This is a genomic window from Paractinoplanes atraurantiacus (assembly GCF_900215205.1).
GTDB classification, from domain to species: Bacteria; Actinomycetota; Actinomycetes; order Mycobacteriales; family Micromonosporaceae; genus Actinoplanes; species Actinoplanes atraurantiacus.
Window position 1 is genome coordinate 408280 of the sequence record NZ_OBDY01000004.1, and the last position, 56863, is coordinate 465142.

Below are 56863 nucleotides of genomic sequence, written 5' to 3' on the forward strand. Positions count from 1 at the left end.
GGCACGAGTCGGAAGCGCGGGGGCCGCACTCGCGAGGGCGCAGGCACGGAGGCCGCGGGCGCGAGTCGGAGGCCCCAGGCTCGGGTCAGAGGCGCGGGCGTGGTCGAAGGCGCCGGTGGGCCGCCTCCCGGATCGGGTCGGGTGAGGTGTGGCGGCACCTCACCCTTCGCTCGATCCGGGAGACGGGGCTCGGCCCGGGAGGGCGCGACGGGAGGAGGTGGCGCGCCGCCCGGGCGGGACACCGGAAGGAGGCGGACAGCGGCGGCCGCGGGAAGACAGTTCCCGCAACCTCTGATCGACATGCGGAGATCTCAGAACGCCAGCACTATGCGGCCTCGCGCCTCTCCTTTCGCCTGCCGTTGCCACGCCTCGGTGACGGACTCGAACGGCACCACCTCGTGATCGACGGCGAGGCGCCCGACCATCGCATGGCCGGCGATCGCGCGTAGCGACTCGGCCCGTTCGGCGGGCGACAGCGCGTTGTTGGTGTAGCCGATGACCCGCAACGAGCCACCGCGCAGAACCGCCGACTCGAGAGGCGCCTCCGCACCGGCCGCGCTGCCCAGGTTCACCAGGCGCCCGCCGGGCCGCAGCACCCGCAGCGCCGCCGCCGCCGGCACCCCGAAGACCGGATCGAGCACGAGATCGACCGGCCCGTCCAGGGCCTGCCGCAGCGCGGCGGCCACTGTGGACACGTCATCACCTGGCGTGAACGGCACCGCCACCGCCGCGCCGAGCTCCAGTGCCCGCGCGCGAGCCGCCGCCGAGCGCGCCACCGCGACGACCCGGCGGGCACCGGCCAGCAGCGCCAACTGGACCGCGGCCTGACCCACCACGCCACCGCCCCCGAGCACGACGACCTGCTCGCCGGCGACCAGGCCACCCGAGCGGATGAGCGCCGAGTGCGCCGCCACCGCCGACAGCCCGAGCGCCGCGATCAACGGCAGCGGCACGTCCGGCGGGAGCTCCACGACGTCGTCCGCCGGCACCGCGACCTCGGCCGCCATGCTGCCGTCGCCGGGTCGCATGCCGGCCGGCGTGGCGAACCAGACCGGCACACCGTCCGCGCGATGCCCGACACCCTGCACGCCCGGCACGTATGGCGTCGCCGGCGTACCGAAATAGCTGGTCCCCGAGGCGCAGAGCAGGTCGAGCGGCGTGATCGGCGCGGCCGCCACCGTGATCGGCACGAGGCCGTCGCCGGGTGGCGGTGCGGGCCGCTCCGCCACCGCCGGCGGCAGCCCGCACACGGTCAGCACGGCCGCGCGGATCATGTCGCGATGTCCGGGTACGGCAACGCGAAGTGGGCCAGGCGCATCCCGTACGCCTTCTGATATTCCAGCGGCTCGGTGTTGTCCCGCTCGAACATCGCGATGAACAGCGTCAGCGTGAGGAACGGATGAGCGCCCAGCTCGAACAGGCGCACGTGATCGTGCGCGATGAGCGCCTCGCGCTCGGCATCGTCGAAGCGCAGCCACGTGCTCGCCTCGCCGGTGTGGCAGTTGAGCACCGAGTTGGCCCGCTCGGCCTCCCACCAGGTCACCATCTCGCGCGGCTCGTCCCGATAGCGCTCCACCAGCTCGGGATCGCGATCCACTGTGTACAGGAACTTGTTCAGCAGATATTTGCTCACGCCGGGACTCCGTTCGGATACCAGGTGAAGTACGCCTCCATGGTGTGGAACAGGTCGAGCGTGTCGACGTGATCGGCCTTGGCGCCCGCCCCGGCCACGCCCATCATCAGCATGAAGTCCATGAACCCGTGGGTGGCGTTGCCCGGCGAGTGCAGGCTGTCCAGCGTCACCTCGCGCAGGCAGTTGTCGAGGTCGCCACTGGCGATCCACTCGACCGCCCGCCGGTCGAATTCGGGGTCGGGACCGTGCGGCCCGAACTGGCGGGGCCCGCCCAACTCGAGCGACAGGTGCCCGGTGCCGATGATCGCGACCCGCAGGTCGGACGGCCACTGCTCGACGATCTGCCGGATCGTCTCGCCCAGCTTGACGAAGCGCGAGGGCTGCGGCAGCGGCGGCGCGAAGATGTTGGTGTAGATCGGCACGATCGGCAGGTCGGCCTCGGGCCGCAGCGTGATGATCGGGCACGTGATGCTGTGGTCGATCCGCAGCTCGTTGCTGAACGCCAGGTCGAACCCGGCGTCGAGCCCGGCCCGCAGCACGTGCGCGGAGAGGTCTTCCTGACCCTTGAGCAGCATGCGCGGCAGGCCGAACTCGCGCTCCTCGTTGTACCAGTTCGCGTCGTAGAAGGGCGCCTTGCCGACCAGGAACTGCGGCATGTTGTCGAGCCAGAGCTGGTGGAAGTGGTCGGAGCCGACCATGACCAGCACATCCGGGTTGGCGCGGGTGAGGGTCTCGCGGAACGCCAGGATCTTGCGGGTCCATTCGTCGGCGAAGGGCGGCCTGTCCTCTCCCGTCGCCGTGCTGGCCTTGTAGTAGAACGGGTGATGGGTGGAGGCGATGACCGCGACGATGCTGGCCATAGTCAGTCCTCTCGGGGTTCGTAGACGGCGTTACGGTCGACGGTTTTGTAGATCTCCATACCGAGCGGCCGGCGGCGCTCCTCGGCGAGGTGCCCGAGCAGGCCCGCCGCTCGGGCCAGCAGGGCGAAGCCCCGCAGCAGGTCGGTGGGCAGTCCCAGGTCGGCGAGCGCGGCGCCGCACACCCCGGCGCCGTTGAGCGGCAGCTTGCGCCCGAGCACCTGAGGATGGACGCGCCCGATCGCCTCGAACAGCCGCAGGTGCGGGCCGCGCAGCCCTTCCTCCTCGGCGATCGCGATCAGCACGGGTGTGCGCGGATCTTCCTCCTTGTGCACCGGATGACCGAGACCCGGGACGTATCGTCCGTCCTGTTTGGCGCGGCGCACGGCCTCCAGCGCGATGACGTCGTAGTCACGCTCGGTCCCCGCGTCGATCAGCGTCTCGGCGAGGAAGCGGCCGCAGTCCTCGGTCACCCCGAGGAACCGGGAGCCGCCGCCGAGGAGCCCGGCGGCGAGGGCGCCCTGCAACGATTCCGGTGCCGACAGATAGGTGAGGCGGGCGGCGATCGCGGTCGGGGTGAAGCCGTGGTCGGCCAGGGCCACGAGCACGGCCTCGAAGACGCGCACCTCGCCCGGGGTGGGCCGCCGGCCGGCGACCAGCCAATAGGCCAGCTCACCGAAGCCGACCTTGCCCATCAGGTCGGCGGCGAGATCCTTGCCCAGCAGCGAGATGGTCGTCGGCGTCGACGTGCCGATGCCGGTCGGGAAGGTCAGCTCCTCAGCCACTTGCGGATCTCCTCGCCGTGCTCGTCCAGGCCGGGCGGCGGCAGCTCGTACCGCGCCGGGGTGCCGGAAAACGTGATGGGATTGCGGACGCCGGGCACGTCGCCGACGGTGACCACCGGGTCGAGCCCGAGCTCCTCGGCCAGCGCCACCCCACCGTCGATCGTGTTGATCGGCGCGCACGGCACGCCGGCCGCGATCAGGTCGCGGAACCACTCGTCCTTGGTCCGGGTCATCAGCCGCTCGACGAGCAGCGGGCGAAGGTCGGCGCGGTTGGCCGTGCGGTCCTGGTTGCGGCCGAAGCGCGGGTCGGACGGCAGGTCGGGCAGGCCGAGCACCTGGCACAGCTTGCGAAACTGCCCGTCGTTGCCGGCGATGACGATCAGCTCGCCGTCGGCGGTGGGCAGCGGCTCGTACGGGAAGAGGCTGGGGTGTGCGTTGCCCATCCGATAGGGCACCGTGCCGCCGGCGACGTAGCCGCTGGAGTGGTTGACCAGGCCGGAGAGCGCCGAGCTGAGCAGGTTGACCTCGACGTGCTGGCCCCGCCCGCTCTCGCCGCGGTGGTGCAGGGCGGCCAGGATGCCGATGTTGGCGTGCATGCCGGCCATCACGTCGAAGACCGAGATGCCGGCGCGGTAGGCGGGCCCCTCGGGGTCGCCGGTGAGGCTCATCAGGCCGGAGATGGCCTGGATCATCAGGTCGTACCCGGGCAGGTCGGCGCCGGCGCCGGACCCGAAGCCACTGATGCTCGCGTAGACGATCCCCGGGTTGGCCGCGGCGACGGACTCGTAGTCGAGGCCGAAGCGGGCGAGGCCACCCGGGCGGAAATTCTGGATCATGACGTCGGCACGGCGGGCGAGCTCACGCGCGGCGGCCAGGTCGTCCTGGTCCTTCAGGTCGAGGGCGATCGAGCGCTTGTTGCGGTTGATGCCCAGGTAGTACGTCGACACGTCGTCGCGGGTGGGCGGCATCCACGTACGCGTGTCGTCGCCGCCGGGACCCTCCACCTTGATCACCTGCGCGCCGAGGTCGGCCAGCAGCATCGTCGCGTAAGGCCCGGCGAGGATCCGCGAGAAATCCGCCACCAGCAAGCCGTTCAATGGTCCCATCGATCCCAACCGCCGTTCTGCGGACATCTGTCCGCCGGACCAGCCTTGACCAAGATCTGCACGCTGTCAACGCCTTGTTGATCTGCACGAAACAAACCATTGACACCGCGAAGAGGGCGGGAGAAGACTGGCGCGAACTCGTTGTCCGCGTGGCGGACGAGCGTCCGAGAGGAGCTGCGATGAGCACGAACGACCGGCCGACCATCCTGCGTAACGGCCTTGTTCTGACCATGGACGACTCACACACTGTTCTCCCCGGCGCCGACGTGCTCGTCGTCGACGGCCGCATAGCCGAGGTCGGCACCGGCCTCACCGCGCCCGAGGGTGCCCTCGAGATCGACGCCACCGGCGGCGTGATCATGCCGGGCATGATCGACACCCACCGGCACATGTGGCAGACCGCCATGCGGGGCTACGGCGCCGACTGGACCCTCACGCAGTATTTCGTCTGGTACTACCTGGAGTCGGGCAAGCTCTTCCGCCCCGAGGACATCCACGCCGGCAACCTGCTCGCCGCGATCGAGGCGATCGACGCCGGCGTGACCACCACTGTCGACTGGTCACACGGCCTGCAGACCGCCGATCACGCCGACGCCGCGGTCGACGCGCTCGAGGCGGTGCCGGGCCGGTTCGTCCTGGCCTACGGCAACATCCAGCAGGGCCCCTGGGAGTGGGCCACCTCCGAGGCGTTCCGCGACTTCTACCGCCGGCGCATCGACGGCGGCAAGCTCGCCGGCTTCCAGATGGCCTTCGACGTGACCGGCGACCCGGCCTTCCCCGAGAAGGCCGCGTTCGAGGTCGCCCGCGAGCTCGGCGCCGCCGTCACCACACACGCCGGGGTCTGGGGCGCCACCAACGACGACGGCATCCGGCTCATGCACGAGAACGGCTTCATGGGCCCCACCAATGTGTACGTGCACGCCGCCACCCTCACGCACGACTCGTACAACCGGATCGCCGCCACCGGCGGCTCCGTCTCCGTCTCCACCGAGAGCGAGCAGAGCGCCGGCCAGGGCTACCCGCCCACCTACCAGCTGCGCCACCACGACATTCCGGTCTCGCTGTCGATGGACACCAGCGTCTGGTGGAGCGGCGACCTGTTCTCCGCGATGCGCACCACGCTCGGCGCCGACCGCTCCCGCGAGCACCTCGAGGCCCACTCCAAGCAGGAGACGGTGACCCATGCTCACCTGCGGGCCGAGCACGTCGTCGAGTGGGCGACCCGCGGTGGCGCCCGCGCGCTCGGCATGGATTCGCAGGTCGGCGCGCTCACCCCGGGCCGGCAGGCCGACATCGTGTTGATCAAGAACGAGGCCTCACCCGTGATGTTCCCGGTGCTCCACCCGTACGGGCATGTCGCCTTCCAGGCGCAGCGCGGCGACGTGCACACCGTGCTGGTCGGTGGCCGGGTCGTCAAGCAGGACGGCCGGCTCGTCGGCGTCGACCTGCCGACGGCCCGGGCCAAGGTCGAGGCGACCGTCGACTACCTGCGCGAGACGATGGGCGAGGAGGCCTGGCGGCGCGGGATGAACCCGGACGTGCCCGAGACGGCGATCCGCGAGAACCCGTACCAGTACACCGAGTGGGACGCCGGTTCAGCGCAGTGGAAGCATTAGGAGATGACCGATACCGGAAGGGGCACGGGGCCTGACTTCATCGAGGCGCTCGCGCGCGGCCTCGACGTCCTGCGCTCCTTCCGCCCGGGTCAGCCGTCGATGACGCTGAGCGACATCGCGTCCGAGACCGGCCTGGCCCGGCCCACGGTCCGCCGCATCCTGCTCACGCTGGAGGCGCTCGGATACGCGCGCAGCGAGGGCCGCGGCTTCGCGCTGACCCCGCGCGTGCTCGAGCTCGGCATGGCGTACGTGAACTCGCTGAACCTGTGGGAGGTGGCCCGCCCGCACATGGAGGAGCTGGTCGCCACCACCGGCGAGTCCACGTCGATGGCGCAGCTCGACGGCTGCGACATCGTCTACGTGGCCCGGGTCGCGGTGCCCAAGATCGTGACGCTGGCGGTCTCGATCGGCACCCGGTTTCCCGCTCCGGCGACGTCGATGGGCAAGGTGCTGCTCGCCGCGAAGGAGCCCCGGGTCGTGCCCGACATCCTCGCCGAACACTCCCGGTCCGGCATCGTCGCGCGCTACCGGCCCACCCTCGACTCCTTCATGACCGCGCTCCAGGAGGTGCGGGCCCGGGGGTGGGCGCTGGCCGATCAAGACCTGGCGCCCGGGATCAGGTCCGTCGCCACCGGCGTGCGCGACGGCAACGGCCAGGTCATCGCGGCGATCAACGTGACCGTGCACGCGGCCGAGACGTCAGTCGAGACCCTGGTCGAGAAACACCTGCCCCACCTGCTGCGCACCGCCGCCGACATCAGCGCCGACTACGCCCGCCTGGCCGCGGTCCCCACGACCACCGTCGCAGTCCCCGCTTCGACAACTACCGCTTGAGCCGCCGCAAAAAAGCCAGCCGAGCAAAAGGACCGGCGCAGGAAGAGCCGCGCGGGGAAGAGCCGCGCGGGGAAGAGCGGCGCAGAAGAGCCGCGCGGGGAAGAGCCGCGCAGGGAAGAGCGGCGCAGAAGAACCGCGCGGGGAAGCGGCGAGGGGAAGAGGGCGCGGGGAAGAAAGCGGCGCCGATTGGTGCGGCCCATCGGCGGGTATGAGTGAATTTCATGAAACTGGCATCGGAGCTCTTCGAACCCGAGCCGCCGCGCTGGGGTCTGCGCGGCGACCCGTGGGTGTGGCGAGCCATGGCCGAACGACTCGCCACCACGTACCTGCCGCCCTCCCTCAATGAGGTCGAGCGTCTGCTCTACGCCGAGTTCGACCGCCTGGTCAGCGTCAACCTGGCCTCCGAGACGGCCGAGTGGGTGGTCCGCGAGGAGTTCGCCCACGGCGGCCTCTCCAGCGGAGCCATCCACCTCAACACCTGGCGGGCCGAGCTCATCCCCCTGCTTCTCGACCGCGCGAGCAGCCGCGTCTTCAGCTGATCAAAGGGTTAGTGGCCGTTGAAGGCGTCCCGCATCCGGCTGAAGAAGCCGCCCTGCTTGCTGAGTTCGGCCACGTCCTCACCACGGGTCTTGGCGAAGTCGCGCAGCATGCGCTCCTGGTCGGCGGTCAGCTTGGTCGGCGTCTTGACGTCCAGGTGCACGAACAGGTCGCCCCGGCCCTGGCCCCGCAGGTGGGGCACACCCTTGCCCCGGATGCGCAGCGTGCTCGCCGGCTGGGTGCCCGACTTGACCTCGATGCCCTCTTCGCTGTCCAGCGTCTTGATCGTCAGACGGGTGCCGAGCGCGGCCGCCGTCATCGGCAGCGTCACCCGGCAGTGCAGGTCGTCGCCCTTGCGCGAGTAGACGTCGTGCGGGCGCTCGTGGATCTCCACGTAGAGGTCGCCGGGGGTGCCGCCACCGGGGCCGACCTCGCCCTGCTGGGCCAGCCGGATGCGCATGCCGTCCTCGACGCCGGCCGGGATCTTCACCGTCAGCGAGCGTCGGGTGCGCACGCGGCCGTCGCCGGCGCACGTCGGGCAGGGGTGCGGGATGACCGTGCCGTGGCCCTGGCAGGTGGCGCAGGGACGCGACGAGACCACCTGGCCCAGGAAGGTGCGCTGCACGCTCTGCACCTCGCCCCGGCCGGCACAGGTCTCACAGGTCGCCAGGTGGGTGCCCGGCGCCGTGCCCGCTCCCGAGCACTGCGTGCACAGCACCGCCGTGTCGACCGTGATCGGCGCCTCGACGCCGAAGGCCGTCTCGTTCAGGTCGAGCTCGAGCCGCAGGATCGCGTCCGCTCCCGGGCGGGTGCGCGGGCGCGGCCCACGGCCGCCGCCACCGGCCGCCGTGCCGAAGAAGGCGTCCATGATGTCCTGGAAGCCGACGAACGGGCCGCCGGCCCCGCCGGGACCGCCCGGTCCCATGCCGCCGCCGGGCGCGAGCGGGTCGCCGCCCAGGTCGACGATCTGGCGTTTCTGGTCGTCGGACAGGACCTCGTACGCCGCGTTGATGTCCTTGAACTTCTCGTGCGCTTCCGGGTCCGGGTTGACGTCCGGATGGTACTGCCGAGCCAGTTTGCGGTAGGCGCGCTTGATCTCGTCGTCGGTGGCTTCCCGGCTCACGCCGAGAATGCCGTAGTAGTCCTTGGCCACGGGCTCCGCAATCCTCGTCAATTTTGTGCTAGAAGGTCGCCCACGTAGCGTGCCACCGCGCGCACGGTCGCGATGGTGCCGGGGTAGTCCATCCGGGTGGGGCCGAGCACACCGAGCCCACCGACGATCGTCGCACCGGGGCCGTACCCCGTGCTGACCACGGACGCCGACCGCAGGTTGTCGATCTCGTTCTCGTCGCCGATCCGGACCCTGGTGGTGCTCGGTTCCAGATCGCCGATCAGCTTCAGCAGGATGACCTCTTCCTCGAGGGCTTCGAGGACCGGCCGGAGGGTGCCCTGGAAGTCCAGCACGCCCCCTCTTGTCAGGTTAGCCGTACCCGCCAACGCGAGGCGTTCCTCACTGCGCTCGACCAATGTCTCGAGGAGCACCGAGGCGAGGCAGGCCATCGTGGCCCGGCTCTCCGGCGTGCACTCGTCGACCAGGCCCTGCACCAGCGGCGGGGTCTCGGCGAGTTTCTTGCCGGCCAGTTTCTCGTTGACGCGGCGGCGCAGGTCGGTGACGTCGTCGGCCGGCACCGGGACCGGCAACTCGACCAGGCGCTGCTCGACGCGTCCGGTGTCGGCGATCATCACCAGCATGAGGCGCGTGGTGGAGATCGGCACCAGCTCGAGGTGGCGCACCGAGGATCGGGCCAGCGACGGGTACTGCACGACCGCGACCTGGCGGGTGAGCTGCGCGAGCAGGCGCACCGTGCGGTGCACGACGTCGTCGAGGTCGACCGCGCCGATCAGGAACCGCTCGATGGCCCGCCGCTCGGCCGGGCTCAGCGCCTTGACCTTGGAGAGGCGGTCGACGAACAGCCGGTAGCCGGCGTCGGTGGGCACCCGGCCGGCGCTGGTGTGCGGCTGCCGGATGTAGCCCTCCTCCTCGAGCACCGCCATGTCGTTGCGCACGGTGGCCGGGGAGACGCCCAGCTGGTGGCGCTCGACCAGCGCCTTGCTGCCGACGGGCTCCTGGGTCTCGACGTAGTCCTCGACGATCGCCCGAAGCACTTCGAGCTTGCGGTCATCGAGACTCATCTGACCCCTCCCCCATGATTTGGCACTCCGGATGACAGAGTGCCAGTCTACGTCGCCGCGGACGGCAGCGCGATGATCGAGTGCACTGTCTATTCATCCACCTGATCAGCATGTCGCCCTCGACCGCATTGAAGTGCGGCCCTACCGTGTCAGCCATGACTGAACCGCCCCGCCCGCCTGGTGAGCCCGACCCCAACGACCCCACCAGGCCGTTCAACCCTTATGCGGCTAACGACCCGACTTCCGGATCGACACCGCCGCCCTACACCCCACCGCCCGGCTACGGCCCGCCGCCGGGATATCAGCAGCCGGGATATCAGCAGCAGCCCCCGCCCGGCTACCAGCCGGGCTACCAGGGCTACGGCGGCCCTACGCAGGACGACCGCACGTGGATCCTGGTCGCCCACTTCGGCGGGGCCGCGGGCGCTTTCCTCGGCGGTGGCCTCTCCGGCTGGATCGCTCCGCTGATCTCGCTGCTGGCCAAGGGCAATCAGTCGCCGTCGGTCCGCGCCGAGTCGGTGAAGGCGCTGAACTTCCAGATCACCTGGGCGATCGCCACCCTGATCGGCTGGGTGACGTCGTGCATCGGCATCGGCTTCATCATCATCGCGGCGGCCGCGCTGATCGCCATCATCTTCGGCATCATCGCCGGCGTGAAGGCCAGCAACAACGAGCCGTACGACTATCCGATGTCCTTGAAGCTCATCAAGTAGTCCGGCCGGGCACGGGGGCCCGGCCTCTAGAAGACCACGTCGCGGATCACGGCGTCGGCCAGCAGACGGCCACGCAGGGTCAGTTCCAAACGGCCTTTCTCGTACGCCGTCACGTCGAGCAGCCCGTTGGCCAGCGCCTGTTTCGCACCCACCTGGTCGACCCGGTCGAGGCCGATCCCCTCGCGCAGCCGCACCCGCAGCATCACGTCCTCGACGTGCCGGTCCTCGCTCGTCAGCAGCTCACGGGCAAGACCGGGAGAAACACCTTCTTCGAGCCTTTGCGCGTACGCCGTGGGGTGCTTGACGTTCCACCAGCGCACCCCTCCGACGTGGCTGTGCGCGCCCGGCCCGAGACCCCACCAGTCGGCGCCGGTCCAGTAGAGCAGGTTGTGCCGGCAGCGGGCCTCGTCCGAGGTGGCCCAGTTCGACACCTCGTACCACCCGAAGCCGGCCTCGCTCAGCTGCCGCTCGGCCGCCAGGTAGCGGTCGGCGGCGACGTCGTCCGAGGGGTACGGGATCTCGCCGCGCCGCATGCGGGCGGCCATCCGGGTGCCGTCCTCGACGATCAGCGAGTACGCGCTGACGTGGTCGACGCCCGCGCCGATCACCGCCCGCAGCGACGCGTCGAAGTCCTCGGCCGTCTCCCCCGGCGTTCCGTAGATCAGGTCGAGGTTGACGTGCTCGAATCCGGCCTCGCGGGCCTCGAGCGCGGCCTGCGGCGCCCGCCCCGCCGTGTGCTTGCGGTCCAGGATCCGCAGCACCGTGGGCGCCGCTGACTGCATGCCCAGCGAGATCCGGTTGAAGCCGTGCCGCCGCAGCGTCCGCAGATACGACGGGTCCACGGATTCGGGATTGGCCTCGGTGGTGATCTCAGCCCCGGGAGCGAGCCCCCACGTCTCATCGATCCCGTTGAGGATCCGCCCGAGATCGTCGGCACTCAGGAGTGTCGGCGTCCCACCACCGAAGAACACGGTGTCCACTTTATCCGGATTTATGGCTTTACGCGCCAGTCGAAGCTCGCGCAAGACTGTCGAGGCGTATGAATCTCGGCTAGCCCCACCCCCCAACTCGGAGGCGGTGTACGTGTTGAAGTCGCAGTAGCCACATCTTGACGCGCAGAACGGTACGTGGACATAGACCGCGAACCCGTTCTTGCCGACCTCAGCCGTCGCGGTAGCGGGAAGCGACCCGTCAGAAGGAACAGGTGAACCATCGGGAAGTGCGCCGGCCATCCGTCAAGTGTGCACGCCGCCCGTTAGGGTGCCGCCATGGCTCTGGTCCGTACCGTCACCGACGCCGGGGTGACCACCATGACCCTGGACAGCCCGGCGAACCGCAACGCTCTTTCCACTCCTCTCATGCGCGAGCTGCTGAACGCGCTGGCCGAGGCCCTGACCGACGCCTCGGTCCGGGTCGTGGTCCTCTCGCACACCGGCCCGGTCTTCTGCTCGGGCGCCGACCTCAAGGAGACGGCCGAGGCCCGCGAGACCGGCCGGGTCCCGGCCGAGCTGCTGGCCGACGTGCTGGCCGCGCTCTGGGAGTTCCCCAAGCCGGTGGTCGCGCGCGTCGGCGGTCCCGCTCGCGCCGGCGGTCTCGGCCTGATCGCCGCGGCCGACATCGCCGTCTGCACGGACGAGGCGACGTTCGCCTTCTCCGAGGTACGCCTCGGCGTCATCCCGGCCGTGATCAGCGCGACCGTGCTGCCCCGCCTGGCGCCCCGTGCGGCCGCCGAGCTCTACCTCACCGGCGACGTCTTCGACGGGTTCCGGGCCCGCGACGTCGGCCTCGTCACCGCGGTCACCACGGCCGGGGAGCTCGACGAAACGGTGTCGCGGTACTGCGCCAGCCTGGTGCGAGGCGGGCCACTCGCCCTTGCGGGTGCCAAACAGCTTCTCCGCCGTACGCCCAATGAAAGCGTCCGTGAGGAGCTCGCAGAACTCTCACAGCGTTCGGCGGCATACTTCCGCTCGGCCGAGGGCCGCGAGGGCGTGGCCGCCTTCCGGGAGAAGCGCGACGCCGTCTGGGTCCCAGTGACCAGGTAGAGGTGATCTCGTTGACTACTCTTGTTGCCTGAACAACCTTGGGGGTGTGGGTGCGCAGGACACCGGTCGTGGCGGCGCTGGCGGTGGTCACGCTCGTCGGTGCGCTCGGCGTGTTCGCCGTCGTCCGCTCGTTCTCCGGCGGCCTCAAGCTGCCCCGCATCGGCCCGGAGTGCGTCGTGCGGGCCGACGGCGAGGTCACGCTCGACTACGTGCAGATGGCCAACGCCGCCACGATCACCGCCGTCGGCGTGCGCAAGGGCATGCCCGAGCGGGCCGTGGTGATCGCGCTGGCCACCGCGCTCCAGGAGTCGAAGCTGGAGAACCTCGACACCGGCGACCGCGACTCGGTCGGCCTCTTCCAGCAGCGCCCCAGCCAGGGCTGGGGCACGGTCGAGAAGATCAAGGACCCGAGATACTCGGCCGACAAGTTCTACACCGCGCTCAAGAAGGTCAAGGGCTACCAGAAGATGCGGGTCACCGACGCCGCGCAGAAGGTGCAGCGCTCGGCCTACCCCAACGCGTACGAGAAGTGGGCCGACGAGTCGGCCGTGCTGGCCAAGGCGCTGACCGGCCGGGCGACCGGCGCGGTGGAGTGCTCGGTGAGCGGCTCGCCGGTGCTGCGCGGCGCCGCCGCCTCGGCCGCCCTGCTCGAGGGTCTGCGGCTCGACTGGGGCAAGGGCCTGACCGAGTCGGCCACCACCGGGCCGGCGGCCGGCCTGACCGTCGCGGTCGCCGACGTGAACGCCGGCTGGCGCTATGCCCACTGGCTCGTCGCTCATGCGTCCGCGACCGGCCTCGAACGGGTACGTTTCGCCGATCTCGAGTGGCACGCGCCCGACGGCAAGTGGCAGGCGGCGACCGCGCAGGGTGGCGCCGACAGCCGGCGCGTGATCGCCGAAGTGTTCGATTGACGTCCGATTTTCGGTGCGTGGCCGGAAATTTCGGACGGCGTTTCCCTCACCCTGAGTGAGTGCGGCCGTTTCCGGTACGCAGTTGCGTAGCGTATACATCGACGTGGACAGACAGCTACCACCCTGGTACTAAGTAGGACGTGTCGAGGGCGATCGAGTGGATCCTTCTAGGTTCTGGCAGCTGTCTGGCGATCCTGGCGGGGGTGCGCCGGTACCGTCCGGCCCGATGCGGCCCCTGGCTGCTGCTGGCCGCCGCGGTCGCGGCGCTGGCCACGGGAGACGTCTTCTTCGCTCTGCGTGATCACGGCGTGGCCGACGCCTTCTACCTGGCGATGTACGTGCTGGTGGCCGGCGCGCTGCTGCGGTTCACCAGCGGCGGCTCGGTGATCGGCGACCGGGCCCGGCTGATCGACCTGGTCGCCTTCGCCTGCGCCAGCCTGCTCGTCCTCTGGGTTTTCGTGTTCGGCGGCATGTCCGAGCTGGGCGGCATCTCGGCGGCCGACGTGATCGGCTCGATCCTGCTGGTCGGGGTGGCGGTGCGGCTCACCCTGGCCACCGGCCGCAACATCGCGGCCATGCTGCTGCTCCTGGGCGCGGTGGGCATGCTGGCCGGCGACATCGTCTATCCGCTGGCGCCGGGCACGGCCTCCGAGACCGGATATCGCGTGCTCTACATAGCGTGGGGTCTGGCCGCGCTGCACCCGTCGATGACCAGGCTGACCATGCCGGAGACCCCGCGCCCGGCCGCGTGGCGCGGCCATTGGGCGGCGCTGCTGGTCCTCTCGGTGGCGACCCCGCCGCTGGTCCTGATGATCGAGGCGCTCACCGGCACGGTGGAGGACGGCGTGCCGATCGCCGTGGCCGCCGCGATCACCCTCACCCTGATGATCACCCGGCTGGCCGACGCCGTGACCTTGAACAGCCGCGCCCTGGCCCGCGAGCGTGGCCTGCGCGGCGCGAGCGCCGATCTGGTGGCCGCGGCCGACCTGCCGGCCGTCGACGAGGCGGTCCGCTCCGCCGTCGCCATCCTGCTGCCGGCGCAGACCGTGGAGCGTGTGGTCTTCGCCACTGACGACCGCCAGATGGCGCTGGCCGCCCTGCCACCGGCGCCGGCCGGCCGCCGCACCCGCAGTTGGTGGGCCGACGAGTCGCCTTCGGACGAGGGCACCCTGATCTGCCCGCTCTGGCTGGAGCCGCTGGCTGTGGCCCGCCCCAGCGGCGGCGCCCTGGTGCTGACCGGCCGCCGCGACGCTCTGGCCGCCGCCCGCGACGCCTTGGAGGTGCTGGCCGGCCAGGCCGCCCTGGCCCTCGACCGGATCAGCCTGGTCGAGGCGGTCGGCCGCCGCGACAGCGACCTCTACCTGCGCGCTGTGATCCGTAACACAGCGGAGCTGATGCTGGTGCTGGACGAGGATCAGCGGGTCCGTTACGCCAGCCCCGGCCTGCACGACCTGCTGGGCGACGACGACCTCTCCCCGCTGTCCACCTTCGCCGACCTGGTCGACTCCGACGACCGGGGCCAGATCCGCCGGGCGTTCGCCACCGGCGGCGACGGCACGATCTTCTGCGCGCTGCGCCGTACCGATCAGAGCCGCGTGCTGGTCGAGGCCACCTACCGCGATCTGCGCGAGGACCGCCTGGTCCAGGGTTTCGTGGTGACGATGCGCAGCGTCACCGAGGGCCAGACCGCGGTCGAGCACCTTCCGCATCGGGATCAGGTGGAAGATCTGCCGGCCTGGGTCAACCGCCGCAGCGCCCAGCACAAGTTCCGGTACTGAGACTTTCCCGCACACGCACGAAGCGCCGGACCCGAAGGTCCGGCGCTTCGTTTACTTCAGGCTTGTGCCTTACCGGGTGAGGCGGCGACGACCGCCGACACCCGCCACCAGGGCAACACCGATCGCGGCCAGGACGACCTGGAAGAACAGCTCGATCCAGTCGAAGCCCTTGGTGTCCGCGACACCGGTGGCACGGGCGATCACGGTGCCCAGCAGGGCGGCCACGACGCCGATGACCAGGGTCAGCCACAGCGGGATGTTCTGCTTGCCGGGTACGACCAGGCGGCCCAGGGCGCCGATGATGAGACCGACGATGAGCGCGGTGATGATGCCGGTGACAGTCATTGGGGGTTCCTCCTCGGGGGTGGAGCATTTGTTGCGTCCGTCGAGCCCCAGAGTTCCCGACTCCCCCGAAAGCCAAACCGCCTTATTTTTTGTTTGCTCCCTTGGTGTCCGAACCGTCGGACGTCGACAGGGCGGCGATGAAGGCCTCCTGCGGCACTTCCACGCGGCCGACCATCTTCATCCGCTTCTTGCCTTCCTTCTGCTTCTCGAGCAGCTTGCGCTTACGGCTGATGTCACCGCCGTAGCACTTCGCGAGCACGTCCTTGCGGATGGCGCGGATGGTTTCGCGGGCGATGATCCGGCTGCCGATGGCGGCCTGGATCGGCACCTCGAACTGCTGCCGGGGAATGAGTTTCTGCAGCTTGGCGGCGATGGTCGTGCCGTAGTTGTACGCCTTGTCCTTGTGCACGATCGCGCTGAAGGCGTCGACCGGCTCGCCGTGCAGCAGGATGTCGACCTTGACCAGGTCGGCCACCTGCTCGCCGGAGGGCTCGTAGTCGAGCGAGGCGTACCCCTTGGTCTTGCTCTTGAGCTGGTCGAAGAAGTCGAAGATGATCTCCGCGAGCGGCAGCGTGTACCGCAGCTCGACCCGCTCGGACGACAGGTATTCCATGCCGAGCAGCGACCCGCGCCGGCTCTGGCAGAGCTCCATGACCGCGCCGACGTAGTCGTTCGGCACGAGCACGGTGGCCCGGACGACCGGCTCGTGGATCTCGGCGATCTTCCCGTTCGGGAACTCGCTCGGGTTGGTGACGACCTTCTCCTCGGCGTCCTCGGTGTAGACGCGGTAGACCACGTTGGGCGCGGTGGAGATCAGATCGAGGTTGAACTCGCGCTCGAGCCGCTCGCCGATGATCTCCAGGTGGAGCAGGCCGAGATAGCCGACGCGGAAGCCGAAGCCGAGCGCGGCCGAGGTCTCCGGCTCGTACACGAGCGCGGCATCGTTGAGCTTGAGCTTGTCGAGTGCGTCGCGCAGCGCCGGATAGTCGGAGCCGTCGATCGGGTACAGACCCGAGTAGACCATCGGCTTCGGGTCTTTGTAGCCGCCGAGGGGCTCGGTGGCGGGCCGGTTGTTGCCGGTGACGGTGTCACCGACCCGGGACTGCCGCACGTCCTTCACGCCGGTGATCATGTAGCCGACCTCGCCGACGCCGAGCGCGCCGGCCTTTTCCATCTCGGGCGACACGACGCCGATCTCGAGCAGCTCGTGCACGGCCCCGGTGGACATCATCTTGATCCGGTCGCGGGCCTCGATGCGCCCGTCGATCACCCGGACGTAGGTCACCACGCCGCGGTAGACGTCGTACACCGAGTCGAAGATCATCGCGCGAGCCGGGGCGTCGGCATCGCCGACCGGCGGCTGGAACTGCCGGACGATCTCGTCGAGCAGGTGGTCGACGCCGACGCCGGTCTTGCCGGAGACCCGCAGCACGTCGGTGGGCTCGCAGCCGATCAGCTTGGCCAGCTCCTCGGCGTACTTCTCAGGCTGGGCGGCCGGCAGGTCGATCTTGTTGAGCACCGGGATGATGTGCAGGTCGTTCTCCATCGCCAGGTACAGGTTGGCGAGGGTCTGCGCCTCGATGCCCTGCGCGGCGTCGACGAGGAGGACGGCGCCCTCACAGGCGGCGAGACTCCGGGAGACCTCGTACGTGAAGTCGACGTGCCCCGGCGTGTCGATCATGTTGAGCACCGCGGTCTCGCCCGCGCGGTCGCCCTCACGGACGGTCCAGGGCATACGCACGGCCTGCGACTTGATCGTGATGCCGCGCTCACGCTCGATGTCCATGCGGTCGAGGTACTGAGCGCGCATCTGACGCGGGTCGACCACCCCGGTGATCTGCAGCATGCGGTCAGCCAGCGTCGACTTGCCGTGGTCGATGTGGGCGATGATGCAGAAGTTGCGGATCCGAGCGGGATCGGTGTTGCCGATCACGTTCACGCCGGGGTCGAGCGGTCCAGGCACGATCTTCCGTTCTTCTCGAACTTGACGACGCCGGCGAGCCACCGACGCGCTCTATCGTCCCACGCCCACGCGCGGCCCCCACTCACACCCGTTCAAGCGCTCCCCACAGCACCTTCCAGCGCCCTCATAGGCGCACCTTCCAGCGCCCTCATAAGCGCATCCTCCAGCGGCCGCCACAGACCCGCCTTTCAGCGGCGCCGCAGGCAGATCCGGCGGCCCCCGCAGGCGTATCCTCCAGCGGCCCCACCGCTCAGATCTTCTCCAGCGGCACGAACGCCCCGGGCGGCAACTCCACGCTGATCTCATCGCCGGGCCGCACAGCCCCACCTCGCAAGACGACACCCATGACGCCACCCTTGCGCACCACGTTGCCCTCGTCGTCCTGCCCGATGACCTCTTTGAGCAGCCCTTGCTGAAACCGGTTGATCTGCGCACAGGGATTCCGCAGCCCCGCCACGATCACCGCCGCCCGCGGGTCTTCCCCGTCCACAGCCGCCGCCGCATCACTACGAGCGGCCGCAGCCGCCACAGCCTCGGCCGCCGCAGCGGTGGCTTCATCGAGCACCGCCGCCGCAGCCGCCTCCAACACCCCCGCCACCACAGCCGACCCGCTCTCCCCCAAGCGCCCCGCCGCGTCCCCACCCTCAGCCGAGCCCGCGCGGGCAGCCGAGCCCACCCCACCAGCAGCCAAGCCGGCGCGGGCCGCCGGCGGCGGGCCGAAGCGCAGGATCGTGCCCAGCGGCAGCCCGAGCAGGTCGATGCCGCTGGTCGTCACGTTCTCGCCCAGCTCGCCGGGCTTGACCGTGTAGCCCTTCTCCCCGACCTCGTCGAACAGCTCCTCGTGGATCAGGTGCACCTGCCGCAGGTTCGGCTGCGTGGGATCGGCCTTCACCCGGCTCCGGTGCCGCACGTTCACCCCGGCATGCACATCGCCCTCGACCCCGATCCCGGCCACGAGCACGATCTCGCCCCGCGCCGGCTTGGTGAACGAGTAGACGTCGTTACAACTGACCGAGGCAACCGCTCCACGCACAAGACTCATGCGCCGAGTCTCGCCGACCCCTCGAACCCGCTCGACCCCTTTTCCCGCACCCCGGACGGGGGCCCGGCTTCGTCAGTCCGGCGGGGCCAGGAACAAGGCTGACAATTTGGGCAGTCGGCGCTGCATCTCCTCCTCGTTGTCGAAATCCCACAGGTCGCCGGCGTCGGGGCGGGTCGCCGGGCGGTCCTCCGCCGGCATCTCCTGGCCGGTGGCCTGTGTGTAGGCGTCGGCGGCGATGTGCAGCACCTCCTCGGCCTCGAAGACGGCGCCGGTGTCGGCCGCGTTTTTGATCACCTGCACCATGGCCAGCGAGTCGGGCGTTTTCACCGAGCGGGCCACCGCGTCGCGGCCGTGGGCGATCAGCCAGCCCCGGAAGCTGTCGAAGCCCTCGTCGTCACAGCCGCCGTTGATCAGGTACGCCGCCGCCCACAGGTCGGCCGTGCCCGAGGCGACCATGACCTTGTCGAGATGTCGACCCCAGGCCACGATCTCCTCCGGATCGCGGGTCGCCAGGTCGGCGGCGGCTCTCTTGGCCACCTCGGCGGGCGAGGCGGGCCGGTCAGCGGTCGCTCGGCCGATGACCGCCCAGAAGTCGTCGGTTCTCATGACGAGGATCCTGCCAGCGGGGTATGACAAAAACGCGCGCGGCAGGATGGTGCCGTGCGGCCGATTTCACTCCCCGACGTGCCGTACGGCGCTACCGCCGTACGGCCGAACTGGTCCGACCTGCCCAAAAGCGTGCGTGAAGCGATCACCGCGAGACTCGGCTCCCCGGTCGTCGCCGCGCGCAGCGCCGGCGGCGGCTTCACCCGGGCCTTCGCCGCCGTCCTGACCACCGCCGACGGACCGGGCTTCTTCGTCAAGGCCGCACCCCTCGAAGATCCCACTTCCCAGTGGTACGCCCGCGAGGGCTGGATCACCTCATTGCTGCCACCCGGGGTCGCGGCTCCGCGGCCGCTCTGGTCGATCGCCGAGGCCGGCTACTTCACGCTGTGCCTGGAGGCCGTCGACGGGCACGTGCCGGCGCTGCCCTGGTCGCCGGCCGAGCTGGACGCCTCGCTGTCGGCCTGGTCGGCCGCCGCGCAGTCCCTGGCCACCCCCTCGGCCGAGCTGCTGGCGAGCGGCATCCCGCCCCTGCCGGAGATCTTGCGGGCCGAGATGTCGTGGTGGTCGGAGATCGCCGGCGGCCGGGAGCCGATGCCGCACACCGCCCGGGCCACGGTCGCCCCCGGCCACCTCGCCGAGCTGGCCCGGTTGGAGAGGGCCGCACCCGATCTCGTCGCCGGTCCCGGGCTCATGCACGGCGACCTGCGGATCGACAACATCATGATCGACGGCACCGGAGCCGCCCGTCTCTGCGACTGGACCTGGCCGTGCCTCGGAGCGCCGTGGTTCGACACGGTCACGCTCCTGGTGACCGCCTTTGCGAGTGGGCTCGACGCGGATGCGTACCTCCAAGAATGGAACGCCCCGCCGGGAGGGGTCGACGGAGCTCTCGCCGCGCTGGCCGGCTATTGGCTCGTGCGAGCCGGCGGCGGGCCGAGCAGCGCCTCCCCGCACAGCCGTCAGCATCAGCGTTTCAGCGGCGAGCAGGCGCTCTCCTGGCTCGCCGCACGCCGAGGCTGGGCCGCCTGAGCTGGGCACCGTTTTGGCGGCGCGCCCCGGTGCTGGTAATCTGGTCCTTCGCGTGTGGTGACGCGCCGTTGATCGCTGTTTCGACAGAGACTTGGGGCCACCCCGCTGAGACCGTTTCCGAACAACTAGTCAGGACAAGGCTGTCGCGTGGCGAACATCAAGTCCCAGATCAAGCGCAACCGGCAGAACGAGAAGGCCCGGCTGCGCAACAAGTCGGTCAAGTCGTCGCTGAAGACCGTGATCCGCAAGCTCAATGAGGCGAGCGAGGCCGGCGACACGCAGACCGCTACGACGCTGCTGCGTGACGCTTCCCGTCAGCTGGACAAGGCCGTGAGCAAGGGCGTCATCCACAAGAACCAGGCGGCGAACCGCAAGTCGGCCATCGCCAAGCGCGTCGCGGCGCTCTCGGCCTGATCATCGCTGATCCGCTCGGCGGCCTGACTCGTCAGGTGCCGAGCGTTTGGCTGTACGCGGCAAGACCGCACCCGGGCATCGCCGGACCGTAAGGTCCACGGCGGTGCCCGGTGTCGTTGCGGACGCCTATTCGTACCGGCGTGTGGCCGACTGGCGGATCCACTGCTGCTGCGCCTCGGCCTTCTCGACCCAGGGCCGCTTGATGGGCGCACCCCGGTCCCGGTCGATCAGGCCCGGAAGCCGCCGCGTGGCGTCCTCGCCGAGCCGCGCCGCCGGCGCGTGCTCGACCGGCCCGTACGCGGAAGCCGGTCGCAGCGACGGCGGCGTCTCGCCCATCCGAGCCCTCTCAGCGCCGATCGACGAACCGGCGGCCGGCGAACCGGCGACCGAGGAACGCGCGGCCGGGGAAGCATGGACGGCCACTGGAGCCGACTGGATGAGCGAGCCCGCGATGACGTCGTTCAGCTTGACCATCACCGCGACCGTCGCCGGCAGCGCCAGGACGCCCCACCAGCTGACCAGCTCGGCCAGGGCGAGCAGAATGCCGAGGGCGACCGCGCCCTCCAGGTAGACGAAGCACAGGAAGCCGCTCGGCGCCACGTGGCGCAGTCGCAGCAGGCGCGCATAGAGCGGCTGATGCACGTCGGTCATCGCCCACCGCCCCGGCGCGCGGCGGCCACCGCGAAGACCGCCTTTTCGAGCGCGTACCCACGGTCCTCGGCGCCGCCCTTGACCGCGGCGTTGCAGTCGGCGGCCGCCCGCATCGCGTCGACCAGGCCCTCGGGCGTCCAGCCGCGAGCACGCTCCTGCGCCCGCTGGATCTTCCAGGCGGGCATGCCGAGAGAACTGGCCATCTGGTACGGGTTTCCGCGCCCGGCCGAAGCGACCTTGGCCACGGTCCGCACGCCGTCGGCGATGGCGTCGGCGATCGGCACCGGGTCGACGCCGACGTGCAGCGCCCACCGGAGCGCCTCGAGCGCGCCCGGCACGTCACCGACCATCGCGGCGTCGGCCACCGTGAAGCCGCTCACCTCGGCCCGGCCCTTGTAGTACCGCGCGACCACGGCCTCCGTGATCTTGCCGTCGGTGTCGGCGATCAGCTGCGAGCAGGCCGCCGCGATCTCCCGCAGGTCGTTGCCGACCGAGGCGAGCAGCGCCGCCGCGGCCGCCTCGTCGCATCGTCCGCCGTTGCGCCGGAACTCGTCGCGCACGAAGGCGACCCGCTCCCGGTCGCCCTTGAGTTTCGCCGCCGCCACCACTGTCGCCCCGGCCGATTTCAGCCCGTCGGCCAGCGCCTTGCCCTTGGCCCCGCCGAGATGCGAGACGATCAGCGAGACCTCGGGGTCGGGGTTCTTCGCGTACGCGACCAGGGCCGTGATCAGGTCTTTCCGCGCGTCTTGTCCACTGCGGACGACCAGCACCCGCCGCCCGCCGAACAGGGACGGGCTGAGCATCTCGGCCACCTCGCCGGCCGCCAGAGCACCCGCCTCGTATTCCCGGACGTCGGCGCCGGGATCGGCCGCGCGCGCCCCCTCGACCGCCGCGGTGATCGCACGGGAGGCGAGTAGTTCCTCATCGCCTTGGACGAGCAGAAGCGGGGGAGGCGCGGTGTTCACGTCCAATATCGTCGCACGAGGGGCTGACGTTTCCGCGTGGCTCACTCCTTAGCGCACCCGCACCCGCCAGGGAATGCGAAAGCAGACATATCGGCGTTCTGCCATATCCCCGGCCACAACACCGTCACGCAATCAGGCCGCTTACCCCACCCGGCCGCCCGCGACGACCCGAATGTCCATCGACCCCCGTCCCCCGCGACAAGCAGTGCCCGAAAGGACGACCCCGGGCGTGTCGTCACCACACCGCGATCACCGCAGGTCGGAGGGCAGCATCGACCCGATCCAGGCGTCGACCCGTACGCCCCGGTGCACCAGCCGCTGCCGCAGAATCGCCTCGTAGCGGAAGCCCGCTTTCTCCGCGACCCGGCGGGACGCGACGTTGCCCACCTCGGCCCGCCACTCGATCAGTCCCAGCCCGAGTGTGCCGAACCCCCACCCGCACAACGCCCGGACGGCCGCCGTGGCCAGTCCGCGCCCGCGCGCCCGCGGGTCCATCCAGTAGCCGATCTGCGCCGCCCCGCTCCCGTCCAACCCGAACCCGGCCCGCCCCAACGGCACGCCCTCCCCGGCCCGCTCGACCACGAACTCGGCCCGCTGCCGGCGATCCCAGGCCGCGATCGCCATCTCCCGTACGAAGTAGTCCGCATCCGACATCCGATAGGGAATCGGAATCTGCAGGTACCTCTGCACCGCCGGATCCAGCGACACCTCGTAGACCCACGGGATGTCCGCCACCGAGAACGGCCGCAGCCTGATCTCCCCCGCCTCGATCACTTCAAGCTCCACCCCATGATCATGCGGTCGGCGGACTGCCCCGGGCCACCACGGCCAGCCCACGGCCGGCGTCCACCGCCGCGATGTCGCCCGACTGGTCCGTACGCACCACGCGCGCCCCGCCCCGGCTCAGGCGCGCCAGCAGCGACGCGTTCGGATGCCCGTAGTCGTTGTCCCGCCCCACCGACACCAGCGCCACTTCGGGGTCGATCTCGTCCACGAACGCCGGCGACTGATAGCTCGAACCGTGGTGAGCAACCTTGAGCACGTCGGCCCGCACCGCCTCCGGCCCCAGATGGTGCAGCAGATCCTCCTGTTCCTCGGTCTCGGCGTCCCCGGCCAGCAGGACCGTCCGCCCGTCCACGCGCGCCCGCAGCACCAGCGAGTTGTTGTTCGGGTCGGAGTTCGTCCCGCGCATCGGCGCGATCGGCCCGAGCACCGACAGTTCCAGCCCCGCCACCTCGTACGTCCATCCGTAGCGGATCACCCGCAGCGGCACCCGCCCCGCCGCGGCCGCCACCGCCGAACGCCCGGCCGGCGGTTCGGGCCAGTCCGGCCCCGCGACCGCGAGCACCTCACGCCCACGGAAGACACCGGTCACCCCGCCGATGTGATCGACATGGAAGTGGCTCGCCACGAAGAGCACGATTCGCCGTACGCCCAGACGCCGCAGGCAATGATCGACGGCGTTCGGCTCCGGCCCGGCATCGACGACCACCGCACTGCCCTTGCCGGCCGGCAGCACGACGGCGTCGCCCTGCCCCACCGCACACGCGACCACCACCCAGCCCGCCGGCGGCCACCCCGACGCCAACAGCCGCACGGGAAGCGCACCCAGAACGCCGCCCAGCGCCACCACCGTGACCAGCCGCCGGATCAGCGGCCGCCGCGCCGCCACCAGCAGCCCGACCGTGACCACCGCGAGCAGCACCGCCCCGGCCACCCCGCCCGGCCAGGGCAGCGCCCCCGCCGGCACCCGGGCGCCGTAGGTCGCCACCAAAACCAGCCACCGCGCCGGCCAGTGTCCGCCCCAGGCCGCGAACTCGGCCCCCGCCGGCCACACCGGCGACAGCACCGCCGAGCCCACCCCGAGCAGGGTGGCCGGCGCGATGGCCGGCACCGCCAGCAGGTTCGCCGGCACCGCGACCAGACTGACCGTGCCCGACAGCCCCGCGACCACGGGCCCGCACGCCACCTGGGCCGCCGCCGGAACGGCCAGCGCCTCGGCCAGCCCCGCCGGGCACCCACGGCGCCGCAGCGCATCGCGCCAGACCGGCGCGATCAGCAGCAGACCGCTCGTGGCCAGCACCGACAGCGCGAACCCCGGATCGGCCGCCAGCTCCGGGTCGACCAGGATCAGCACGGCCACCCCCGCCGCCAGCGCGGGCAACGCGGCCCGGGACCGCCCCGAGGCCAGCCCCAGGAGCCCGATCGCCCCCATCGCGGCCGCCCGCACCACGCTCGGCGAGGGCCGCGCCAGAATGACGAACCCCACCAGCACCGCGGCACACACCAACGCCGTGATCACCGGCCCGGCTCGGGTACGCCGCACCGCGAACAGGACCACCCCCACCACGATCGCCACGTTGGCTCCGGAGACCGCGTTGAGGTGAGTCATCCCCGTAGTCCGGAAGTCGTCTTCGAGCGCCGGGTCCAACCGGCTCGTATCGCCCACCACGAGCCCCGGCAGCAGCCCACCGGGCCGATCGGGCAGCGGCTCACACGCCCGCTGGAGCCCCGCCCGCAGAACACCCGCCGCCCGTTGCGCCCACGACGACTCCCCCACCAATGTCGGCGGCTCCCGCACCGACGCCACGGCCGCCCGCAGATCACCCCCACGCGGCGGCATGAGCTTCCCCCGGGCCGTCACCCGCTGCCCCGGCAACAGCCCACGCCATCCCGGATCGCTCCCCAGCACCAGCCCTCGAGCCGACAACCGCACAGGCGCGGCCTCGTCCGCCCGAATCATCACCAGCTCAACCGCCACGAGATAGGTCGCCGGCATCCCCGGCGACCCCCGCAGAGCCCGAGGGTCATCCTTGACAACCATTTCCAGGTGTACGGCTTCACCCGCCCGCACAAGCGCAACCAACACCCCCGCTTCCCGCACACTGACCCGCGCCGCGGTAGACACACCCCCACAGGCCACCCCGAGCAGAGAGGCCACCACAACCCACCGCACAGCCCCAACCCGCCGCACAGAGGCATCGAGCCCAAGCCGCCCACCGGGCGGCCGGCGAGGCGCCGGACGTCGGCCGGCTGAGCCCCTTCGCCACAGGGGTTGCGTTCCGACCACGCCGGCCAGCACGGCGGCGCCCGCGCCCAGCAACGTTCCGGACAGCGCCGACAGGTAGAGAGCGGCCAGCGAGGACAGCCAGGTCGCCAAGGCGAACCCGGCCAGTCGGAGGTCGGCCACACCGGATTGCTTCGGCGCCGCTCCGGGCGGGGACGGCCTTTCGCCGGCGCCGTTCCTGAGGCTCGGCTTCATACCGTCACCAGGTCTTTGAGCTGCTCGTAACGGGCGTCCCCGATGCCGTCGACCTTGCGCAGGTCGCTGACGGCCTTGAAGCCGCCCTGTGCGTCGCGGGCGTCGAGGATGCGCTGGGCCAGGACCGGCCCTACGCCAGGCAGCGTGTCCAGGTCGGACAGTGTGGCGGTGTTGAGGTTGACCGGGGCGCCGGGAGCGGGGGTGCCACCCGCGGCCGGGGCGGCCGGGCCGGTCGGCACCACGACCCCGGGTGGTGGGGTGACGCCGACGAGGATCAGTTCGCCGTCGACGACCTTGCGGGCCAGGTTGAGCAGGGCCACGTCCACGCCGGGGTCGGCGCCGCCGGCGGCGTTGAGAGCGTCGGCCACGCGGGCGCCGGCAGGCAGACGGACCAGGCCCGGATGCCGAACTTTGCCACCCACCGCAACGACCACATCCGCCGTCCCGGAGGCCGAACCCGGCCCCGCAGCGCCCGGCCCCGTCCCACCCGCCGTCCTCGCGTCGGCGCTGGCGGCGGTGTCGTCCGTGGACTGCGCCGACTCGAACCCCGGCGGTTCGACGGAGTCGACCTGCGGACGGGCCCGCCACGCCAGAACGGCGGCGATCACGATCACCAGAACGGCGACCACGGCCAGCGCCTTCACGCCCCGCCGCCCCGGATCGAAGGCCCCCAGCCCGAAACGCCGCCCCTCCTTGTCGCGCCCGCCGAAAGCACCGGCCGCGCTGAGCCCGGTTTCCTCATCCTCGGGCCCCTCCGGCCACGCATACGCGGACGAGTCGGCCTCGGGCGGAAACGCGGAGTCCCGAAGCTGCGGCAGAGCACCGGAAGGTGAGAAATCGCCATAAAGAGCCGAATCCGACGAGGCCCCCAGCAGCGAGGTGGAGGGGGACGAGGGCATGGGCGGGTTGGGCTCGTCCCTCTCCGGCAGAACCCAGGCCGGCGGCGGCAGCGGGCGCCGCGCCGCATCAGCCGGCGCCGGATCACCCCCAGCGCCACCCTGCACACGGCCCGGAGGAGCAACCGCCTCAGAGACACGGCCAGGCGGCGTCGCCCAGGCCGACCCCGCCCGAAACCGGCCCTCCGCAGGCGACGATCCGTCAGCCGAGGCCGGCCCAGACGAAGCCGGCGCCGCGACGAAAGCCGCATCAACCGCCGGCGAAGGCTGAACAGGCGCGGTCCCCGGGTCGAGGTCGACGTCGTCGGGCCACGCTGGGATAATGTCCGACCAGTTCAGCGGCTCGCCCACCACCGCGAGGTCGGCCAGGCCCTGGTCGGGGCCGGGCGCCAGTGCCGACCGCAGCCTCTCCGCCACGGCCTCGTCCGCATTCTTCCGCTCTCGCACGGGCCGGACGTTAGGGGCTTCGGCGACCCCGCGCTTCCGGCCCTGTGGACAGCGGTGCATTGTGGATAACCCACCGACCCACCCTCGAACGTGCTATGGGAACACCGTGACAATCACCGAATCCGCGCTGGTCACCGCCGTCGAGCGGCTCCGCGCCGCCGGGTGTGTCTTCGCCGAGGACGAGGCCGGCATCTTGAGTGCGGCGGCCGCCGACGACGCCCGCCTCGCCGTGATGGTCGCCCGCCGCGCCCAGGGTGAGCCCCTCGAACAGGTCGTCGGCTACGCCGATTTCGCCGGCATCCGGGTCACCCTCCGCAAGGGCGTCTTCGTCCCCCGCGTCCGCAGCGAACTCCTGGTCCGCACCGCCTTGGAAGAAGACCCTCACCTGGTCCTCGACCTCTGCTGCGGGTCCGGCGCCCTCGGGCTCGCAGTCAAGCGGCACAAGGACGTCCAGCTCCACGCCACCGACATCGACCCTGTCGCCGTGGCCTGCGCCCGCGACAACGGCGTCACCCGAGCCTACCAGGGCGACCTCTACGACCCTCTGCCCGCAGATCTACGATTCGACGTCATCCTGGCCAACGTCCCCTACGTGGCCACCGCCCACATCCCCCTGCTCCCGGCCGAGGCCCGCGACCACGAGCCCGCCTCCGCCCTCGATGGTGGCGCCGACGGACTCGACATCTTCCGCCGCGTCGCCGGGCAGGCCATGATGTGGCTCGCCCCCCGCGGCGTACTCCTCTCCGAAATCACCGAGGCGCAAGAGGAAATCGCTGTCCGGACCGTGACCGAACAGGGTCTGGACGCCGACGTGATCTACGACGAAGATCTCGAAGCGCGAGTGGTCCGAGGCCGGAAGAGGGAGTAACGAGGTGGGCCTGCTGCGAAGGCTTGCCCGGGCCCGCTTGGCCGCCCGGGTCATGCGGCGTCTCCGCCGTGCCGGCGTCACCGGCGCGCGCTACGACGCGCACACCTTCCAGCTGCACTGGACCCCGCCCGGCGACGACGTCCCCACGATCGTCGAGCTCGCCCATTTCACGAGCCGCAAGAAAAAGGACATAGACCATCATCTGGCCGGTCTTCTCCCGGCCGTCCTTCCTCCGGCTTGGTCAGATGTACGCCCCTTGCTCCGCCCCGTCCTCCGCGGCGTCACCCCCGGCGACCCGCTGCGCCGCCCGGTTCTCCCGTTCCTCTACGAGCACGTGGTCGTCGACCACCCCGAGACGATGATCTACGTAACCGCGGACCAACCCGAGAAGTGGGGTGTACGCCCCGACGACGTCTTCGCCGCCGCCCGCGCCAACCTCTCCGGCGCCGTCCTCCAGGGCGAGGCCGCCGAGCCGGTAGTGGTCCACTTCGTCGACGACGGCGACTCCTACTGGGTCTCCCACCTGCTGCTGGAGCATTGGCTGGAACGCCTGGCCCCGCAGGTCGGCGGCTCCCCCGTGGCTTTCGCCCCCGAACGCGGCACTCTCCTGGTGACCGCCGACGGCAGCCGGCATCTCCCGGCCCTTTTCACTCAGGCCGAGGAGATCTACGCGAAATCCTTGAGACCCATCACCCCGATGGCGTACGTCAGTGACGCCCACGGCTGCACGATCCCCTACCAGGCTCCCCGCGACCACCCGTTGCACCACACAGCCGGCCGAGCCGAACGCATCCTCGCGATCCAGCAGTACGCCCTCCAGCGGGAGCAGACGCCCGACAAGCCACTGGCCGGCATCGAGCTGACCGGCGACGAACATGCCGGCTGGCGTACGAAAGCCGTCTGGAACCGTGACGAGCCGACCTTGTTGCCCAAGGCGGACGACGTTCAGGTCGGCGACCGCACCGTCGCTTGGAAGGACCTGGCCCGCCACCTCAGCAAGGCGCCAGGGCTGGACCCGCAGCGCTGGGCCGCCGAAGGGTGGCCCGCGGAGGCCTAGCGGCGGTGCACGACCACGCCGGCCAGGCCTGGGCCCACGTGGGCGGCCACCGCGGCGCCTATCTCGGTGATGTAGCAGTCGCGCATGCGGTCGCCCAGGCGCATCGCCACCGCGTCGGCCAAGGCCGTTGCCCTGTCCTCGGCCTCCAAGTGGTGCACCGCGATGTCAACCTCACCCTCGCCGGACGCCTCGACCGCGAAGTCCACCAGCTTGGCCAGGGCCCGCCCGGCCGTGCGCACCTTGTCCCGCACCACGATCGAGCCGTCCACCACGTGCAGGATCGGCTTCACCGACAGCGCCGTGCCCAGCAGCGCCTGCGCCGCCCCGATCCGCCCGCCGCGGCGCAGGAACTCCAGCGTGTCGACGTAGAACAGCGTGCTCACCCTCGACGAGTGGGTCACCGCCTCATCCCGTACACCCGAAAGGTCTTGACCGTCGGAAGCGGCCTTGGCCGCCGCCAGCGCCGCGAAGCCCAGCCCCATCCCCGTCGTGCCGCTGTCGACCACCTGCACCGACGGGCCGACCTCGGACGCCGCCAGCGCCGCCGCCTCATAGGTGCCGGACAGCTTGGCCGACAGATGGACCGAGACGATCCCGTCCGCGCCCGCCTCGAGCAGTTCCTTGTACGCCGTCGCGAACTGTTCCGGCGCCGGCCGGGACGTGCTCACCTGGGAGCGCCGGCCGCCCAGCGCCCGGGCCACCTCCGACGGCTGGATCTCCAGGCCCTCGAGCCCGTCCACGCCGTTGATCACCACGGTCAGCGGCACGACCGTCAGGTCGTAGGTGCCGCCGAGCTCGGAGGGGAGGTACGCGGTGGAGTCGGTGACGACCGCGACGGGCATGCGGGCAACTTAACAGCACCTGCTGTGCTCAGGCCGCGCGGATCGACGTCACCAGCAAGGGCGTGCCCTGCTGGCAGGTCGACATCATGCCCTCCTTGGTCTGCCCGACCACCGTGACCTTGCGGCCGACCGTGGCGTCGGAGCGCATCGCCGCGTCGTCGAAGATGAGCAGATATGACCCGGAGGAGTCGCTCAGGAGCAGGCAGTTGGGCTCGACCCCGGCGGTCACCGTGCCCGTGATCGTCTTGGCGCCGGCGGCCGGCCGGCTGGGCTCGCCGGTGGGACCGGACGCCTTGGTGGGCACGGGCAGGTCGATCACGTCCGAGGCGGAGGGAGCGGGCGAGGCCGAGGCCGAAGGCGCGGGCGCCGGCGCGGCGGCCGGGTCACTGCTGGCGCAGCCCGCGGCCAGCACGAGGAGCAGTACGGCAGGAACGGCACGAGTCGTCAGCATGATGCTTGGACGCTACCGGATCTTCGCGGGTTCCCTACACCGGTGGCGGAGAAGGCCGCTCCGTGAAGGGGCCCACGTTGTACGTCGCCAGCTGCCAGCCGCGGTCGTCGTCGTGGGTCAGCTCGATCCAGTGGCAGTTCTGGAGCGCGCGCAGCGTTCGGACCTGCTCCATCGACCAGCCCAGCACCCGGGCCACGCCCTGGCGGGCGGCGGCGCCGTGTGTGGCGACCACGACCGTGCCGTTGGCCGGCACCGAGGCGGCCGCCTCACGCAGCGCGTCGGCGACCCGGGCGCCGAGCGCCTCGAGGGTCTCGACCTCGCCGCCGACCTCCTGGCCGGCTTTCCACGCCGCATACTGCGCCGGGAAACGCTCGGCGACCTCGGTCATGGTGAGGCTCTGCCAGGCGCCGAAATAGCGCTCCCGCAGCCGCTTGTCGAACGTGATCGACAGCCCGCTGAGCGCGGCCAGCGCGGCCGCGGTGTCGGAGGCCCGTTGCAGGTCGCTGGCCACGATCGCGTCCGGCTTGAACTTGATCAGCAGCTCGGCGGCGTCCACGGCCTGCTGCCGGCCGAGGTCGTTCAGCGGCACGTCGGTCTGCCCCTGGACGCGGGACCCCGCGTTCCAGTCGGTGTTGCCGTGCCGCCAGACGATCAGGCGGGTCACTGCGCTTCCGCGTCGGCCAGGTCGCGGTCGACGAACGGCATGGTCGGGCAGTCTTTCCACAGCTTGTCGAGGGCGTAGAACTCGCGCTCCTCGGCATGCTGGATGTGCACGACGATGTCGACGTAGTCGAGCAGGACCCAGCGGCCCTGGCGCTCACCCTCACGGCGGACCGGCTTCGCCTTCTCCGGCAGGTTGAGCAGCGCTTCCTCGATGGCGTCGACGATGGCGATCACCTGACGCTCGTTGGACGCCGAGGCGATCACGAAGGCGTCGGTGATGTAGAGCTGGTCGGCGACGTCGATGATGACGATGTCCTGCGCCTTCTTGTCGGCGGCGGCCTGCGCGGCAGCCATCGCCAGTTCAAGAGCGCGTTCGGTAACGGACAAGAAAGTCCCCTCGGGTAGGTGTCCAGGTGAGTTCAAGCCTCTCACACAGGTATGACATTCCCTTAGCCCCGATAGAGCCCGCGCTTGTTGATGTATTGAACGACTCCGTCCGGCACCAGGTACCAGACCGGCTTGCCGGCGGTCGCCCGGGCCCGGCAGTCGGTCGACGAGATGGCCATCGCCGGCACCTCCACGAGCGTGACGCTGTCGCGCGGCAGGTGCTCGTCGGTGAGCTCGAAGCCGGGCCGGGTGACGCCGACGAAGTGGGCCAGGGAGAACATCTCCATCGCGCTCTTCCAGCCCAGGATGCGAGAGAGGGCGTCGGCTCCCGTGATGAAGAACAACTTCGAGTCGCCGCCGTAGATCGCCCGCATGTCACGCAGGGTGTCGATGGTGTAGGTGGGACCGTCACGGTCGATGTCGGCCCGGCTGACGTGGAACCGCGGGTTCGAGGCGGTCGCGATCACCGTCATCAGATAACGGTCCTCGGCCGGAGAGACTTTGCCCTTCTCGTACGGCTGACCCGTCGGCACGAAAACGACCTCGTCAAGATCGAAGCGCGCCTGCACTTCGCTCGCGGCGACGAGGTGGCCATGGTGGATCGGATCGAACGTCCCGCCCATGATGCCGATACGGCGTCCTTGCATCGAAGAAGAATAGATCAACCATCTAGACGCTTTCGTACGGCGGCTAGCAGGTCATCCGCTGTGAAAGGCTTCTCCAGCAGCGCGACACCCGGATCTAAGGTGCCTTGCGAGTGGAGTACGGGCTGGGCGTAACCGGACATATAGAGCACTCGGGTATCCGGCCTCTCTCGTACCAAACGCTCGGCAAGCTCTTTGCCTAGCATTCCGGGCATCACCACGTCGCTCAGCAGAAGGTCGATCTGCCCGGAATGACCCGAGGCGACGTCGAGCGCCTGCGTGCCGCACTCGGCCTTGAGCACCTGGTAGCCGGCGCCGGAAAGGATCCGTGCGGCCACATCACGAAGCGCCGCCTCGTCCTCCACCACCAGCAGCGTCTCCCCGTGGCCCTGCGTATCAGCCGCCGGTTCTGTCGGCACAGGCGACGTCGCGACGGTGGACGAGGCCGGCAACAACACCGTCACCGTCGTGCCCAGACCCGGCTCGGAGGTGATGCCGACCTCGCCGTCGGCCTGGGTGACGATGCCGTAGACGGTGGCCAGCCCCAGCCCGGTCGCCTCCCCGCTGGCCTTCGTGGTGAAGAACGGCTCGAAGGCCCGCTCCACCACGTCCGGCGTCATCCCCTTGCCCGAATCGGACACCCGCAGCCGCACCTGATCGCCGTGCCGCCCGGTGTCGATCACCAGGTTGCCGCCCGCCGGCATCGCGTCGCGGGCGTTCAGCGCCAGGTTGACCAGCAGCTGCTCGATCTGCCCGGGGTCGCACGTCACCGGCGGCAGGTCGGCTTCGGGCCGGAACAGGAGCGTGATGTGCTCGCCGATCGACCGGCGCAGCATCGCCTGGACGTCCGCGATCACCTTGTTCAGGTCGAGCACCTGCGGCCGTACGACCTCGCGCCGGGCGAACGCCAGCAGCTGATGGGTGAGATCGGTGCCGCGCTCGCCCGCCTTGATGACCTGCTTGGCGTCGGCCGCGATCATCTTCACGTCCGGCTCGGCCGACTCCGCCTCCTCGACCACGAAGCTCGCGTAGTTGACGATCACGCCGAGCATGTTGTTGAAGTCGTGCGCGATGCCGCCCGCGAGCTGGCCCAGGCTCTCCAGCCGCTGGCTGCGGTGGGTCTGCGCCTCGGCCCGGAGCCGGGCCTTCTCCCGCTCGGCCCGGTCACGCTCGGACAGGTCGCGGATCACGGCGAGGGCGAGCCGGCCCTGCGGTGTGTCGACGATCGAGACCGACGACTCGACCGGTATCTCGGAGCCGTCGCGCCGCCGCACGCTGGTGGTGACAGCGCCGATCGGGCCCGGACGCCCCTCCTCGATGCGCCGGCGGCGCTCGGGAAGCATCGTCCGAGCATCCTCGGTGATCAACTCGTCGACGTCGAGGCCGACCAGTTCGTCCCGCGTATAGCCGTAGAGCTCGACCGCCCGGTCGTTGACGAGCACGATCGTGCTGCCGGATATGACCAGGATGGCGTCCGGGGCGGCTTGCAGCAGGCCACCGGCCAATTCCTCGGACCACTCCACGCCTTCACCCCCGTTGATCTCCGAGGGTATCGGGTGAAAGCGTGGCGAAAGGTCAAAAGCGCGCAGCCAGCGCCCGGCGGAGATCGTCGTCGGCGTCCTGGACCACGCGCCGCAGGATCGGGTCGAGATCGTCCGAGGCCAGCAGCTCGGCCGCGAGCCGCCGGGTGTCCGCCTCGACCATGATGGCCGGGAACGCGTACGTGGCCGTCTTCTCGGCGCTCATGCCGCTGCGCACCCGCATCATCTCGGGCATGTCGGCGAAGTAGCGGGCCACGTACGGGCGGATCAGGTCGAGCTGCTCGGCGTGCCAGAAGCCCGAGGCGGTCATCTCGACGAGCCGGTTGGACAGCTTGGTGTCGCCGATGATCGACTCCCAGGCCGCCGCCTTGGCCTCGGCGTCGGGCCGGGCCGCCCGCGCCCGGGCCGCCCACTGCTCGCCGGTGGTGCTGCGGTCGCGCTCGAACTCCGCGTCGATCATGGCGGTGTCGGCGGCGCCGAGCACGGTCAGGCGGTAGACGATCAGCCAGCGCAGGTCGGCGTCGATCGCCAGCCCGTCCGGCACCTCGCGTCCCTCGAGCCAGCCGGCCAGGCGCTTCACGTCGACGGTGGCGCCGATCAGGCCGCGGGCCGCCGCGAGCTGACGCGACCCGCCCGCCTCGGAGACCGCGAGCAGCCGGTCGGCGGCCTGGGCGACCAGCTCGAGGGCGGCCGGGCGGGTCTCCGGTGTCGAATAGCGGTCGACCAGGGTGCGGGTGGCCCGCAGCACGTCCTCGACCACCACGACCTCGGACTCGACCGGCAGCGCGGCCAGCACGAGCGTGACCAGCTCGGCCACCGGGCGCTCGCCGTCGACGACCGCGTCGAGCGTCGAGGCCCAGAGCACGGCCCGGGCCAGCGAGTCGTCGATCAGGGGCAGCAGGGCCGGCACGGCCGCCGTCGACTCCTCGTCCAGACGGATCTTGGCGTACGTCAAGTCACCGTCGTTCAGGAGCAGGAGGTCGGCGACCGGCTCGCCGGCCAGCTCGGGCACCTCGGTGCGCCCGGTGGCCTGTACTTCGATCTCGACCCGCTTGCGCAGCACCACCGCGCCGTCGGCCGAGCGGTCGTAGAGCCCGAGGCCGACCTTGTGGGGCCGCAGCGTCGGGTACTGCTCCGGCGCCGTCTGGAGAACGGCCACCGAGGCGTACGCCCGGCCCTCCCGGACCGCCTCGGTCCGCAGCGTGTTGACCTGGGCCCGGCGCAGCCAGACGTCGGCCCAGGTGGTGAGGTCGCGCCCGCTCGCCGCCGACAGCGCCCCGAGCAGGTCGGCCAGCGTCGCGTTGCCGTAGGCGTGCGCCTCGAAGTGCGCGTTCACCCCGGCCAGGAAGGCCTCGTCGCCGACCCAGGCCACGAGCTGCTTGAGCACGGCCGCGCCCTTGGCGTACGAGATGCCGTCGAAGTTGAGCAGCGCCTGGTCGGTGTCGGTGACCTCGGCCGGCGCCACCGGGTGGGTCGACGGGTGCTGGTCGGCGCGCAGGCCCCACGCCTTGCGCTGCATCGCGAACGTGGTCCACGTGTCGGGGAAGCGGGTGGCCTCGGACGCGATGCGGGTGCCGAGATATTCGGCGAACGACTCGTTCAGCCACAGGTCGTCCCACCAGGCCATGGTGACCAGGTCGCCGAACCACATGTGGGCCATCTCGTGCGCGATCACGTTGGCCCGGTGCTCGCGCTCGCTCTCGGTGACCGCCGAGCGGTAGATGAACTCGTCCCGGAAGACGACCAGGCCCGGGTACTCCATCGCGCCGAAGTTGAACTCGGGGGCGAACGCCTGCTGGTAGTGCCCGAACGGGTAACGGATGTGGAAGATCTCGTGGAACCGGTCGAGGCACTGCCGGGTGACCTCGAAGATCTCGGGCGCCTCGGCCTCGAGCGGCTCGGCCAGCGCCTTGCGCGCGTAGAGGGCCAGCGGGATGCCGTCGTGCTCGCTGGTGACCGAGTGGTACGGGCCGGCGATCAGCGAGCACAGATAGGTCGAGATCGGCTTGGTCGGAGCGAACTCCCAGCGCCCCTCCCGTCCGGTCACCAGCGGCCCGTTCGCGGCCACCAGCCAGCCGCCCGGCGCGGTCACGCTGACCTTGAACGACGCCTTCATGTCGGGCTGGTCGAAGCTGGGCAGGATCCGGCCCGCGTTGTTGATGAACATGTGCTGGTAGAGGTACGTCGAGCCGTCCGCCGGGTCGACGTATTTGTGCAGGCCCTCGCCGTCGTTCGAGTAGCGCATCACCGCGTCGACCGCGAGCTCGTTGTGCTCGGCGAGGTCGCTCAGGTGCAGCCGCTCGCCGTCCATGGCCGCGGCCGGGACGGGCGCGCCGTTCAGCGTGATCGAGGCGACCGAGACCGGCTCGAACTCGAGGAAGGTCGAGGCGCCGGGCCTGGTCGAGAAACGCACCACCGTGCGGGCGCCGAAGGTGTCGCCCTCGGCGGTCAGGTCGAGGTCGATCTCGTACTCGTGGACGTCGACGGTGGCGGCGCGGGCGGTGGCCTCGGCGCGGGTCAGGCTCGGCATGACGACCATCATGCCGGTATTCACACTGGCGTCACACCACCACCCCGTTGCTATGGTGGGTTCATGCGTTGCGCGAACCTCAGCTGGTGGCTGCCCTGATCGGGCGGCTATCCCCTCGCGCACAAACGGCCGCCCCCTTCGGGCGGCCGTTTCTCGTTTCCATGGTCATCCGGAGGGCGTAGCCCCGACCCGGAAGGACCCGTCATGACCCGCCGCCTCACCGGCTTCCAGCCCACCGGCAACCTGCACCTGGGCAACCTGCTCGGCGCGATGCGCCCGCTCGTGGCCGCACAGGACGACCCGGCGACCACCGACTCGATCGCCATGATCGCCGACCTGCACGCGCTCACGGTCGAACACGATCCCCAACGGCTCCGGGCCAACTCCCTCGACGTGGCGACCCTGCTGCTGGCCGCCGGCGTCGACCCCGGGCGCACCGCCCTGATCGCCAACTCGCAGGTGCCGGAGCACTCCGAGCTGCACTACCTGCTCGAATGCGTGACCGGCTACGGCGAGGCGGCCCGCATGATCCAGTTCAAGGAGAAGTCGGCGGCGGGCGGCCCGGTGCGGCTCAGCCTGCTCACCTATCCGGTGCTGATGGCGGCCGACATCCTGCTGCACGACATCGACCACGTGCCGGTCGGCGACGACCAGAGCCAGCACCTCGAACTGGCCCGCGACATCGCCGTCCGCTTCAACAACCGCTACGGACCCACCTTCACCGTGCCCGAGGCCATCCGCCCCGGCGCCGCCGAACGGATCATGGACCTGACCGATCCGACCCGGAAGATGAGCAAGAGCTCGGTCAACCCGGCCGGCCGGATCGGGCTGCTCGACCCGCCCGACGTGATCCGCCGCAAGGTCTCCCGGGCCGTCACCGACACCGTCGGCGTCGTCCGGCACGACCCCGAGGGCCAGCCCGGCGTCACCAACCTGCTGGAGATCCTGCGGGCCTGCACGGGCGAGGAGCCGGGCGCGTTCACCTCGTACGGCCAATTGAAGCGCGAGGTGACCGACGCGATCGAGGCAGTCCTCGCGCCCGTCAGGGCGCGTCACGCCGAGCTCTCCGACGACCCCGGCCACCTCCAGAAGATCTTGGCGGAGGGCCGGGCCCGGGTGCGTCCAAGGGCAGAGGAGACCGTACGCAAGGTGCGCGCGGCCCTGGGCCTATTGGACTAACGCCACGACGCGCTTCACGAACGCGCCGTCGACCTGGTCGTAGCCCGACGACTGGAAGAGGGCGCGGGCCGCGGGTGAGCACGGGCCGGCCTCGAGCCGGATGATCGAGCGGCCCGCGGCCAGCGTCTCCTCCTCGATCCAGACGATCAGCTGGCGGGCGATGCCGCGGCCCCGGAACGCCGGGCGCACGTACACGCGCTGAAGCTCGGCGATCCCGGGGTCGAGGGTCGGCCGCCAGGCCGCGCAGGCCACCGCGCGGCCGTCCACGATCGCCACCAGGTACGTAGCGTCATCGTCGGGGGTGAAGGCTGCGGAGCGCAGCTCGTGTTGCTGCGCCGCAACCAGCGCGGCGAGCTCGGGGTCAAGGGCGGGCCGCGCTTCGATCATCACGGTCGTGACTCTAAGCGACGTCCGTTTCCGGATGGTTGCCGCAATCTGGACGACTGCCTATTCGGTGGTGTCGTCCTCATCGTCGACATCCTCAACCAACACGGGCCGATTGGCGTTGGACACGCTGGTGACCGTGCCGTCGGCCGCCATGTGCAGCAGCTCGTCGTCGGAGCGGACCCGGCGGGCCTTACGGGCGGCGAGGCGCTGGGCGGCCGAGGCGCGGCCGCTCTCCTCCTCGAGGCGGGCGTCGGTGCCGCGCGGGCCCGCGACGTATTCGCCGGCGTTGGGGTGCCAGTCGAACTCGCGCTCGCCGATCCGCACCGGGTCGCCCGGCTGAGCGCCCTTCTTGACCAGGGTGTCCTCGACGCCGACACGCTCCAGCCGGTCGGCCAGGTAGCCGACGGCCTCCTCGTTGTCGAAGTTCGTCTGCCGGACCCAGCGCTCGATCTTGGCGCCGTGCACGACGAAGACGCCGTCCTCGTCCTGCTCGATGGTGAAGCCGGAGTCGTCGACCGCTTTCGGCCGCACGACGACGCGGGTCGGCTCGGGCTCGGGCGTGGCCAGCCGGTGCTCCTCGACGACCTTGGCCAGGGCGTAGGTCAGCTCCTTGAGGCCCTCGCGGGTGATCGCGCTGACCTCGAAGACGCGGTAGCCGCGGGCCTCGAGGTCGGGCCGGACCATCTCGGCCAGGTCGCGGCCGTCCGGAATGTCGATCTTGTTGAGCACGACGAGCCGCGGGCGGTCCTCGAGGCCGCCGTACGCCGACAGCTCGGCCTCGATCGCGTCGAGGTCGGCCAGCGGGTCGCGCTCGATCTCGGGCGCCGCCGCGTCGAGCACGTGCACCAGCACCGAAGTGCGCTCGATGTGCCGCAGGAACTGCATGCCCAGGCCCTTGCCGGTGGCCGCGCCGGGGATGAGGCCCGGCACGTCGGCGATCGTGAAGATCTGCTCGCCGGCCTGCACCACGCCCAGGTTGGGCACCAGGGTGGTGAACGGGTAGTCGGCGATCTTCGGCTTGGCCGCGGAGAGCACCGAGATGAGCGAGGACTTGCCGGCCGACGGGAAGCCGACCAGGCCGACGTCGGCCACGCTCTTGAGCTCGAGCACGACGTCGAGCTGGTCGCCCGGCTCGCCGAGCTCGGCGAAGCCCGGCACCTTGCGGCGGGTGTTGGCCAGCGAGGCGTTGCCCCGGCCGCCGCGGCCGCCGCGGGCCACCTCGAAGGTGGTGCCGGCGCCGATCAGGTCGGCCAGCACTTCACCGTCGGCGGTCTGCACGACCGTGCCGTCGGGCACCTTGAGGACCAGGTCCTTGCCGTTGGCGCCGTCGCGGTTGGCGCCGGCGCCGCCGCCGCCGTTGGACGCCTTGACGTGCGGGTGGAAGTGGAAGTCGAGCAGCGTGTGGATCTGCGGGTCGACGACCAGCGTGACGCCGCCGCCGTGCCCGCCGTTGCCGCCGTCGGGGCCGCCGAGCGGCTTGAACTTCTCGCGGCGCACCGAGACACAGCCGTGCCCGCCGTCACCCGCCTGCAGGTGCAGCACAACCCGGTCGACGAACGTGGTCACTGCTCGAACTCCTTAGGTAAAACAAAAAGAAAGCGGGCCACGGACCCCGAGGGTCCGCGGCCCGCTTCTTAAAAACTTACTCCGCCGCCGGAACGATGCTGACGGTCTTGCGACCACGCTTCGTGCCGAACAGGACGTTGCCGGTCGCCAGGGCGAACAGCGTGTCGTCGCCACCACGGCCGACGAGCTCGCCCGGGTGGAACTTCGTGCCGCGCTGGCGGATCAGGATCTCGCCCGCGCTGACCAGCTGGCCACCGAACCGCTTGACACCGAGCCGCTGGGCGGCGGAGTCACGACCGTTACGGGAGCTGGATGCACCCTTTTTGTGAGCCATGAGTGGTCCTACTTCCCGCTCTTGATGCCGGTGACCTTGATCTTCGTCAGCGGCTGACGGTGCCCCTGGCGCTTGTGGTATCCGGTCTTGTTCTTGAACTTGTGGATCCGGATCTTCGGACCCTTGGTGTGCTCGGCGATCTCGCCGGACACCGTCACGCTGGCAAGCTTGGCCGCATCGGTCACCAGGTTGTCACCGTCGACGAGGAGGACCGCGGCGAGCGTCAAGGCATCGCCGGGCGCACCCACGAGCTTCTCGACCTCGATCACGTCGCCCTCGGCAACCTTGTACTGCTTGCCGCCGGTCTTGACGATCGCGTACATCGGACGCGGACTCCCTGAGACTTACGCAGCGAAAGGCACTGCTTGGCGGATGTTGCTGGTCCCGGGTTTACACACGGGAACACGACACTAGAAAAGCGCCGTCCGAAAGCGTACTTCATCAGGGGCACCTTCCCCAAACTGGGGACGACGCTCAGCCCTTTCCGCACGCTTTGTCGAGTGTACCCGTGATCTGGGACATCTTCTCAGCGTTGATCTTGGTGAGATCGCCCTTGAGCGCTGTCACCTGCTTGCTCATGTCGGTCAGCGCCTTCTTCAGCGCCGGGTCGGTGGTCAGCTTGGCCATGTCGGCCAGGGCGTACGAATAGCTCGTCACGTCCCGCTCGATCTTCTGATCGGCCTGCTGCTTGGCCGTCGCACCCTGGCTCGCGGCGTCGATCTGGAGCTTGAGGTCGGCGATGAAGGTCTCGCCGAAGGCGGTGCTGACCCGGCCGGCCTGCGCGCAGATCGCCTCGGTGTCACCGCCCAGCGCCGCGTCGGCCGAGGCCGCGGCCGACGGGTCGACCGGGGCCGGCGGAGCCGGGGCGACCGACGCGCCAGGGGTGGCGGCCGGAGCCTGACCGGCCGGGGCCTCATCGGCGGCACCGCCCGAGCAGGCGGCGAGGGAGAGAAGGGACGCGGCCGCGAGAGCCGGGAGGGCAAGACGCATGGGGACTCGGTCTCCTCGGGGGAACGGGGATCGATCCCGCGAGGGTAACCGACGTCGATGGAAAAGGGCGGCTCGGTAGTTAACTTTCTTTACCGAACCGCCCCTTCAGCCCGTTGATCAGGGACGAGTACGCCTGCGCGTGCCACCGCGGCGCGACCGGCGCCGCCCCGCGCCGGCGCCCACCGGCTCATCGTCGTCCTCGTCATCGTCGTCGGCCGCGTCCGGGTCGTCGGCGCCGGTCAGGCGCAACGGCTCGGCCTCGGCCGCCGGCTCCGGGGCCTCGTAACGGGACAGGTCGTAGCCGCTGATGTCGTAGTCGTCGTCCGGCTCGGCCGCGGTCAGCTTGGCCCCCGGCGTGACGATGCCCGACCCGTGCACCGGCGGCAGCTCGGCCACCAGCGCGACCGGGCTCTCACCGGGCTCGCTGAGGACGACCTCGGTCGGTGTCGCGGGCGGGTTCTCCACCGGCGCCTCGACCGGCGCGACCTCGACCACGGCCGCCTCGGCCACCGGCGCGCTCTCGCCGCCACCACGGCGACGGCGGGACTTGCCCTCCTTCGCCGGCTGTTGCTGCTGGGGCGCCGGCGGAGCGGTCGTGGTGGCCGCGGCGACCGCCTTGACCTGGTTCGCCGCACCGTTCGGGCGCTTCTCCGGCACCGGCTCGGTGTGGATCAGCACGCCGCGGCCCTTGCAGTGGTCGCAGGTCTCGCTGAACGCCTCGAGCAGGCCCGCGCCGATCCGCTTGCGGGTCATCTGCACCAGGCCGAGCGAGGTGATCTCGGTGACCTGGTGCTTGGTCCGGTCGCGGCCCAGGCACTCGGTGAGCCGCCGCAGCACCAGCTCGCGGTTGCTCTCCAGCACCATGTCGATGAAGTCGATGACCACGATGCCGCCGAGGTCGCGCAGCCGCAGCTGCCGGACGATCTCCTCCGCCGCCTCGAGGTTGTTGCGGGTCACCGTCTCCTCGAGGTTGCCGCCCGCGCCGGTGTACTTACCGGTGTTGACGTCGACCACGGTCATCGCCTCGGTGCGGTCGAAGACCAGGTGCCCGCCCGAGGGCAGGAAGACCTTGCGGTCGAGGCCCTTGAGGATCTGCTCGTCGATCCGCTTGTCGGCGAAGACGTCGCCCGTGCCGGTGTAGCGGTGCATGCGGTCGAGCAGGTCGGGCGAGACCGACTCGAGGTAGTTCTCGAGCTCGGTGTACGCCGTGTCGCCCTGCACGATGAGCTCGCGGAAGTCCTCGTTGAAGAGGTCACGGACGACCCGGATGACCAGGTCGGGCTCCTCGGAGAGGGCGGCCGGCGCGTGGCCGTCGGCGGCCTTGCGCTGGATGTCCTCCCACTGGGCCTGCAGCCGCTTGACGTCGCGGGCCAACTCGTCCTCGCTCGCGCCCTCGGCCGCCGTCCGGACGATGACGCCGGCGCCGTCCGGCACGAGCTTCTTCAGCACGTCACGAAGGCGCTTGCGCTCGTTGTCGGGCAGCTTGCGGCTGATGCCGGAGGCGTTGCCGTTGGGCACGTAGACCAGGTGCCGGCCGGAGAGCGCGATGTGGCTGCTCAGCCGGGCGCCCTTGTGCCCGATCGGGTCCTTGGTCACCTGCACCAGCACCGAGTCGCCGGAGCGCAGCGCCTGCTCGATCGAGCGGGCCCGGCCCTCGAGCCCGGTGGCGTCCCAGTTGACCTCGCCGGCGTAGAGGACAGCGTTGCGGCCCCGGCCGATGTCGACGAACGCCGCCTCCATGCTCGGCAGCACGTTCTGCACCTTGCCGAGGTAGACGTTGCCGACCATGGTGCCGGAGGTGCTGCGGGAGACGTAGTGCTCGACGAGCACGCCGTCCTCGAGCACGACGATCTGGATGCGGTCCGGCTTCTGGCGCACGACCATGACCCGGTCGACGGCCTCGCGGCGGGCCAGGAACTCCGACTCGCTCAGGATCGGCGGGCGGGTCCGGCGCTGCTCACGGCCGTCGCGGCGGCGCTGGCGCTTGGCCTCGAGCCGGGTCGAGCCGGAGACGCCCTGCACCTCGTCGGTGCGGCGCGGCTCGCGCACCCGCACGACGGTGTGCACGCCGTCCTCGATGCCACCGGTCTCGCCGTCACCGCTCGAGCCCTTGCGCCGCCGTCGCCGGCGGCGGCGGGTGACACCCTCGCCGTCGGTCTCGTCGTCGTCCTCGTCGGCCGACGCCTCGGCGCCCGATTCGTCCGAGTCTTCGTCGTCCTGGTCGTTCTCGTCCTGGTCGGCCTCGTCGGCCGGGCCCTTGCCCCGGCCGCGGCCGCGACGGCCCCGGCGGCGACGGCGGCGGCCGCTCGCGGAGTCGTCGTCATCGTCCGACTCGTCGTCGATGCCGTCCTCGACGTCATCGGCGCTCTCGTCGGCCTCGTCCACGACCGGCTCGGCCACGGTGTCGGTGACCTCGGCCTCGACCGGCTGCTCCTCGGCGGCGCCACGACGGCGGCGCCGGGTGCGGCGGGTGCCCTCGGCGGGCTCCTCGACGACGGGCAGGTCGGCGACCTCGGCCTCGGCCTCGCCGACCGGCTCCTCGACCTCGGGCGCGGTCACCGGCGCGACGGCGGCAGCCCCACGACGCGACCGGCGGGCGGGCGCGGGAGCGGCCTCGGCTTCGGCGGCCTCGGGCGCGATCGCCGGGGGAACGCTGGTGGCGCCCCGGCGGGTGCGGCGGGCGGGCGCGGGCGCCGCCTCGGCCTCGGTCGGGTCCGGCGGCATGAACAGCACGGCCGGCGGCAGAGCCGCGGCCCGCCGACGGCTACGGGGCGCCGGCTTCTCCTCGACGAAGTCAGCGTCCAGCGGCAGCACACCGATGACGGTGGTCCCCTCGGCCTCCTCGGCCTCGGGCTCCTCGACGACGGGCTCCTCGCCCGCGACAAGATTCGCGGCCGGCGTCCCACCAGCAGCGGCCGGAGCAGCAGCGACGGCGGCATCGGCCGGAGCAGCGGCGGCAGCGGCCGACGTCTCAGCCGGGACGGCAGGAGCCGCAGCAGCGGCCGAACCAGCGGCGGCAGCAGGGGCCGTGGCCTCAGCGGGCGCGGCGGGAGGCGTCGTCGCGGCGACGGGATCGAGCGGCGCGGCCTCGGCGAGAACCGGGGCCGGCTCGGCGGCAGGGGTCTCGGCGGCGGCCGGAGCGGCCGCCTTCTTACGGCGAGTGCGCTTCACCGGGGCGGCGGCCGGAGCGGCCTCGCCCACCGGCACGTCGGCCGGGGTCGGGTCCTCAGCAGGGGCCGCGGGCGCGGCAGCGGGGGCCGCGGCCTTGCGGCGGGTCCGCTTCACCGGCTTGACCGGTGCTTCCTCGGCCGCCGGCGGGGTGGCCGCCTCAGCTGAGGCTATGGAATCACCAGGCGCCGCAGCGCTGCTGGAGGCAGCGTCGGAAGCGGCTGCCGCCTCGGTGCCCGTGCCCGGCTCGGCGCCGGGGGCGTCGGCCGGTGGCGGGGCGGCCGCGGCCGCCGCCTTGCGGCGTGGGGCACGCGTGCGGCGCGCAGGAGTGGTGGCTGCGGTGGCGTCGGGCGGAGTGACTGCTCCGCCCTGCTCACCGCCCTGGTCTCCCGAGTTGTCTCGGGGCTCGTTATCGAGCATGGGGCGCTCTCCAGTTCTGGCGGCCCCGGGCGCGTTTGAGCGCTGCCACGCAGGGTCGCCGCAAGTTTTTCGGTCCCGCCGGGTAAGCGGACGGGCTTCCGAAGTCTGTCAAGGGACGCCGGCTGCAGCTAGCGCCCTCCGATGGAGGCGTCCTTACCCAGGAAGGGCTGGCTCGCGATCCGCGTTCAACGGATCGACGATCTCCCCCTGCGCGGTGAGCATGCCCTGGGCCAGCCGGGTCACCCTCGGGGGCACCGGCGGCTCCAGGCCCGCTACCGCGCGCAGGCCGGAAAGGACGTCATCGGGTCGCACGGCGGGCGTCACCTGTCGTACGACAAGGTCGATTATCGCACACGGTGTGCCGTCCGCCCCGGAAGGTAGGTCGGACTGCTGCGTCACAGCGATGCGAGTCACTGCCTGACGGGCGTCGAAGGTGCGTTTGCCCTGCTTCGTCATGCGCTCGACCAGCACTTCTTCGGCGTCCTGGAACGCCTTGACGGCCGCCTCGGCCTCGGCCGGGTCGACCGTGGGGAGCTCGAGACGCCAATGTGAGGCGTCGATCCGGTCGGCCAGGCTGCCGCCGCCCTCCCGCGCGATCACCGACTCGAGGATGTCGAGACCCGGCGACAGGGCCGCGTCGAGGGCGACCCGCAGCTTCTCCGGGTCGACCTCGGCCTGCAGGCCGATCTCCAGGTACTCGGCCTCGCTGCCGACACCGGTCGGCGCCGCGCTGGCGTACGAAATCTTGGGGTGTGGGGTGAAGCCCTGCGAGAACGCGATGGGAACCCCGCCGCGGCGCAGCGCGCGCTCGAAGGCGCGGGCGAAGTCGCGGTGCGAGGTGAAGCGCAGCGGGCCGCGCTTGGCGTAGCGCAGCCGGACGCGCTGGACGACCGGGGCCTGGCCGCCGACGGGCTGATTCTTGGGAGGAGCCATCAGGCCGACACTCCGAGGGAGTTCTTGATCGGGGTCAGCGGCAGCAGCTTCTTACCCGTGGGGCCGATCTGGATCTCGGTGTCCATGGACGGGCAGACGCCGCAGTCGAAGCACGGGGTCCAGCGGCAGTCGTCCTGCTCGTACTCGGTCAGGGAGTCCTGCCAGTCCTGCCAGAGCCAGTCCTTGTCGAGGCCCGAGTCGAGGTGGTCCCAGGGCAGGACCTCGAGCTGCTCGCGCTCGCGGGTGGTGAACCAGTCGAGGTCGACGCCGAAGCCGGGCAGGACCTCGGCCGCGGCCTCGATCCACCGGGCGTACGAGAAGTGCTCGCTCCAGCCGTCGAAGCGGCCGCCCTTTTCCCAGACCCGGCGGATGACCGCGCCGACCCGGCGGTCGCCGCGCGAGAGCAGGCCCTCGATCAGCGACGGCTCGCCGTCGTGGTAGCGGTAGCCGATGGCCCGGCCCAGCCCACGGTCGCTGTTGATCTCCTGCTTGAGCATCTTGAGCCGGGCGTCGATGACCTCGGGGCGCTCCATCGGCGCCCACTGGAACGGGGTGTGCGGCTTGGGCACGAAACCGCCGATCGACACCGTGCAGCGGATGTCCTTGGTGCCGGCGGCCTCGCGACCGGCCCGGATGACCTCGTGGGCCATGTGGGCGATCTCGAGGACGTCCTCGTCGGTCTCGGTGGGCAGGCCGCACATGAAGTAGAGCTTGACCTGGCGCCAGCCGTTGCCGTAGGCCGTGACGACCGTACGGATCAGGTCTTCCTTGGTCACCATCTTGTTGATGACCTTGCGGATGCGCTCGGAGCCGCCCTCGGGGGCGAAGGTGAGGCCGGTGCGGCGCCCGTTGCGGGAGAGCTCCTGGGCCAGGTCGATGTTGAAGGCGTCGACCCGGGTCGAGGGCAGCGACAGCGAGACGTTGGTGTCCGCGTACTGCTCGGCCAGGCCGGAGCACATGTCGCCGATCTCGGAGTGGTCGGCGCTCGACAGGGAGAGCAGGCCGACCTCGGAGAAGCCGGAGAACTCGAGGCCCTCCTTGACCATCTGGCCGACCGTGGTGATCGAGCGCTCCCGGACCGGGCGGGTGATCATGCCGGCCTGGCAGAAGCGGCAGCCACGGGTGCAGCCGCGGAAGATCTCCACCGCATACCGCTCGTGGACCGTCTCGGCCAGCGGGACCAGGGGCTTCTTCGGGTACGGCCAGGCGTCGAGGTCCATGGTCGTGCGCTTGGCGACCCGGAACGGGACGTCCGGGCGGTTGGGCACGACGCGCTGGATGCGGCCGTCGGGCAGGTAGTCGACGTCGTAGAAGCGGGGCACGTAGATGCTCTCGGTGCGCGCGAGGCGCAGGAGCAGCTCGTCGCGGCCACCGGGACGGCCTTCGGCCTTCCACTCCCGGATGATGCCGGTGATCTCGAGGACCGCCTCCTCACCGTCGCCGAGCACGGCGGCGTCGATGAAGTCGGCGATCGGCTCCGGGTTGAAGCTGGCGTGGCCGCCGGCGAGGACGATCGGGTCGTCCTCGGTGCGGTCGGCGCTGTCCAGCGGGATGCCGGCCAGGTCGAGGGCGGAGAGCATGTTGGTGTAGCCGAGCTCGGTGGCGAAGGAGAGGCCGAGCACGTCGAACGCCCGCACCGGGCGGTGCGCGTCGACGGTGAAGGCGGGTACGCCGTTCTCCTTCATCAGCGCCTCGAGGTCGGGCCAGACCGCGTACGTGCGCTCGGCCAGGACGTCGGGCTGCTCGTTGAGCACCTCGTACAGGATCTGGACGCCCTGGTTGGGCAGGCCCACCTCGTACGCGTCGGGGTACATCAGAGCCCAGCGGACCGTGGTCGCGTCCCAGTCCTTGACGACGGCGCCGAGCTCGCCGCCCACGTACTGGATCGGCTTGCTGACCCGGGGCAGCAGCTGCTCGAGCTGCGGGAAGACGGAACGTACGCTCATGGGGCTCCAGGGTACTTTGCTATCCCGAAAGATCCGCCGCCGCCCGGTCGAGATCGGTGGCCAGCACGTCCTCCCGGAAGGCGCACAGCTGCAACGTCATCCGGGCGGCCCCGCGCTCGCCGACGACCAGCCGAGTGGGGGTCCCATGGTCGGACAGGTCGCCGACCAGGGCGTCCAGCAGCCGTACGCCGGCGCTGTCGAGGAACGAGACCGTGGTGAGGTCGATGAGCACCTTGCCGGCCGACTGCACCCGCTTGACGATCTCCTTGCCGATGTCGGGTGCGTTGGCCAGGTCGATCTCGCCGGTGAGGCTGACCAGCTCGGCGTCGCCGAACGTGGAGAACTTGACCCATTGATCGGTCACTCGTCGTCCTCCCCGCGGCGGCGCCTCATCGTGACCGTGGTGCCGTCGCTGCGGTCGAACAGCACCTGGTCCATCGACTCCCGGATGAGCTGGAGGCCCCGGCCGCGGGAGACGTCGCTGAGCGGGCCGCGCCAGGTGCCGCGGTCGGTGACGCGCACCTCGACCGCGTCCTCGGTCACCGTCGCCACCACGTCGATCATGCCGAACGGGTCGTCGCGGTAGCCGTGCTCGATCGCGTTGGCCACCGCCTCGGAGCAGGCCAGCAGCACCGCGTCGCGGCCCTCGGGCCCGACACCGTGCGCCACCAGCCAGGCCCGCAGGTCGGCCCGCAGCAGCGCGATCTGCATGCGGTCGGCGCCGATGGTGCGCTCGATGCGCTCCTCGGTGCCGAGCGTCAGGCAGAGCATGCAGACGTCGTCGGCGTGGTCCTTGCCGACCAGGGTGTCGGCCAGCCCGGCGGCCAGGCCCTGCAGCGGCGCGTCCCGCCGCCTCGCGTACTCGCGGGCGAGGATCTCGAAGCCCTTGTCGATGCTGCGGCTGCGCCGCTCGATCAGGCCGTCGGTGTAGAGCAGCATCCGGCTGCCGGCGGGCAGCCGGCGGCGGTGCTCCGTGCGGCTCGTGTTGCCGGCCCGGCTGCCGATCGGCGCCGAGCGGGCGTGCATCAGGAACTCCGGCGACCCGGCCGGCTCCTGGAGCAGCGGCGGCAGGTGACCGGCACAGCAGTACGCGATCTCGCCGGTGACCAGGTCGATCTCCGCGTAGGCCACAGTGGCCATGCGGGCCGGCTCGACCCGCTCGCAGAACCGGTCGAGGCCCTCGATCAGCCGGGCCGGCCCGTCCCCGTTCGTGGCCAGGGCACGGACCGCGCTGCGCAGCTGCCCCATCGTGGTGGCGGCGTCGATGCCCCGGCCCACCACGTCGCCGACCACCACGGCCAGCTTGTCCGGGTTGATCAGGAACGCGTCGTACCAGTCGCCGCCGACCTCGAGGTCCTGCGCCGCGGCCTGATAGAAGGTCTCGACCGCGAAGCGGTTGTCGCCGCTGGGCAGCTCGCCCGCGAGCAGGCTGCGCTGCAGCGTGCGGGCGATCTGCCGCTCCTGCTCGTAGAGCCGCGCGTTCTCCAGCGCGAGCGCGGCCCGGTCGGCCAGGTCGCTGAGGAAGGCCCGCTCGGCCGCGGCGTCGCGCCGGTCGGGCGCCATCCGCAGCGCCAGCGTGCCCAGGACCAGCCCGCGGGCGGTCAGCGGCAGCACCGAGCAGTCGAGCGCGTCGTCCTCGCCCGAGAAGATCGCCTCGCCGCTGGCGGCCACCTTGCCCAGGCGTTTCTGGAGCAGCTCGGCGTCCGGGGCCGGGCTGCCCTTGGGCTCCTCGATCGGCACGGCGCCGACCTGCAGGCGCACCTCGGCCCAGTCGGCGACCTCGGGCACGAGCCGGTCGAGCAGCCGGCGGATGCGGGGCTGGAGCCGGTAGACCTCGTCGAGCGCGCCGGTCGTCTCGGCCAGGAACTGGCTGCGCTCCTCGCGGCGGCGGACGTCGTCGTAGAGCCGGGCCCGGTCGAGCGCCTGACCGGCCTGCTGGCCGAGCAGCCGGACCACGCGCAGCTCGCCGTCGCTGAGCTTGTGCTCGCCCTTGAAGCTGAAGGCCAGCACGCCCAGCGTCACGATGCCGGCCTGCTCGTCGGTCGGACCTGTGGTCAAGGGCAACAATACGACCGTGTTGCGCCCGGAGCGCCGCATCGAGTCGACCAGGTCGGGGAAGTGCTCCTTGGCCTCGGTGATCGAGGCGACCACGTGCAGGTCGCCGCGCTCGGCGACCCGGGCCACGGCCCGCGGCGAGGAGCGCGGCATGTCGTCCCAGTTGCCGGTGGTCGGGTCGGTCGAGGCCACGGCCACGATCTGGTCGCGCTCGACGTCGACCAGATAGATGCTGCTGCTGGCGGCGCCGAAGGCGGCCTCGGGCGCGCGCACCACCGCCTCGGCCACCTCGGCCTCGGTCGGCGCGGCCGACAGGTCGGCCACTATCTGCTGAAGCACCCGGACGCGCCGCTCGGACGCCTCGGCGATGTTGCGGGCGAGCAGCAGCTCCTTCTCGTACTGCCGCCGCTCGGTCGCGTTGAAGATCATCGTCCGGATCGCGCGGGGCTGTTTCGCCTCGTCGCGGCCCAGCGTCGAGTTGACCAGGGTGGGCAGCTGGCGGCCGTCGGCGCAGACCACGTCGAAGGCCAGCTCGTGCACCTCGTCCTGCATGCGCAGCAGCGGGGCGTAGTGGGTCTCGTGGTAGATCTGCCCGCCGGAGCTGAGCAGGTCACGGAAGCGCCGGTGCCCGACCAGCTCGCCGCGGGTATATCCGGTCCAGGTCAGGAACGTCTGGTTGACCCGGACGATCGTGCCGTCGGGAAGGGTGGTCAGATACCCGCACGGCGCGTGCTCGTACAGGTCATCGGGGTCTTCGTCCCAGGGCAGCCGCAACTCCTGCGTCACGTCCGGCCCACCAGAGTCACTCACGGTCCGCTTCTTACAGCCAGGCCTTCATGGCGTCGATCGTCTCGTCCGGGGCGCTCAGATTGGGGCAGTGCCCCGTGGCGTTCAGCCGCACCAGGGTGCTGCCGGCCGTGTGCTTGTGGACGTAGTCGCCGACGATGTCGGGAGCGATCACATCATCCGAGCATTGCAGGATCAAGGCGGGAGTACGAAGTTTGAGCAGATCATCGCGGTTGTCGGAGAGGAACGTGACCCGCGCGAACTTCTTGGCGATCTCGGGATCGGTGCGGCAGAAGCTGTTGGTCAGCTCCTCGCCCAGCTCGGGCCTCTCCGGATTGCCCATGATCACCGGGGCCATCGTGCTCGACCAGCCCAGATAGTTGCTGTCGAGCGAGTCGAGCAGCGAGTCGATGTCGGACCGGTTGAAACCGCCGACGTAGTCCTCGGTGGGCTCGTTGATGTACCGCGGGGAGGGGCCGACCAGCACCAGCTTGGCGAACCGCTCGGGCTCCTTGATGGCGGCGAGCACGCCGATCATCGCGCTCACCGAGTGGCCGACGAAGACGACGTCCCACAGATCGTGCTCGTGCAGGATCTCGAGGATGTCGTCGGCGTAGCCGCTGAGCGTCGAATGGCGCTCGTCGTCGTACGCCGACAGGTCGGATCTGCCGTTGCCGACGTGATCGAACAGGACGAGCCGGTAGGAGTCCGCGAAGGCCGGAGCGACGAGGCGCCACATGTTCTGGTCGCAGCCATAGCCATGCGCGAACACCATCGGCTGACCGGTGCCGTTGCCGGTCAACGTGACGGCGTTTCTCTGTGTCGTTCTCATGTCCCGGTAACCATACGGCTCCAGAGCGTTCCGCACATCGCCCAGGTTGTCCGGCATTTGCATCCGGATTCGCCTTCGTACTGTTCGAAGGGGGTGGCGAACCGCATTTAACCTGGGACAAGACCCCTCGCCGGAGATCACGGCCGGCAGCGAAGGAGATCGAGGAGATGGACGGCCAGCAGCCGGGCGACACCACGCCGGCGGCCGGGATGCCCGAGCCGACCCGGGTCGAGGACGGCGCGGAACACTCCACCGTGGACGCGCCGGCCCGCTGGAGCGGGGCCGCGGCCGTGGTGCCGCCGGAGCCGAAGAAGCGGTGGTGGCAGCGCGAGACCGAGCCCGAGGACGACCGACTGGCCACCCCGGCCGTCGACCCGTGGGCCGACTACGACACTCCACTCGACCCGTTCCCGGCCGTCCCCGAGACACCGCTGCCGCCGACGCGCGTGGAGCCGCCGCAGCCGACGAAGGTCGAGGCGCCGCAGCCACCCGCGTTCACCAGCCGGCCGCCGGTCGCCGCCCCACCGACTCCGGCCCCGGCCCCGGCCCCGGCCCCGGTCTCGCCGCGCCCGGTGACGGGACCGCCCGTACCGCTGCCGTCCAAGCCCGCCAAGCAGCGCAGGCGGGACCGTAAGGCGGCCAAGCGCCAGCCCGTCGCGCCCCGGCCGCCGACGGGCCCGCCGACCGGTGGCCCGCTGCCCGCTCCCCCGCCCTGGGCGCCGCGCCAGCCGGCCCGCCCGCTGCCCACGCCGCCGCGGCGCAAAAGCCGCTGGGGACGCCGCCTCGCGCTGTTCAGCCTGCTCAGCGTCGCCTGCTGCTGCGGCATACCGTTCGGCGCCTACCAACTGTCGAGTGCGCAGTACCCGGTCACCGCGGTGCTGCCCGAGTCGTTCGCCGACCTGCAACTGCGCGACACTCAGGACTCCGGCTCCGGCAGCTTCGCCGGCGAGTACAAGGACGACCGCGGCAAGCGGGTCACCGTGTTCGGCATGACCGGCTTCCGCCTCACCCCCGGCAGCGACGTCGGCGCCCACCTGGAGCAGGTCGCCGACGAGTACAAACTTTCCGATGTCCAGTCGTTCGACCTCGGCGAGTTCGGCGCCCACGAGAGCTGCGGCGTCGGCCGCGACGACGGCTCGACGGTCGTGGTCTGCGCCTGGGCCGACCACGGCAGCCTGGCCACCGTGCTGCTCACCCGCCGCTCGGTCCAGGACAGCGCCGACCTGGTCGCCCGCCTGCGCGAGGCCGTGCTGACGAAGCCTTAGCCCTCTTTCTTGGGCGCGTAGCGCGGCACGTACTCCTGGCCGGTCAGCTTCTGGATCTCGGCCATCACCTCGTCGGTGAGCTCGCGCAGCGAGGTGCGGTCGTCCGAACGGCCGGCCGGGTCGATCGGCTTGCCGAATTTCAGGGTGACCGAGCCACCGCGCAGGCGGGGCGTCGGATAGGGCTGGCCGATCGGCTGCACCTCCTCGGTTCCGAGGCAGCCCACCGGGATGATCGGCACACCGGCCGCGACCGCGAGGCGGGCCACGCCCGTCCGGCCGCGGTAGAGCTTGCCGTCGGGCGAGCGGGTGCCCTCCGGATAGACGACCACCGCGTCGCCTGCCTTGAGCACCGGGATCGCGCCGTCGAAGGCGGCCAGAGCGGCCCGCCCGCCGGCCCGCTCGACCCGCACCGCGCCGAGGCCGTTGAGCAGGTTACGGGTGAACCAGCCGCTGAGGCCGGTGCCGTCGAAGTAATCGGACTTGGCCCAGAAGCAGAGATGCCGGGGCACGACAGCACCGATGAAGAGCTCGTCGGCCACGGACAGATGGTTGCTGGCGAAGATCACTCCACCCGCCCTGGGCACGTGCTCGAGTCCCTCGACACGCGGTCGCCAGCCGATCTTCAGCGCATTGCCGACGGTGAATTTGCCGATCGTATAGAGCAGCGGCAACGGGGGTTCCTCCGGAACGGGGTGGTGCGAAAACGGTGGGGGGCGGCTGTGAGGGTAGCGGACGTCACCAGGGAAGTCCCTGTCGATCTTGCCGACGGACCCGGACATTCACCGTAGAAGGCGGGAAATGTCCGGGTCCGGTTGCTAGTTTCACAGCTTAGTGCGCTCGGGACACCGCCACAGTCACCTGTTCGCCGTCACCGACCTCACCTGCGAAACCACCCGAACCGGCCTCGAAGCGCAGGTCGGTGGCGAGGGTCTCGCCGGCCACGAAGTCCCGGTGCGCCTCGATCGCGGCTTGGACCTCGGCCGAGGCCGAGACCACGAGCGCGATGCGGTCCGAGACGTCCAGATCGGCGTCGCGCCGGGCCTGCTGCACGACCCGGATCACGTCCCGGGCCAGGCCCTCCGCGGCCAGCGCGGGCGTCACCGCCGTGTCGAGCACGACGACACCCGCGCCGGCGGGCAGCGGCGCCGAGTTCTCGACGTCGGAGGCGACCTGCTTCAGCTCGTACTCGCCCTCATGCAACCTCACCCCGGCCGCGACCGGCGCGCCGTCGACCAGCTCCCAGTCGCCGGCCTTGACCGCCTTGATCACCTGCTGGACCTGCTTGCCGAGGCGCGGCCCCAAGGCCCGGGGCACGACGGTCAAGACCTTTTGGCTGTACGCGGTCACGTCGCCGGTGAAGACGACCTCCTTCACGTTGACCTCGTCCGCGAGCAGGTCGGCGAAGCCGGCCAGGGCCGGCGCCTGCGCGGTCGCCACCGTGAGCCGGGCCAGCGGCAGCCGCACCCGCAGGGCGCGGGCCTTGCGCAGCGACAGCGCGGCCGAGGCCACGTCGCGGATCGCGTCCATCGAGGCGACGAGGTCGTGGTCGGCCGGCAGCGAGGAGGCTGAGGGCCAGTCGGTCAGGTGCACCGAGCGCTCCCCGGTGAGCCCGCGCCAGATCTCCTCCGCGGTCAGCGGCGCCAGCGGCGCCACCACCCGGCACACCGTCTCGAGGACGGTGGCCAGGGTGTCGAACGCGTCCCGGTCGCCCGCCCAGAAGCGGTCCCGCGAGCGGCGCACGTACCAGTTGGTCAGCGCGTCGAGGTACGACCGGACCGAACCGGCCGCGCCCGAGATGTCGTACTCGTCCATCTGGCGCTGCACGTCGGTGACCAGCTCGCCGGTCTTGGCCAGGATGTAGCGGTCCAGCAGGTGGGCCGAGTCGGCCCGGAACGACGCCTCGTAGCCCGACGCGTTCGCGTACAGGCTGAAGAAGTACCAGACGTTCCAGAGCGGCAGCAGCACCTGGCGGACGGAGTCGCGGATGGCCACCTCGGTGACGGCCATGTCGCCGCCGCGCAGCACCGGCGAGGACATGAGCATCCAGCGCATGGCGTCCGACCCGTACGAGTCGAAGACCTTGTAGACGTCCGGGTAGTTTCGCAGCGACTTGGACATCTTGCGCCCGTCCTCGCCGAGCAGGATGCCGTGGCTGAGGCAGTTGCGGAACGCGGGCCGGTCGAACAGGGCCGTGGCCAGCACGTGCATGGTGTAGAACCAGCCGCGGGTCTGGCCGATGTACTCGACGATGAAGTCGCCCGGGTAGTGGTGCTCGAACCAGTCCTTGTTCTCGAACGGGTAGTGCACCTGGGCGAACGGCATCGACCCGGACTCGAACCAGCAGTCGAGCACCTCGGGCACGCGGCGCATCGTCGACTTGCCGGTCGGGTCGTCCGGGTTCGGGCGGGTCAGCTCATCGACGTACGGCCGATGGAGGTCCTCGACCTTGACCCCGAAGTCTCTCTCGAGCTCTTCGTAGGAGCCGTAGACGTCCACCCGCGGATATTGCGGATCGTCGGACTTCCAGGCCGGGATGGGCGAGCCCCAGAACCGGTTGCGGGAGATCGACCAGTCGCGGGCGTTGGCCAGCCACTTGCCGAACGAGCCGTCCTTGATGTGCGCCGGCGTCCAGGTGATCTCCTGGTTGAGCTCGACCATGCGGTCGCGGAACTTGGTGACCGCGACGAACCAGGACGACACCGCCTTGTAGACCAGCGGGGTGTCGCAGCGCCAGCAGTGCGGGTAGGAGTGCGTGTAGCCCTCGTGCCGCAGGACGACGCCACGCTCTTTCAAGAGAGCGATGATCGGCTTGTTGGCCTCGAAGACCTGCACCCCCTGCCAGTCGGGCACCAGCGAGGTGAACCGGGTGTGGTCGTCCACGGTGACGACGGTCGGGATGCCGGCCGCGTTGCAGACGTTCTGGTCGTCCTCGCCGAAGGCCGGCGCCTGGTGGACGACGCCCGTGCCGTCCTCGTCGGTCACGTAGTCGGCCGCGAGCACCTGGAACGCGTTCGGCCCGCCCGCCTCCACGAGGAAGTCGAACAGCGGCGTGTACCTCCGCCCGGCCAGCTCGCTACCGAGCACGGTGCCGACCTGCTCCCAGCCTTCCAGTTCCTTGGCGTAGGCGGCCACCCGCGACGCGCCCATGATGAGCTTTCTGCCCGATGTGTCGGATAAAACGGCATATTCGATGGCGGGGCCAACGGCGAGGGCCAGGTTCGACGGCAGCGTCCACGGGGTCGTGGTCCACACGGCGATGTCCTCGCCGGTTTCCAAGCGGAAGGTCACGGTCAGGGCCGGGTCGGTGCGGTCGCGGTAGACGTCGTCCATCCGCGTCTCGGTGTTGGACAGCGGGGTCTCGCACCGGAAGCAGTAGGCGAGCACGCGGAAGCCCTCGTACACCAGGCCCTTGTCGTGCAGGGTCTTGAACGCCCACATGACCGACTCCATGTAGGCCGGGTCGAGCGTCTTGTAGTCGTTCTCGAAGTCCACCCACCGGGCCTGCCGGGTGACGTAGCGCTCCCAGTCCTTGGTGTAGGCGAGCACGGACGTACGGCAGGCCTCGTTGAACTTGTCGATGCCCAGCTCGACGATCTGCGCCTTGGTGGTGATGCCGAGCTGCTTCTCGGCCTCGACCTCGGCCGGCAGCCCGTGCGTGTCCCAGCCGAACCGGCGCTCGACGCGCTTGCCGCGCATGCTCTGGTAGCGCGGCACCAGGTCCTTCACGTAACCGGTGAACAGGTGCCCGTAGTGCGGCAGGCCGTTGGCGAACGGCGGGCCGTCGTAGAACACGTACTCGTTGGCGCCGTTCTCCCCGGCCGGCCGCTGGTCGACGGAGGCCTCGAAGGTCTTGTCGGCTTCCCAGTGCGAAAGGACCGCGCGCTCGACCGCGGGCAGATCCGGGCTCGCCGGGACGCCCGTGGCGTCGGTGTGCTTGGGATAGGCCATCGCTGGTCCTCCAACAGTCGTCTGGACTGCGAGGACGAGCTCCACGCCCGCGGTACCACCTCGCTTGACGGGGTTTCCCCGCCCGCTCGTTTCTTGTGCCCGGTTCTAATAAGGCCTGAGCCCGTTCTTCCGGAGGCTCCCCGGTGATGGCCGGATCGTCGCCCTTGTGCACGACAACGATACCGGCCACCACCGGCCCCCTACGAACGGATTACGGTCGACCAGAGCGACTTCCCGTCCCGGTCACGCAGGTTGACCGTGAAGGCCCCGGTCCGCGCGTCGATCTCCACCTCGCCGAAGTGCTGGAACCCCGAAGCCGGCGACGTGTTGGCCACCGGCGGGGCGTTGACGAAGACGGCCTTCGGGCCGAAGGTGCCGTCGAGGGCGTTCGGCCCGAACGCGCCCGCGTGGGCCGGCCCGGAGACGAACTCCCAGAACGGCGTGAAATCCTGGACCGCGGCCCGGGCCGGGTCGTAGTGGTGGGCCGCCGTGTAGTGCACGTCAGCGGTCAGGAAGACGATGCCGGTGACCCCGCGCCGGTGCGCGTCGCGCAGCACCCGGGCGAACTCCAGCTCGCGGCCCAGCGGCGCGCCCGGGTCGCCCTGGGCGACGCCCTCCTGCGCGGCCGCGCCGTCCGGCACGACCAGCCCGATCGGCAGGTCGTTGGCGATGACCTTCCACGTCGCCCGCGACTCGCGCAGGCCGCGGATCAGCCACTCGCGCTGCTGGGCGCCGAGCAGGCCGCGCTTCGGGTCCGCGTACGTGTTGCCGTCGTTGACGTCCTTGAAGGTCCGCATGTCGAGCACGAAGACGTCGAGCAGCGGCCCGTACGAGATCTTTCGGTAGACCGGACCTTGGTTTTTCGGCGTCGGGACCCATTCGTGGTACGCCTGGTGGGCCCGCCCGGCCAGCACGTCCACCCGCTTCTCGGTGTAGCGGGCGTCGTCCAAGATCTCGCCCGGGTACCAGTTGTTTGTCACCTCGTGGTCGTCCCACTGGTTGAGCTGGGGCACCTCGGCCGCGAACGCCTTGTAGGCCGGGTCGAGCAGGTTGTACGCGTACTGGCCGCGGTACTCGTCCAGGGTCTCGGCGACCTTGAGCTTCTCCTCGCTCACCACGTTGCGCCAGACACGCCCGTCGGGCAGCGTCACGGTCTCGGCCAGCGGCCCGTCGGCGTAGACGGTGTCGCCGCTGTGCAGCAGGAAGTCCGGCCGGCGGCGGCGCATCGATTCGAAGATCTTGAGTCCGCCGTACGCCGGGTCGATGCCCCACCCCTGACCGACCACATCGCCGGTCCACACGAAGCGGATGTTCTCGCGGCGCACCGGCGCGGTCGTGAACGAGCCGGTCAGCGGGGCGCTGAACAGGCCGGGCCGGTCCAGGCTCTCGGCACGCACCCGGTAGTGCAGCCGGCTGCCGGCGGGCAGATGGCCCAGCTTGAGCTTC

51 protein-coding genes (1 of these 51 cut by a window edge) are annotated in these 56863 nt (G+C 70.8%); 13 read left to right on the forward strand and 38 right to left on the reverse strand.

Translation table 11 applies throughout. The features are described from left to right. Positions 1-311 precede the first annotated feature (311 nt). Genes CRP55_RS55605 through CRP55_RS13890 form a run of 5 tightly spaced genes read right to left on the reverse strand, consistent with a single transcriptional unit; the run spans position 312 to position 4381 of the window. On the reverse strand, positions 312-1274 hold the full coding sequence (locus CRP55_RS55605) for a quinone oxidoreductase family protein (RefSeq protein WP_097320262.1): 963 nt from the start codon (positions 1272-1274) through the stop codon (positions 312-314). Further along, the gene (locus CRP55_RS13875) at positions 1271-1633 is read right to left on the reverse strand and encodes a hypothetical protein (RefSeq protein WP_097320263.1); all 363 of its coding nucleotides are present in this window, start codon (positions 1631-1633) and stop codon (positions 1271-1273) included. Before CRP55_RS13875 ends, CRP55_RS55605 begins: the two co-directional genes overlap by 4 nt. Further along, positions 1630-2493 carry a DODA-type extradiol aromatic ring-opening family dioxygenase gene (locus CRP55_RS13880; RefSeq protein WP_097320264.1) on the reverse strand — a complete coding sequence of 288 codons (864 nt, stop codon included), beginning with the start codon at positions 2491-2493 and terminating at the stop codon, positions 1630-1632. Before CRP55_RS13880 ends, CRP55_RS13875 begins: the two co-directional genes overlap by 4 nt. A gap of 2 nt (positions 2494-2495) precedes the next feature. Continuing rightward, on the reverse strand, positions 2496-3275 hold the full coding sequence (locus CRP55_RS13885; protein ID WP_097320265.1) for a citryl-CoA lyase: 780 nt from the start codon (positions 3273-3275) through the stop codon (positions 2496-2498). Beyond that, a complete protein-coding gene (locus CRP55_RS13890; RefSeq protein ID WP_097320266.1) occupies positions 3260-4381 on the reverse strand; it encodes a CaiB/BaiF CoA transferase family protein in 1122 nt (373 codons plus the stop codon). Before CRP55_RS13890 ends, CRP55_RS13885 begins: the two co-directional genes overlap by 16 nt. A gap of 179 nt (positions 4382-4560) precedes the next feature. Here CRP55_RS13890 and CRP55_RS13895 point away from each other — a divergent pair, with 179 nt between their 5' ends. The 3 genes from CRP55_RS13895 (at position 4561) to CRP55_RS13905 (ending at position 7370) form a co-directional block, all read left to right on the forward strand. Next, on the forward strand, positions 4561-5997 hold the full coding sequence (locus tag CRP55_RS13895) for an amidohydrolase family protein (protein WP_097320267.1): 1437 nt from the start codon (positions 4561-4563) through the stop codon (positions 5995-5997). Between the two features lie 3 nt (positions 5998-6000). Beyond that, positions 6001-6831, forward strand: a complete 831-nt coding sequence (locus CRP55_RS13900) for an IclR family transcriptional regulator domain-containing protein (protein WP_097320268.1) — start codon at positions 6001-6003, stop codon at positions 6829-6831. A 221-nt stretch (positions 6832-7052) separates the two neighbouring features. Continuing rightward, positions 7053-7370 carry a hypothetical protein gene (locus CRP55_RS13905; RefSeq protein ID WP_097320269.1) on the forward strand — a complete coding sequence of 106 codons (318 nt, stop codon included), beginning with the start codon at positions 7053-7055 and terminating at the stop codon, positions 7368-7370. A gap of 8 nt (positions 7371-7378) precedes the next feature. Here CRP55_RS13905 and dnaJ read toward each other — a convergent pair whose 3' ends face one another. Further along, positions 7379-8521, reverse strand: a complete 1143-nt coding sequence (gene dnaJ / locus CRP55_RS13910) for a molecular chaperone DnaJ (protein WP_097320270.1) — start codon at positions 8519-8521, stop codon at positions 7379-7381. 17 nt (positions 8522-8538) lie between these two features. Beyond that, positions 8539-9561, reverse strand: coding sequence for a heat-inducible transcriptional repressor HrcA (gene hrcA / locus CRP55_RS13915; protein WP_097320271.1), 1023 nt, complete (start codon positions 9559-9561; stop codon positions 8539-8541). A 155-nt stretch (positions 9562-9716) separates the two neighbouring features. Between hrcA and CRP55_RS13920 the strand changes: the two genes are divergently transcribed. Further along, positions 9717-10274: a DUF4870 domain-containing protein gene (locus tag CRP55_RS13920; RefSeq protein ID WP_097320272.1), complete on the forward strand. Its 558-nt coding sequence runs from the start codon at positions 9717-9719 to the stop codon at positions 10272-10274. Between the two features lie 26 nt (positions 10275-10300). Here CRP55_RS13920 and hemW read toward each other — a convergent pair whose 3' ends face one another. Further along, positions 10301-11506, reverse strand: coding sequence for a radical SAM family heme chaperone HemW (hemW, locus tag CRP55_RS13925; protein WP_097320273.1), 1206 nt, complete (start codon positions 11504-11506; stop codon positions 10301-10303). A 36-nt stretch (positions 11507-11542) separates the two neighbouring features. Here hemW and CRP55_RS13930 point away from each other — a divergent pair, with 36 nt between their 5' ends. The 3 genes from CRP55_RS13930 to CRP55_RS13940 all read left to right on the forward strand — a co-directional run bounded on the left by CRP55_RS13930 (position 11543) and on the right by CRP55_RS13940 (position 15005). Then, the gene (locus CRP55_RS13930) at positions 11543-12316 is read left to right on the forward strand and encodes an enoyl-CoA hydratase-related protein (protein ID WP_097320274.1); all 774 of its coding nucleotides are present in this window, start codon (positions 11543-11545) and stop codon (positions 12314-12316) included. A gap of 44 nt (positions 12317-12360) precedes the next feature. Continuing rightward, positions 12361-13227 (forward strand): hypothetical protein, encoded by an 867-nt coding sequence (locus CRP55_RS13935; protein WP_097320275.1) that lies wholly within the window; start codon positions 12361-12363, stop codon positions 13225-13227. Between the two features lie 203 nt (positions 13228-13430). After that, positions 13431-15005, forward strand: a complete 1575-nt coding sequence (locus CRP55_RS13940; protein WP_245922975.1) for a PAS domain-containing protein — start codon at positions 13431-13433, stop codon at positions 15003-15005. Positions 15006-15074: 69 nt separating this feature from the next. Here CRP55_RS13940 and CRP55_RS13945 read toward each other — a convergent pair whose 3' ends face one another. The 4 genes from CRP55_RS13945 to CRP55_RS13960 form a co-directional block, all read right to left on the reverse strand. Then, positions 15075-15350: a GlsB/YeaQ/YmgE family stress response membrane protein gene (locus CRP55_RS13945; protein WP_097320277.1), complete on the reverse strand. Its 276-nt coding sequence runs from the start codon at positions 15348-15350 to the stop codon at positions 15075-15077. An 82-nt stretch (positions 15351-15432) separates the two neighbouring features. Further along, positions 15433-17313 (reverse strand): translation elongation factor 4, encoded by a 1881-nt coding sequence (gene lepA / locus CRP55_RS13950; protein ID WP_097320278.1) that lies wholly within the window; start codon positions 17311-17313, stop codon positions 15433-15435. A gap of 250 nt (positions 17314-17563) precedes the next feature. Next, a complete protein-coding gene (locus CRP55_RS52970; RefSeq protein ID WP_097320279.1) occupies positions 17564-18355 on the reverse strand; it encodes an MOSC domain-containing protein in 792 nt (263 codons plus the stop codon). A gap of 72 nt (positions 18356-18427) precedes the next feature. Beyond that, complete coding sequence (locus tag CRP55_RS13960) at positions 18428-18961, reverse strand: DUF4240 domain-containing protein (protein WP_097320280.1); 534 nt, start codon at positions 18959-18961, stop codon at positions 18428-18430. A gap of 54 nt (positions 18962-19015) precedes the next feature. Here CRP55_RS13960 and CRP55_RS13965 point away from each other — a divergent pair, with 54 nt between their 5' ends. Together CRP55_RS13965 and rpsT are read left to right on the forward strand one after the other, a co-directional pair. Continuing rightward, positions 19016-19990, forward strand: a complete 975-nt coding sequence (locus CRP55_RS13965) for a phosphotransferase family protein (protein WP_097320281.1) — start codon at positions 19016-19018, stop codon at positions 19988-19990. Between the two features lie 147 nt (positions 19991-20137). Continuing rightward, positions 20138-20404 carry a 30S ribosomal protein S20 gene (gene rpsT / locus CRP55_RS13970; protein ID WP_097320282.1) on the forward strand — a complete coding sequence of 89 codons (267 nt, stop codon included), beginning with the start codon at positions 20138-20140 and terminating at the stop codon, positions 20402-20404. Positions 20405-20530: 126 nt separating this feature from the next. On the opposite strand, the gene CRP55_RS52975 is transcribed toward rpsT, so the two are convergent. From CRP55_RS52975 to CRP55_RS13995, 5 genes are all read right to left on the reverse strand, one after another. Continuing rightward, positions 20531-21055, reverse strand: a complete 525-nt coding sequence (locus CRP55_RS52975) for a hypothetical protein (RefSeq protein WP_179855158.1) — start codon at positions 21053-21055, stop codon at positions 20531-20533. After that, positions 21052-22029: a DNA polymerase III subunit delta gene (gene holA, locus CRP55_RS13980; protein ID WP_097320367.1), complete on the reverse strand. Its 978-nt coding sequence runs from the start codon at positions 22027-22029 to the stop codon at positions 21052-21054. The genes CRP55_RS52975 and holA overlap by 4 nt, the downstream gene beginning before the upstream one ends. A 240-nt stretch (positions 22030-22269) precedes the next feature. Further along, complete coding sequence (locus tag CRP55_RS13985; protein WP_179855159.1) at positions 22270-22806, reverse strand: GNAT family N-acetyltransferase; 537 nt, start codon at positions 22804-22806, stop codon at positions 22270-22272. 7 nt (positions 22807-22813) lie between these two features. Then, entirely contained in the window at positions 22814-25282 is a 2469-nt protein-coding gene (locus CRP55_RS13990; RefSeq protein ID WP_097320284.1) for a ComEC/Rec2 family competence protein, read from the reverse strand. Continuing rightward, positions 25279-26181: a ComEA family DNA-binding protein gene (locus CRP55_RS13995; protein WP_097320285.1), complete on the reverse strand. Its 903-nt coding sequence runs from the start codon at positions 26179-26181 to the stop codon at positions 25279-25281. The genes CRP55_RS13990 and CRP55_RS13995 overlap by 4 nt, the downstream gene beginning before the upstream one ends. Before the next feature lie 550 nt (positions 26182-26731). Between CRP55_RS13995 and CRP55_RS14000 the strand changes: the two genes are divergently transcribed. Both CRP55_RS14000 and CRP55_RS14005 read left to right on the forward strand, forming a co-directional pair. Then, on the forward strand, positions 26732-27493 hold the full coding sequence (locus CRP55_RS14000) for a putative protein N(5)-glutamine methyltransferase (protein WP_245922977.1): 762 nt from the start codon (positions 26732-26734) through the stop codon (positions 27491-27493). Positions 27494-27497: 4 nt separating this feature from the next. Then, complete coding sequence (locus CRP55_RS14005) at positions 27498-28550, forward strand: DUF1444 domain-containing protein (RefSeq protein WP_097320287.1); 1053 nt, start codon at positions 27498-27500, stop codon at positions 28548-28550. On the opposite strand, the gene CRP55_RS14010 is transcribed toward CRP55_RS14005, so the two are convergent. From CRP55_RS14010 to pepN, 7 genes are all read right to left on the reverse strand, one after another. Next, positions 28547-29392 carry a DegV family protein gene (locus tag CRP55_RS14010; protein ID WP_097320288.1) on the reverse strand — a complete coding sequence of 282 codons (846 nt, stop codon included), beginning with the start codon at positions 29390-29392 and terminating at the stop codon, positions 28547-28549. The genes CRP55_RS14005 and CRP55_RS14010 overlap by 4 nt on opposite strands. Positions 29393-29420: 28 nt before the next feature. Then, positions 29421-29843 carry a hypothetical protein gene (locus CRP55_RS14015; RefSeq protein ID WP_097320289.1) on the reverse strand — a complete coding sequence of 141 codons (423 nt, stop codon included), beginning with the start codon at positions 29841-29843 and terminating at the stop codon, positions 29421-29423. Positions 29844-29877: 34 nt separating this feature from the next. Further along, positions 29878-30507 (reverse strand): histidine phosphatase family protein, encoded by a 630-nt coding sequence (locus CRP55_RS14020; RefSeq protein WP_097320290.1) that lies wholly within the window; start codon positions 30505-30507, stop codon positions 29878-29880. Continuing rightward, positions 30504-30893 (reverse strand): ribosome silencing factor, encoded by a 390-nt coding sequence (gene rsfS / locus CRP55_RS14025; protein ID WP_097320291.1) that lies wholly within the window; start codon positions 30891-30893, stop codon positions 30504-30506. Before rsfS ends, CRP55_RS14020 begins: the two co-directional genes overlap by 4 nt. 62 nt (positions 30894-30955) lie before the next feature. After that, on the reverse strand, positions 30956-31540 hold the full coding sequence (nadD, locus tag CRP55_RS14030; protein ID WP_097320292.1) for a nicotinate-nucleotide adenylyltransferase: 585 nt from the start codon (positions 31538-31540) through the stop codon (positions 30956-30958). 14 nt (positions 31541-31554) lie between these two features. Next, positions 31555-33060, reverse strand: coding sequence for an ATP-binding protein (locus CRP55_RS14035; RefSeq protein ID WP_097320293.1), 1506 nt, complete (start codon positions 33058-33060; stop codon positions 31555-31557). Positions 33061-33112: 52 nt separating this feature from the next. Then, positions 33113-35608, reverse strand: a complete 2496-nt coding sequence (pepN, locus tag CRP55_RS14040; protein ID WP_097320368.1) for an aminopeptidase N — start codon at positions 35606-35608, stop codon at positions 33113-33115. Between the two features lie 204 nt (positions 35609-35812). Here pepN and trpS point away from each other — a divergent pair, with 204 nt between their 5' ends. Then, a complete protein-coding gene (trpS, locus tag CRP55_RS14045; RefSeq protein WP_097320294.1) occupies positions 35813-36787 on the forward strand; it encodes a tryptophan--tRNA ligase in 975 nt (324 codons plus the stop codon). Here trpS and CRP55_RS14050 read toward each other — a convergent pair. From CRP55_RS14050 to CRP55_RS14105, 11 genes are all read right to left on the reverse strand, one after another. After that, positions 36776-37174, reverse strand: coding sequence for a GNAT family N-acetyltransferase (locus CRP55_RS14050; protein ID WP_245922985.1), 399 nt, complete (start codon positions 37172-37174; stop codon positions 36776-36778). The two genes, trpS and CRP55_RS14050, sit on opposite strands and share 12 nt — an antisense overlap. Positions 37175-37234: 60 nt before the next feature. Then, positions 37235-38740, reverse strand: coding sequence for a GTPase ObgE (gene obgE, locus CRP55_RS14055; RefSeq protein WP_097320296.1), 1506 nt, complete (start codon positions 38738-38740; stop codon positions 37235-37237). A 76-nt stretch (positions 38741-38816) separates the two neighbouring features. Next, positions 38817-39074 (reverse strand): 50S ribosomal protein L27, encoded by a 258-nt coding sequence (gene rpmA, locus CRP55_RS14060; RefSeq protein ID WP_097320297.1) that lies wholly within the window; start codon positions 39072-39074, stop codon positions 38817-38819. Positions 39075-39082: 8 nt separating this feature from the next. Further along, positions 39083-39397: a 50S ribosomal protein L21 gene (gene rplU, locus CRP55_RS14065; RefSeq protein ID WP_097320298.1), complete on the reverse strand. Its 315-nt coding sequence runs from the start codon at positions 39395-39397 to the stop codon at positions 39083-39085. Between the two features lie 151 nt (positions 39398-39548). Further along, entirely contained in the window at positions 39549-40064 is a 516-nt protein-coding gene (locus tag CRP55_RS51450) for a hypothetical protein (protein WP_101536185.1), read from the reverse strand. Between the two features lie 117 nt (positions 40065-40181). Next, positions 40182-43652 carry an Rne/Rng family ribonuclease gene (locus CRP55_RS14080; RefSeq protein ID WP_245922978.1) on the reverse strand — a complete coding sequence of 1157 codons (3471 nt, stop codon included), beginning with the start codon at positions 43650-43652 and terminating at the stop codon, positions 40182-40184. Between the two features lie 153 nt (positions 43653-43805). Next, positions 43806-44585 (reverse strand): TIGR03936 family radical SAM-associated protein, encoded by a 780-nt coding sequence (locus CRP55_RS14085; RefSeq protein WP_097320302.1) that lies wholly within the window; start codon positions 44583-44585, stop codon positions 43806-43808. Beyond that, a complete protein-coding gene (locus CRP55_RS14090) occupies positions 44585-46531 on the reverse strand; it encodes a TIGR03960 family B12-binding radical SAM protein (RefSeq protein ID WP_097320303.1) in 1947 nt (648 codons plus the stop codon). Before CRP55_RS14090 ends, CRP55_RS14085 begins: the two co-directional genes overlap by 1 nt. A gap of 19 nt (positions 46532-46550) precedes the next feature. Then, complete coding sequence (locus CRP55_RS14095; RefSeq protein ID WP_097320304.1) at positions 46551-46895, reverse strand: STAS domain-containing protein; 345 nt, start codon at positions 46893-46895, stop codon at positions 46551-46553. Next, positions 46892-49396: a SpoIIE family protein phosphatase gene (locus tag CRP55_RS14100; RefSeq protein ID WP_245922979.1), complete on the reverse strand. Its 2505-nt coding sequence runs from the start codon at positions 49394-49396 to the stop codon at positions 46892-46894. Before CRP55_RS14100 ends, CRP55_RS14095 begins: the two co-directional genes overlap by 4 nt. Positions 49397-49406: 10 nt before the next feature. Then, positions 49407-50204 (reverse strand): alpha/beta fold hydrolase, encoded by a 798-nt coding sequence (locus tag CRP55_RS14105; protein WP_097320369.1) that lies wholly within the window; start codon positions 50202-50204, stop codon positions 49407-49409. Positions 50205-50371: 167 nt separating this feature from the next. Here CRP55_RS14105 and CRP55_RS14110 point away from each other — a divergent pair, with 167 nt between their 5' ends. After that, on the forward strand, positions 50372-51469 hold the full coding sequence (locus CRP55_RS14110) for a hypothetical protein (RefSeq protein WP_097320306.1): 1098 nt from the start codon (positions 50372-50374) through the stop codon (positions 51467-51469). Here CRP55_RS14110 and CRP55_RS14115 read toward each other — a convergent pair. The 3 genes from CRP55_RS14115 to CRP55_RS14125 all read right to left on the reverse strand — a co-directional run. Further along, positions 51466-52140 (reverse strand): lysophospholipid acyltransferase family protein, encoded by a 675-nt coding sequence (locus CRP55_RS14115; protein ID WP_097320307.1) that lies wholly within the window; start codon positions 52138-52140, stop codon positions 51466-51468. The two genes, CRP55_RS14110 and CRP55_RS14115, sit on opposite strands and share 4 nt — an antisense overlap. Before the next feature lie 157 nt (positions 52141-52297). Continuing rightward, positions 52298-55417: an isoleucine--tRNA ligase gene (gene ileS, locus CRP55_RS14120; protein ID WP_097320308.1), complete on the reverse strand. Its 3120-nt coding sequence runs from the start codon at positions 55415-55417 to the stop codon at positions 52298-52300. Between the two features lie 200 nt (positions 55418-55617). Beyond that, positions 55618-56863 carry the 3' portion of an alkaline phosphatase D family protein gene (locus tag CRP55_RS14125; RefSeq protein WP_097320370.1) on the reverse strand. 275 nt of this gene lie beyond the right edge of the window, so only the last 1246 of its 1521 coding nucleotides appear in the window; its start codon lies off the right edge, out of view — the gene reads right to left on this strand; it ends in the stop codon at positions 55618-55620.

Bases quoted from the DNA above. Each gene is read 5' to 3' on its own strand.
- ileS (WP_097320308.1), bottom strand. From the start codon at position 55,417: ATGGCCTATCCCAAGCACACCGACGCCACGGGCGTCCCGGCGAGCCCG.
- trpS (WP_097320294.1), top strand. From the start codon at position 35,813: ATGACCCGCCGCCTCACCGGCTTCCAGCCCACCGGCAACCTGCACCTG.
- CRP55_RS13945 (WP_097320277.1), bottom strand. From the start codon at position 15,350: ATGACTGTCACCGGCATCATCACCGCGCTCATCGTCGGTCTCATCATC.
- CRP55_RS52975 (WP_179855158.1), bottom strand. From the start codon at position 21,055: ATGACCGACGTGCATCAGCCGCTCTATGCGCGCCTGCTGCGACTGCGC.
- nadD (WP_097320292.1), bottom strand. From the start codon at position 31,540: ATGCAAGGACGCCGTATCGGCATCATGGGCGGGACGTTCGATCCGATC.
- CRP55_RS13900 (WP_097320268.1), top strand. From the start codon at position 6,001: ATGACCGATACCGGAAGGGGCACGGGGCCTGACTTCATCGAGGCGCTC.
- CRP55_RS14085 (WP_097320302.1), bottom strand. From the start codon at position 44,585: ATGGCTCCTCCCAAGAATCAGCCCGTCGGCGGCCAGGCCCCGGTCGTC.
- CRP55_RS13880 (WP_097320264.1), bottom strand. From the start codon at position 2,493: ATGGCCAGCATCGTCGCGGTCATCGCCTCCACCCATCACCCGTTCTAC.
- CRP55_RS51450 (WP_101536185.1), bottom strand. From the start codon at position 40,064: ATGCGTCTTGCCCTCCCGGCTCTCGCGGCCGCGTCCCTTCTCTCCCTC.
- CRP55_RS14015 (WP_097320289.1), bottom strand. From the start codon at position 29,843: ATGCTGACGACTCGTGCCGTTCCTGCCGTACTGCTCCTCGTGCTGGCC.
- CRP55_RS13890 (WP_097320266.1), bottom strand. From the start codon at position 4,381: ATGGGACCATTGAACGGCTTGCTGGTGGCGGATTTCTCGCGGATCCTC.
- CRP55_RS14090 (WP_097320303.1), bottom strand. From the start codon at position 46,531: ATGAGCGTACGTTCCGTCTTCCCGCAGCTCGAGCAGCTGCTGCCCCGG.
- CRP55_RS14080 (WP_245922978.1), bottom strand. From the start codon at position 43,652: ATGCTCGATAACGAGCCCCGAGACAACTCGGGAGACCAGGGCGGTGAG.
- CRP55_RS14010 (WP_097320288.1), bottom strand. From the start codon at position 29,392: ATGCCCGTCGCGGTCGTCACCGACTCCACCGCGTACCTCCCCTCCGAG.
- CRP55_RS13995 (WP_097320285.1), bottom strand. From the start codon at position 26,181: ATGCCCTCGTCCCCCTCCACCTCGCTGCTGGGGGCCTCGTCGGATTCG.
- CRP55_RS14110 (WP_097320306.1), top strand. From the start codon at position 50,372: ATGGACGGCCAGCAGCCGGGCGACACCACGCCGGCGGCCGGGATGCCC.
- CRP55_RS13930 (WP_097320274.1), top strand. From the start codon at position 11,543: ATGGCTCTGGTCCGTACCGTCACCGACGCCGGGGTGACCACCATGACC.
- CRP55_RS13905 (WP_097320269.1), top strand. From the start codon at position 7,053: ATGAAACTGGCATCGGAGCTCTTCGAACCCGAGCCGCCGCGCTGGGGT.
- rplU (WP_097320298.1), bottom strand. From the start codon at position 39,397: ATGTACGCGATCGTCAAGACCGGCGGCAAGCAGTACAAGGTTGCCGAG.
- hemW (WP_097320273.1), bottom strand. From the start codon at position 11,506: ATGGCCGGCGCACTTCCCGATGGTTCACCTGTTCCTTCTGACGGGTCG.
- hrcA (WP_097320271.1), bottom strand. From the start codon at position 9,561: ATGAGTCTCGATGACCGCAAGCTCGAAGTGCTTCGGGCGATCGTCGAG.
- CRP55_RS14105 (WP_097320369.1), bottom strand. From the start codon at position 50,204: ATGAGAACGACACAGAGAAACGCCGTCACGTTGACCGGCAACGGCACC.
- CRP55_RS13895 (WP_097320267.1), top strand. From the start codon at position 4,561: ATGAGCACGAACGACCGGCCGACCATCCTGCGTAACGGCCTTGTTCTG.
- CRP55_RS14050 (WP_245922985.1), bottom strand. From the start codon at position 37,174: ATGATCGAAGCGCGGCCCGCCCTTGACCCCGAGCTCGCCGCGCTGGTT.
- CRP55_RS13920 (WP_097320272.1), top strand. From the start codon at position 9,717: ATGACTGAACCGCCCCGCCCGCCTGGTGAGCCCGACCCCAACGACCCC.
- CRP55_RS13990 (WP_097320284.1), bottom strand. From the start codon at position 25,282: ATGAAGCCGAGCCTCAGGAACGGCGCCGGCGAAAGGCCGTCCCCGCCC.
- CRP55_RS13960 (WP_097320280.1), bottom strand. From the start codon at position 18,961: ATGAGAACCGACGACTTCTGGGCGGTCATCGGCCGAGCGACCGCTGAC.
- CRP55_RS52970 (WP_097320279.1), bottom strand. From the start codon at position 18,355: ATGAGTCTTGTGCGTGGAGCGGTTGCCTCGGTCAGTTGTAACGACGTC.
- rpmA (WP_097320297.1), bottom strand. From the start codon at position 39,074: ATGGCTCACAAAAAGGGTGCATCCAGCTCCCGTAACGGTCGTGACTCC.
- pepN (WP_097320368.1), bottom strand. From the start codon at position 35,608: ATGCCGAGCCTGACCCGCGCCGAGGCCACCGCCCGCGCCGCCACCGTC.
- CRP55_RS55605 (WP_097320262.1), bottom strand. From the start codon at position 1,274: ATGATCCGCGCGGCCGTGCTGACCGTGTGCGGGCTGCCGCCGGCGGTG.